This is a genomic window from Streptomyces sp. B15 (assembly GCF_018070605.1).
GTDB classification, from domain to species: Bacteria; Actinomycetota; Actinomycetes; order Streptomycetales; family Streptomycetaceae; genus Streptomyces; species Streptomyces smyrnaeus.
Genome location: NZ_JAGPXJ010000062.1, coordinates 1 through 46807, shown reverse-complemented (window position 1 = coordinate 46807; position 46807 = coordinate 1). Strand labels below are relative to the sequence as shown.

The window sequence follows — 46807 nt, the reverse complement described above, 5'->3', positions numbered from 1 at the left end:
CCCATAGGCTGGCGGCATGCCATACAGCGGAACGGTTCAGGTCGGCGGCCCCGCGGACGTGCATGAGCTGCGGGACCTGATGATCTCCAAGGTCGCCGTCGGACCCATGAACAACAACGCGTATCTGCTGCGCTGCCGGGCCACCGGCGAGCAGCTGCTGATCGACGCCGCGAACGACGCGGGCACCTTGCTGGAGCTCATCGGTGACGACGGCATCGCCTCCGTCGTCACCACCCACCGGCACGGCGACCACTGGCAGGCGCTCCAGGAGGTGGTGCGGGCCACCAGCGCACGTACGTACGCCGGGCGCCACGACGCCGAGGGCGTCCCCGTCCCCACCGACGTGCCGCTGGACGACGGTGACACGCTGCGGGTCGGCGAGGTCGAACTGACGACCCGGCACCTGGTGGGGCACACCCCCGGCTCGATCGCCCTCGTCTACGACGACCCGAGCGGCCACCCGCACCTGTTCACCGGTGACTGCCTCTTCCCGGGCGGGGTGGGCAACACCTTCGGCAGCGCGGAGAACTTCGCCCGCCTCATCGACGACGTGGAACAGAAACTCTTCGGCCAACTCCCCGACGAGACCTGGGTCTATCCGGGCCACGGCGCCGACACCACGCTGGGTGCCGAGCGCCCGCACCTGGGGGAGTGGCGCGAGCGCGGCTGGTAGCCGGCCGGGGCGGCGCCGGAAGGGCGCGGGTACACAGGCCGCGCGCCCTCCCGGCGCCGCCTCGCGCTGATCGCTGTCGGTGCGCGCCAGTAGGGTGGGCCACATGGCAGACCCCTCCACCTACCGTCCCAAACCGGGAGAGATCCCCGACTCGCCCGGGGTCTACCGCTTCCGCGACGAGCACCGCAGGGTGATCTACGTCGGCAAGGCGAAGAGCCTCCGCCAGCGGCTCAACAACTACTTCCAGGACCTCGCCGGACTGCACCCGCGCACCCGCACGATGGTGACCACGGCCGCCTCCGTCGAGTGGACCGTCGTCAACACCGAGGTCGAGGCGCTCCAGCTGGAGTACAGCTGGATCCAGGAGTTCGACCCGCGGTTCAACGTCAAGTACCGCGACGACAAGAGCTACCCGTCCCTCGCGGTGACGATGAACGAGGAGTTCCCCCGTGTGCAGGTGATGCGCGGCCCCAAGAAGAAGGGCGTGCGCTACTTCGGGCCGTACGGGCAGGCGTGGGCCATCCGCGAGACGGTCGACCTGCTGCTGCGGGTCTTCCCCGTGCGTACCTGCTCCGCCGGGGTCTTCAAACGCTCGGCGCAGATCGGCCGCCCCTGCCTGCTCGGCTACATCGGCAAGTGTTCGGCCCCCTGCGTCGGCCGGATCAGCCCCGAGGACCACCGGGAACTGGCCGAGGAGTTCTGCGACTTCATGGCCGGGCACACCGGTTCGTATCTGCGCCGTCTGGAGCGCGAGATGCAGGAGGCGGCCGAGGAGCTGGAGTACGAGCGGGCCGCCCGGCTGCGGGACGACATCGACGCGCTCAAGCGGGCGATGGAGAAGAATGCGGTGGTGCTGACCGACGCCACCGACGCCGACTTGATCGCGGTGGCCGAGGACGAGCTGGAGGCGGCCGTCCAGATCTTCCACGTACGCGGCGGGCGGGTGCGCGGTCAGCGCGGCTGGGTCACCGACAAGGTCGAGGCCGTCGGCACGGCCGAGCTGGTCGAGCACGCCCTCCAGCAGCTCTACGGTGCCGAGCAGGGCGACGCGTCCACCGGCGGCGGCAGTGGGGGCGTGCCCAAGGAGGTGCTGGTCCCCGCGCTGCCGGAGCCGACGGAGCCGATAACGCAGTGGCTGACCGAGCGGCGGGGTGCCCAGGTGAGCCTGCGCATCCCGCAGCGGGGCGACAAGCGCGCCCTGATGGAGACGGTCAACCGCAACGCCGAGCACGCCCTGGTGCTGCACAAGACCAAGCGCGCCTCCGATCTGACGACCCGCTCCCGCGCCCTGGAGGAGGTCGCCGAGGCCCTCGATCTCGACTCGGCTCCGCTGCGTATCGAGTGCTTCGACATCTCGCATCTGCAGGGTGACGACGTGGTGGCCTCCATGGTCGTCTTCGAGGACGGTCTGGCCCGCAAGAGCGAGTACCGCCGCTTCCAGATCAAGTCCTTCGAGGGACAGGACGACGTCCGGTCCATGCACGAGGTGATCAGCCGCCGCTTCCGGCGCTACCTGGTGGAGAAGCAGAAGACCGGGGAGTGGCCGGAGGAGGAGCTGGGCGGCGAGCTGGAGTCCGGCCCGGCCGACGGGCCCCCCGGGCCGCGGCCGGCACCTCAGCCGGGCCCCGAGCAGCCGGTGACGGAGCCGTCGGCCCCGCAGCAGCCCGCCCGGGGCGCGGGCCGGGACGAGGAGGGCCGCCCCAAGAAGTTCGCCTACCCGCCGCAGCTGGTGGTCGTCGACGGCGGTCAGCCGCAGGTGGCCGCCGCGCAGGCCGCACTGGACGAGCTGGGCATCGACGATGTGGCCGTCTGCGGCCTGGCCAAGCGGCTGGAAGAGGTCTGGCTGCCCGGCGAGAGCGACCCGGTGGTGCTGCCGCGCAGCAGCGAGGGGCTCTATCTGCTCCAGCGCGTCCGGGACGAGGCGCACCGCTTCGCGATCCGCTACCAGCGGGGCAAGCGCGGCAAGCGGTTGCGCGGCAGTCCGCTGGACACCGTGCCCGGACTGGGTGAGACCCGCAAGAAGGCCCTGCTCAAGCACTTCGGCTCGGTCAAGAAGCTGCGTGCGGCCTCCGTGGAGGAGATCTCCCAGGTGCCGGGTGTGGGCCGGAAGACCGCCGAGACGGTCGCCGCGGCGCTGTCCCAGGCGGCGCCCTCGCGTCCGGCGGTGAATACCGCGACCGGTGAGATCGTTGAAGAAGAGTGAACGAGAGCGAAGCGGTGACACGAAGACCGGTGACACGAAGACCGGCACGTCCGGCACCAAGACCGACAGTCGGGGGATGACAGCATGAGCGCGGAACGCGAGCAGCGCGGAGACGGAGCAGTGGTGAGTACCCTCAACCCGGCGCAGCCGGAGGAGGCGGCGGGCACGACGATCCCGGAGCTGGTGATCATTTCCGGGATGTCGGGCGCCGGTCGCAGCACCGCCGCCAAGTGTCTGGAGGACCTGGGCTGGTTCGTCGTCGACAACCTGCCGCCGGAGCTGATCCCGACGATGGTCGAGCTCGGCGCCAGGTCGCAGGGGAACGTGGCCAGGATCGCCGTCGTGGTCGATGTACGCGGCCGTAACTTCTTCGACAACCTCAAGGGCTCCCTCGCCGATCTCGCGGCCTTCAACGTCGCCCGGCGGATCGTCTTCCTGGAGGCGTCCGACGAGGCTCTGGTGCGCCGCTTCGAGTCCGTGCGCCGACCCCACCCGCTGCAGGGTGACGGGCGCATCGTGGACGGCATCGCCGCCGAGCGGGATCTGCTGCGTGAGCTGCGCGGCGACGCCGACCTGGTGATCGACACCTCCAGCCTCAACGTGCACGAGCTCCGCGCCAAGCTGGACGCCCAGTTCGCCGGCGAGGAAGAGCCCGAACTGCGCGCCACCGTCATGTCGTTCGGCTACAAGTACGGTCTGCCGGTGGACGCCGACCTGGTGGTCGACTGCCGCTTCCTGCCCAACCCGCACTGGGTCCCCGAGCTGCGCCCCTACACGGGCACCAGCGAGGAGGTCTCCAACTACGTCTTCAACCAGCCCGGCGCCAAGGAGTTCCTGGACCGCTACACCGAGTTGCTCCAGCTGATCGCCGCCGGCTACCGCAGGGAGGGCAAGCGGTACGTCACCGTCGCCGTCGGCTGCACCGGCGGGAAGCACCGCAGCGTCGCCATGTCGGAGAAGCTCGCCCGCAGGCTCTCCGACGGGGGCGTGGAGACGGTGGTCGTCCACCGTGACATGGGGCGTGAGTGACGCCCATGGCCCGTAGGAGCCTGCGGCATCTGGGGCGGCGCGCGACGCTGCGCGGCCTGACCTCCAAGCAGCCCAAAGTGGTGGCGCTCGGCGGTGGCATGGGGCTGTCGGCGTCGCTGACGGCGCTGCGCCGCATCACCGGAGACCTGACAGCGGTGGTCACCGTCGCCGACGACGGCGGCTCCAGCGGGCGGCTCCGCGACGAGCTGGGCGTGCTGCCCCCCGGGGACCTGCGCAAGGCGCTGGCGGCGCTGTGCGGGGACGACGAGTGGGGCCGCACCTGGGCGCAGGTCATTCAGCACCGCTTCGAGAGCAGGGGCGAGCTGCACGAACACGCGGTCGGCAATCTGCTGATCGTCGCCCTGTGGGAACAGCTGGGCGATCATGTGCAGGCGCTCGACCTGGTCGGCAAGTTGCTGGGCGCGCACGGCCGGGTGCTGCCGATGTCGGCCGTGCCGCTGGAGCTGCGCGCCAGCGTGCGCGGTCACGACCCCGCGCGCCCCGACGAGCTGTCCACCGTCCGGGGCCAGGCCACCGTCGCGCTCACCCGGGGTGAGGTGCAGGAGGTGCACCTGGTCCCCAACGATCCACCGGCCGTGCCCGAGGCGGTGCGCGCCGTGCTGGACGCCGACTGGGTGGTGCTGGGCCCGGGCTCCTGGTTCTCCTCCGTCATCCCGCATCTGCTGGTACCGCAGTTGCTGGAGGCGCTGATCGAGACGAAGGCCCGAAAGGTCCTCTCTCTCAACCTTGCTCCGCAGCCGGGAGAAACGGACGGTTTTTCCCCGCAGCGTCATTTGGAGGTTTTGGCCCGACACGCCCCTAAACTCACCTTCGACGTGGTGCTGGCCGACCAGGACGCCGTGCCCGACCAGGACTCCCTGAGCGAGGCCGCCGACCAGCTCGGCGGGAAGGTCGAGCTGGCGCCCGTAGCGGCAGCCGGGGGCACCCCCCGGGAGGAGTCCGGGGAAGGAGTTGCCCGGCACGACCCGGAGCTGCTGGCCACCGCGTACGACCGTATTTTTCGGATGCATGGAAGGATCGGCCCATGGCGATGACGCCTGCGGTGAAGGACGAGATCTCCCGGCTCCCCGTCACCCGGACCTGCTGCCGGAAGTCAGAGGTCTCGTCGATCCTGCGCTTCGCCGGTGGGCTGCACCTGGTGAGCGGGCGGATCGTGATCGAGGCGGAGCTGGACACGGGTATCGCGGCCCGGCGGCTGCGCAAGGACATCCTGGAGATCTTCGGACACTCCTCCGACCTGGTGGTGATGGCCCCCAGCGGGCTGCGCCGCAACAGCCGGTACGTCGTACGGGTGGTTGCGGGCGGTGACCAGCTCGCCCGGCAGACCGGCCTCGTCGACGGCCGCGGCCGCCCCATCAGGGGGCTGCCCCCGCAGGTGGTCTCGGGGGCCACCTGTGACGCGGAGGCCGCCTGGCGCGGCGCGTTCCTGGCGCACGGTTCGCTGACCGAGCCGGGGCGCAGCTCCTCCCTGGAGGTCACCTGCCCGGGGCCGGAGGCGGCGCTGGCCCTCGTCGGCGCGGCGCGCAGGCTCCAGATCGCCGCCAAGGCCCGCGAGGTGCGCGGGGTGGACCGCGTCGTCGTCCGGGACGGTGACGCCATCGGCGCGCTGTTGACCCGGCTCGGCGCCCATGAGTCCGTACTGGCGTGGGAGGAGCGGCGGATGCGCCGCGAGGTGCGGGCCACCGCCAACCGGCTCGCCAACTTCGACGACGCCAATCTGCGCCGCTCGGCCCGCGCCGCCGTCGCCGCCGGCGCCCGGGTGCAGCGTGCGCTGGAGATCCTCGGTGACGAGGTGCCCGAGCACCTGGCCGCCGCCGGCCGGCTGCGGATGGAGCACAAGCAGGCTTCGCTGGAGGAGCTCGGCGCGCTCGCCGACCCGCCGCTGACCAAGGACGCGGTGGCCGGCCGGATCCGGCGGCTGCTGGCCATGGCCGACAAGCGCGCACAGGACCTCGGTATCCCTGGAACCGAGTCGAATCTGACCGAGGAAATGGTCGGCTGATCCGACAAGGAAGGCCCTGCGGGACGGCCAGTTGAGCCGCCCCGTGCTCGCCTGAGCCGTCCGGATTTGCCCGCCCGGCCGATGTGAGCCCCGCCGCATCGGAGAGGTAGGGTCGGAGTCGGTCGGGGACATCCCAAACAGCCCTCGCCGGTGTCCTTACCGGCGTACCTAGCGAGGAGATCGGTTCGTGACGATCCGCGTAGGCATCAACGGCTTTGGCCGTATCGGTCGTAACTACTTCCGCGCGCTGCTGAACCAGGGTGCGGACATCGAGATCGTCGGTGTCAACGACCTGACCGACAACGCCACCCTGGTGCACCTGCTCAAGTACGACAGCGTCCTCGGGCGCCTCCCGTACGAGGTCAGCCACACCGAGGACACCATCACGGTCGGCAAGCAGACCTTCAAGACGATGGCGGAGAAGGACCCGGCCAAGCTCCCCTGGGGCGAGCTGGGCGCCGACATCGTGGTCGAGTCCACCGGCATCTTCACCAAGCGCGAGGACGCTGCCAAGCACCTCGCGGCGGGCGCCAAGAAGGTCCTGATCTCGGCTCCGGCCAAGCAGGAGGACATCACCGTGGTGATGGGCGTCAACCAGGACAAGTACGACGCCGCCGACCACCACGTGATCTCCAACGCCTCGTGCACCACCAACTGTGTGGCGCCGATGGCGAAGGTCATGGACGAGAACTTCGGCATCGAGCGCGGTCTGATGACCACGGTGCACGCCTACACCAACGACCAGCGCATCCTGGACTTCCCGCACAAGGACCTGCGGCGTGCCCGGGCCGCCGCCGAGAACATCATCCCGACCACCACCGGTGCCGCCAAGGCCACCGCGCTGGTCCTGCCGCAGCTCAAGGGCCGTCTGGACGGCATCGCCATGCGCGTCCCGGTCCCCACCGGCTCCGTCACCGACCTGGTGCTCGAGCTCAAGCGCGAGACCACCAAGGACGAGGTCAACGCCGCCTTCAAGAAGGCCGCCGAGGGGCAGCTGCAGGGCATCATCGAGTACACCGAGGACCAGATCGTCTCCTCGGACATCGTCAACCAGCCGCCGTCCTGCACCTTCGACGCCTCCCTCACCATGGTCGACGGCAACCAGGCCAAGATCATCGGTTGGTACGACAACGAGTGGGGCTACTCCAACCGGCTGGTCGACCTCACCAGCTACGTCGGCTCGCAGCTCTGAACCCGCGCGGACCGAGGTGAACGGCAGGGCTCGTGCGCCGCGCACGAGCCCTGTCGCATGCCGCGTCCGCCGTGTGTGCCGCGTAACCACCGGGGTGCCGCCCCGGGCCCATCACAGGAGCCATCCATGAAGACGATCGACGAACTCGTCGGCGAGGGCGTGTCCGGCAAGCGGGTCTTCGTCCGTGCCGATCTCAACGTCCCGCTCGACGGCGACACCATCACCGACGACGGCCGGATCCGGGCCGCCGTCCCCACGATCAAGAAGCTGGCCGAAAGCGGCGCGCGCGTGGTCGTGGCCTCCCACCTGGGCCGTCCCAAGGGCGCCCCGGACCCGCAGTTCTCGCTGGCGCCCGTCGCCCGGCGGCTCGGCGAACTCCTCGGCAGCCAGGTCGCGTTCGCGACCGACACCGTGGGGGACAGCGCGAAGGCCACCGTCGGTGGGATCACCGACGGCGGGGTCACGCTGCTGGAGAACCTCCGCTTCAACGCCGGTGAGACGAGCAAGGACGACACCGAGCGGGGTGCCTTCGCCGACGAGCTGGCCGCACTCGCCGACGCGTACGTGAGCGACGGCTTCGGCGCCGTGCACCGCAAGCACGCGTCCGTCTACGACCTGCCCGCGCGCCTTCCGCACGCCGCCGGCTCCCTCATCGCCACCGAGGTCGGCGTCCTCAAGAAGCTCACCGAGGACGTCCAGCGGCCCTACGCGGTGGTCCTGGGCGGCGCCAAGGTCTCCGACAAGCTCGGCGTCATCGACCATCTGCTCGACAAGGCCGACCGGCTGCTGATCGGCGGCGGCATGGCCTACACCTTCCTGAAGGCCAAGGGGTACGAGGTCGGCAAGTCGCTGCTCCAGGAGGACCAGATCCCGGCCGTCAAGGGCTATCTGGAGCGCGCCGAGGAGCTGGGCGTGGAGTTCGTGCTGCCGGTGGACGTGCTGGCGGCGCCCGAGTTCCCCGATCTGAAGACCAAGGCGCCGGCCGACCCCACGGTCGTGGCGGCGGACGCCATCCCCGCGGAGCTGGAAGGCCTGGACATCGGCCCGGAGAGCCGTAAGCTCTACGCCGCGAAGCTCGCCGACGCGGCCACCGTCTTCTGGAACGGCCCGATGGGCGTCTTCGAGCACCCGGACTTCGCCGAGGGCACCAAGGCCGTCGCGCAGGGTCTGCTCGACTCTCCCGCCTTCACGGTCGTCGGCGGCGGCGACAGCGCCGCCGCCGTCCGTCAGCTGGGCTTCGACGAAAACGCCTTCGGGCACATCTCGACCGGCGGTGGCGCCAGCCTCGAATACCTCGAGGGCAAGACGCTTCCCGGCCTGGCCGCGCTGGAGGACTGACCAGCGTCGCACGCGCGGCTGCCGGGCCGCGGGTAACTACGAGACTCGCACTGCGCCGTGTGGGCGGAGAAGCGAGCATGGAAGGGCCGTGAGCGTCGCACGCGCGGCTGCCGGGCCGCGGGTAACTACGAGACTCGCACTGCGCCGTGTGGGCGGAGAAGCGAACATGGAAGGGCCGTGAGCGTCGCACGCGCGGCTGCCGGGCCGCGGGTAACTACGAGACTCGCACTGCGCCGTGTGGGCGGAGAAGCGAACATGGAAGGAGAGGCGTGAGTACACCGCCTACCCGTACCCCGCTGATGGCGGGCAACTGGAAGATGAACCTCAACCACCTCGAGGCCATCGCCCATGTCCAGAAGCTCGCCTTCGCGCTGACGGACAAGGACTACGAAGCCGTGGAGGTCGCGGTGCTGCCGCCCTTCACCGATCTGCGCTCGGTGCAGACGCTGGTCGACGGCGACAAGCTGCGGATCAAGTACGGCGCGCAGGATCTGTCGGCGCACGAATCGGGTGCCTACACCGGGGAGATCTCGGCCTCGATGCTGGCGAAGTTCAACTGCAGCTTCGTCACCGTCGGCCACTCCGAGCGCCGCCAGCACCACGGCGAGGACGAGCCGCTCGTCAACGCCAAGGTCAAGGCCGCCCTCAAGCACGGCCTGACCCCGATCCTGTGCGTCGGCGAGGAGCTGGCCGTCCGCGAGGCGGGCAACCATGTCAGCCACACCCTCGCCCAGGTCGAGGGCGGTCTCAAGGACGTCTCCGCCGAGGACGCTGCCGGGCTGGTCATCGCCTACGAGCCGGTCTGGGCCATCGGCACCGGGAAGGTCTGCGGCGAAGAGGATGCCCAGGAGGTCTGCGGTGCGATCCGCGGGCGGCTGGCCGAGCTGTACGACGACGGGGCGACCGCGCAGCAGGTCCGCATCCAGTACGGCGGCTCCGTCAAGGCCGGCAACGTCGCCAAGATCATGGCGCAGCCCGACATCGACGGCGCGCTCGTCGGCGGCGCCTCGCTGGACGCGGAGGAATTCGTCAAGATCATCCGCTTCCGGGACCAGTGAGCGTCCGCTTCCACCACCGGTGGGACAGCAGCGTGTGACGGCGGGCCGTCGCCCGTCGTAGTCTTGCGGGGGCCGGACCCGCGGTCCGGCCCCCGTAAGCGTTCGTAACGTTAAGTGTCCAGCCACGATCCGAGAGAGTTGGTCCAGCCGTGGTCATGGGGTTCTCAATCGCCCTCATCGTCTTCAGTGCGCTGCTGTTGCTGCTGGTGCTGATGCACAAGGGCAAGGGCGGCGGCCTCTCCGACATGTTCGGTGGCGGTATGCAGTCCTCCGTCGGCGGCTCGTCGGTGGCCGAGCGCAACCTCGACCGGATCACGGTCGTCGTGGGCCTGGCGTGGTTCGCCATCATCGTCGTGCTCGGTCTGCTGATGAAGTTCGACAGCTGATCGTCGGATCGTACGGTTCTGATCCGGTATGCGGGCTTCGGCGATTCACAGTTGGCGCCTGCACAACGGCTGACAGGGCGTTGCACCCCCTGCCTATCATGAGGGTCCGCGTCCGGTACCGACGCAGTAACTCCGGTCACCGGGCGCGCGTTGGGCCCTACGTACACTAGGGCGCCCGCAGCGGAGCGCGCAGTGCCGACGCTCCGTGGCACCGTGAGGCAGGGAGTTACGACCGTGGCAAGTGGCAACGCGATCCGGGGCAGCCGGGTCGGAGCGGGGCCGATGGGGGAGGCCGAGCGAGGCGAGTCCGCACCCCGCCTCCGCATCTCCTTCTGGTGCTCCAACGGGCACGAGACCCAGCCGAGCTTCGCCAGCGACGCGCAGATCCCGGAGACCTGGGACTGTCCGCGCTGTGGCTTCCCAGCAGGAACGGACCGGGACAATCCCCCGGACCCCCCGCGTACCGAGCCGTACAAGACCCACCTCGCCTATGTGCGGGAGCGGCGCAGCGACGCGGACGGCGAGGCGATTCTCGCCGAGGCGCTCGCCAAGCTCAGGGGCGAGATCTGAGGCGATCCGGGCCGACGCGCCGACGCCGTCAGGGCACCTGCACCACTCATGACACCGAACGACGGACGGCTCGGCCGCGCACCGAGGGGCGGTGCGCGGCCGGGCCGTTCATCGTCTAGGTTGGAGGACGGCGGGGTTCGTTACGAGAGGAATGGGCTGGTTTCGCTGATGAACGCTGAAGGCCGCACCCGACTCGACCAGCTGCCCGAGTGGCACGCGCTGTCCAAGCACCGCGACGAGTTCGGCCTCACGCACCTGCGGCGACTGTTCGAGGACGACCCGCAGCGCGCCGAGCGCTACACCGTTCGGGTCGGCGACCTCCACATCGATTACTCCAAGAACCTGGTCACCGACGAGACGCTGCGCCTGCTGCGGCAACTCGCTGAGGCGGCGGGCGTGGCCCGGCTGCGGGACGCGATGTTCGAGGGCGAGAAGATCAACGTCACCGAGGACCGCGCCGTTCTGCACACGGCGCTGCGCACTCCTGAGTCGGCGACCGTCCGGGTGGACGGCGAGAACGTGATGCGCAAGGTGCACCAAGTCCTCATCAGGATGGGCACCTTCGCCGGCAGGATCCGCGAGGGCCACTGGCGGGGCCACACCGGAGAGCGCATCAAGAACATCGTCAACATCGGTATCGGCGGCTCCGATCTCGGCCCGAAGATGGCCTACGAGGCGCTGCGCCCGTACACCCGGCGGGACATGACCTTCCGTTTCGTCTCCAACGTGGACGGCGCGGATCTGCACGAGGCCGTCCGGGACCTGGACCCGGCCGAGACGCTGTTCATCGTCGCCTCCAAGACCTTCACCACCGTCGAGACCCTCACCAACGCCAAGGCCGCGCGCGCCTGGCTGCTGGCCGGGCTGGGTGGGGACTCGTCGGCCGTCGCCAAGCACTTCGTGGCCGTCTCCACCAATGCGGAGAAGGTCGCGGAGTTCGGCATCAACACCGACAACATGTTCGAGTTCTGGGACTGGGTCGGCGGTCGCTACTCCTACGACTCGGCCATCGGTCTCTCCTTGATGGTGGCCATCGGCCCCGAGTGCTTCGGTGACATGCTCGCCGGCTTCCATCTGATGGACGAGCACTTCCGCTCCGCGCCCTTCGAGGCCAACGCGCCGCTGCTGCTGGGCCTGTTGGGCATCTGGTACGGCAACTTCCACGACGCGCAGTCGCACGCGGTACTGCCCTACAGCCACTACCTGTCCCAGTTCACCGCCTATCTGCAGCAGTTGGACATGGAGTCCAACGGCAAGTCGACCACCCGCGAGGGCGGTCCCGTCGCATGGCAGACCGGACCCGTCGTCTGGGGCACTCCCGGCACCAACGGACAGCACGCCTACTACCAGCTGCTGCACCAGGGCACCAAGATGATCCCCGCCGACCTGATCGGCTTCGCCGACCCCGTCGCCGAGCTCGGCGAGCTGCGCGACCAGCACGACCTGCTGATGGCGAACCTCTTCGCCCAGGGGCAGGCCCTCGCCTTCGGCAAGACGGCGGAGGAGGTGCGTGCCGAGGGCGTCCCGGAGGCCCAGGTCCCGCACCGCACCTTCCCCGGCAACCGCCCCACGACCACCATCCTGGCCTCCGCGCTCACCCCCTCCGTGCTCGGCCAGCTCGTGGCCCTCTACGAGCACAAGGTGTTCGTCCAGGGCGCCATCTGGAACATCGACTCCTTCGACCAGTGGGGCGTCGAGCTCGGCAAGGTCCTCGCCAAGCGCCTCGAACCGGCGCTCACCGAGGGAGCGCGCGTGTCGGGCCTGGACGCCTCCACCGAAGCCCTGGTCGACCGCTACCGCTCCCTGCGGGGCCGCACCGCCTAGACAGTGAGGCAGCCCCTCCCCCTGCCGAACGGGGGAGGGGCTGCTTCTCGACGGCCCCCGGGCGGGGCACCCGGGTCGAGACGGCCGGTCAGGCGTCGGTCGGCAACCGGGAGGCCGCCGCCTCGTCCAGGAGCCACAGGGTGCGGGAGCGCCCGTGCACGGCGGCGGCCGGGGCCTGCAGTTCGCCGGGGGCCGAGAGGGCGAGGGCGACCGCGTCGGCCTTGTCCTCACCGGCTGCGAGCAGCCACACCTCCTCGGCGGCGCGGATCGCGGGCAGTGTCAGCGACAGCCGGGTGGGCGGCGGCTTCGGCGCTCCGTGGACGCCGACGACGGTGCGCTCGGTCTCCCGCAGCGCCGGGTGCTCCGGGAAGAGGGAGGCGACGTGGGTGTCGGGGCCGACACCCAGCAGCAGCACGTCGAAGGCGGGGACCCGCACCGTCGGGTCGCCCTCCGCCGCGGCGGCCAGCTCCGTCGCGTACGCCTCGGCGGCGGCCTCGGCGTCGCCCGCGTACCGGCCGTCGGAGGGCGGCATCACATGCACCCGCGCGGGGTCCAGCTCGACCGCGTCCAGCAGGGCCTCACGGGCCTGGGTGTGGTTGCGTTCCGGGTCGCCCTCGGGGAGGAACCGCTCGTCGCCCCACCACACGTCCAGCCGTGTCCAGTCGATCCGCTCCCGTGCCCGCGGCGAGTCGGCGAGCGCGGCCAGCAGCGCGTTGCCGTTGCGGCCTCCGGTCAGCACGACCGACGCCGTGCCGCGCGCGGCCTGTGCGTCGGTCAGCCGGGTGACCAGCCGCTCCGCGGTGGCCAGGGCGAGCGCGTCCTTGTCGGGGTGTGGGACCACCTCGGGGGCCGCGCTCACTTCGTGGCCTTCTTCGTGTTCGACCGGTTCGAGCGCCCCTTGGGCTTCGCCGGGGCGGGCTCGGCCGCCGGCTCCGCGGTGGAGGGCTCCTCCGCCTGTCCGGAGGCCTCGGCCGGGGCGGGTGCCGGTGCGGCCGGGGTGGGGTGTGCCGGGTCGGGCCCCGAGATCTTGTTGATGCCGAAGCTGACGGCCTCGGCGTACGCCTCGTCCGGGTCGAGCCGTCGCAGTTCCTCGGCGAGCAGTTCGGCCGTGCTGCGCCGCTGGAGGGCGACGTGCCGGTCGGGCTGGCCGGGGACGGCGAGTTCGGCCAGCGAGCCGTTGGCGCGGTCGAGGCAGATCTGGCCTTCGACGGTCTCCATCCGTACCCCGGTGATGCCGGGGCCTTCGGAGATCCGGCGCTCGACGGGGACCCGCAGCCGCTCGGCGAGCCAGAGGGCGAGCAGTTCGCTGGAGGGGTTGTACTCCTCGCCTTCGACGACGGCCGAGTTGATGGTGGTCTGCTTCTGGTCCACCGAGGCGGCGAGCATGCTGCGCCAAGGGGTGATGCGGGTCCAGGCCAGATCGGTGTCGCCGGGCGCGTAGGTGGTGGCACGCAGACTGAGGGCGCCGACGGGGTCCTCCGTCGCCGCGGCGTCGGTGATGCGCCGTTGGGCCAGTTTCCCCAGCGGGTCCTCGGCAGGGTTCTCGGGCGCGTCCTCGGGCCACCACACGACCACCGGGGCGTCCGGCAGCAGCAGGGGCAGGACGACGCTGTGGGCGTGGGAGGCGAGTTCGCCGTGCAGCCGCAGGATGATCGTTTCGCCGGAGCCCGCCTCGCCCACGTCGCTGCCGACCCGGACCTCGGCGTCGAGCCGGTGCTGCGCCCGGTCGCGGGGGGAGCGGCCGGGGCGGCGGACGACGACGAGGATCCGCGAGGGATGCTCCTTGGAGGCGCCGCTGGCGGCCTTGAGCGCGTCGTAGTGGTTGCCCTCGTCGGTGACGATGACGAGGGTCAGCACCATGCCCATGGCGGGCGAGCCGAGGGAGCGGCGCGCCTTGACCAGTTCGGCGTTGATGCGGCTGGACGTGGTGTCCGTCAGGTCGATGTTCATGGCCGCCGCCAAATCCGTCCGTCGCGTGCGAGCATCTCGTCGGCGGCCTGGGGTCCCCAGGTGCCGGCGGGGTACTGCTCGGGCTTGCCGTGCTTGTCCCAGTACTCCTCGATCGGGTCGAGGATCTCCCAGGAGCGTTCGACCTCCTGGTGCCGGGGGAAGAGGTTCGCATCCCCCAGCAGGACGTCGAGGATGAGGCGTTCGTACGCCTCGGGGCTGGACTCGGTGAAGGACTCGCCGTAGGCGAAATCCATGGTCACGTCCCGGATCTCCATCTGGGTGCCGGGCACCTTCGAGCCGAAGCGGATCGTCACGCCCTCGTCCGGCTGGACGCGGATGACGAGCGCGTTCTGGCCCAGTTCCTGGGTGTCGGTGGCGTCGAAGGGGGAGTGGGGCGCGCGCTGGAACATCACCGCGATCTCGGTCACCCGGCGGCCCAGCCGCTTGCCGGTGCGCAGATAGAAGGGGACCCCGGCCCAGCGCCGGTTGTCGATCCCCAGCTTGATCGCGGCGTAGGTGTCGGTCTTCGAGTTGGGGTCGATGCCCTCCTCGTCGAGATAGCCGGGCACCTTCTCGCCGCCCTGCCAGCCTTCCGCGTACTGCCCCCGCACGGTGTACTTGCCCAGGTCCTTCGGCAGCCGTACGGAGTTGAGGACCTTGAGCTTCTCGGTCAGCAGCGCCTTGGCGTCGAAGGAGGTGGGTTCCTCCATGGCGGTCAGGGCGAGCAGTTGGAGGAGGTGGTTCTGGATGACGTCGCGGGCCGAGCCGATGCCGTCGTAGTAGCCGGCCCGGCCGCCGATGCCGATGTCCTCGGCCATGGTGATCTGCACATGGTCGACGTAGCTGCGGTTCCACAGCGGTTCGAACATCGTGTTGGCGAACCGGAGGGCGAGGATGTTCTGGACCGTCTCCTTGCCGAGGTAGTGGTCGATCCGGAAGACCTCGCTGGCCCGGAACACCTCATGGATGACGGCGTTCAGCTCCTGTGCCGACTTCAGATCGTGGCCGAACGGCTTCTCGATGACCGCGCGGCGCCAGGAGCCGGGTTCGGCGTCGGACAGGCCGTGCTTCTTCAGCTGGGAGACGACGGTGGGGAAGAACTTGGGCGGTACGGAGAGGTAGAAGGCGAAGTTGCCGCCGGTGCCCCGCGACTTGTCCAGCTCGTCGATGGTGGTCCGGAGCGTCTCGAACGCCTGGTCGTCGTGGAACTCGCCGGGAACGAAGCGCATGCCCTGGGCGAGCTGCTGCCAGACCTCCTCGCGGAAGGTGGTGCGGGAGTGCTCCTTGACCGCGTCGTGCACGACCTGGGCGAAGTCCTCGTCCTCCCAGTCGCGCCGGGCGAAGCCGACGAGGGAGAAGCCCGGGGGGAGGAGCCCGCGGTTGGCGAGGTCGTACACCGCAGGCATCAGCTTTTTCCGTGACAAATCGCCCGTGACGCCAAAGATGACCAGGCCCGACGGCCCCGCGATACGCGGGAGCCGTCGGTCCTGAGCGTCACGCAGCGGGTTGGCTGTGCCGCTCGCGCTGCTCAATTCGGTTACGCCTCCTTCGGGGCCAGGCGCTGGAGCTCTGCCTCGGTGGACTTGAGCAGGTCGTTCCAGGAGTCCTCGAACTTCTGCACGCCCTCGTCCTCGAGCACCTTGACGACGTCGTCGTAGGAGATGCCGAGCTCGGCGATGCTGTCGAGGACGCCCTGGGCCTCCTCGTAGCTGCCGCGGACCGCGTCGCCCTTGATCTCACCGTGGTCGCCCACGGCCTGCAGGGTGGCCTCCGGCATGGTGTTGACCGTGTTGGGCGCGACCAGTTCGGTGACGTACAGCGTGTCGGGCAGCTCCGGGTCCTTCACACCGGTCGACGCCCACAGCGGACGCTGCTGGTTGGCACCGGCCTTCTCCAGCGCCTGCCAGCGGTCGGAGGCGATGACCTCCTCGTAGGCCTGGTAGGCCAGCCGGGCGTTGGCGAGAGCCGCCTTGCTCTTGAGCGCCTTGGCCTCGTCGGTGCCCAGCGCCGTGAGCCGCTTGTCGAACTCGGTGTCCACGCGGGAGACGAAGAACGAGGCCACGGAGTGGATCTGGGACAGATCCATGCCCAGGCTCTTGGCCTTCTCCAGGCCGGCCATGTAGGCGTCCATGACCGCGCGGTAGCGCTCCAGCGAGAAGATCAGCGTGACGTTGACGCTGATCCCCTTGCCGATCGTCTCGGTGATCGCGGGGAGCCCGGCCTCGGTCGCCGGGATCTTGATGAAGGTGTTCGGCCGGTCCACCAGCCAGGCCAGCTGCCGGGCCTCGGCGACGGTGGCCTGGGTGTTGTGCGCCAGTCGCGGGTCGACCTCGATGGAGACCCGGCCGTCCTTGCCGCCGGTCGCGTCGTGGACCGGACGGAGGATGTCGGCGGCGTCGCGGACATCGGCCGTGGTGATCATGCGGACGGCCTCTTCGACCGAGACCCGGCGGGCCGCCAGGTCGGAGACCTGCTGCTGGTAACCGTCGCCCGCCGAGATCGCCTTCTGGAAGATGGTCGGGTTGGTGGTCACACCGACCACGTGCTGCTCGTCCATCAGCTCGCCGAGGTTGCCCGACGTGATGCGCTTGCGCGACAGGTCGTCCAGCCAGATCGCGACGCCTTCGTCGGAGAGGCGCTTCAGTGCGTCTGTCATGGGATTCGCATCTCCTGTGCTTGTTGGCTTCTAGTTGTGTCGGGCCGCTGTCAGCGGGCGGCCGCCTGCAGCGACTCCTTCGCCGCCAGGTGCACCGCCTCGGCGGTGAGACCGAACTCGCGGAAGAGGACCTTGCCGTCCGCCGAGGCACCGAAGTGCTCCAGCGACACGATCCGGCCGGCCTCGCCCACGTACCGGTGCCAGGTCAGGCCCACGCCCGCCTCGACGGCGACGCGCGCCTTGATGTCCGGCGGCAGCACGCTGTCGCGGTAGGACTGCTCCTGCTCCTCGAACCACTCCAGGCACGGCATCGAGACGACCCGGGTGGGCACGCCCTGCTCCTGCAGCCGCTCGCGCGCCTCGACGGCGAGCTGCACCTCCGAGCCGGTGCCGATGAGGACCACCTGCGGGTGGCCGCCCTCGGCCTCGAACAGCACGTAACCGCCCTTGGCCGCGGCCGGGTTGGCCTCGTAGGTCGGCACACCCTGGCGGGTCAGCGCGATGCCGTGCGGCGCCGGCTTGCTGCTGTGCCGGCGCATGATCTCCGCCCACACCTGGGAGGTCTCGTTGGCGTCCGCGGGACGGACCATGTTGAGACCCGGGATCGCGCGCAGCGCGGAGAGGTGTTCGATCGGCTGGTGCGTCGGACCGTCCTCGCCGAGGCCGATGGAGTCGTGCGTCCACACATAGGTGACGGGCGCCTTCATCAGCGCGGCGAGCCGGACGGCCGGGCGCATGTAGTCCGAGAAGACCAGGAACGTGCCGCCGTAGATCCGCGTGTTGCCGTGCAGCGCGATGCCGTTCATCGTCGAACCCATCGCGTGCTCGCGGATGCCCCAGTGCACCGTACGCCCGTACCGGTCGGCGCCCGGCAGCGGGTTGCCCTCCGGCAGGAACGAGGTCTTCGCGAACGTGGTGTTGTTCGAGCCGGCGAGGTCGGCGGAGCCGCCCCACAGCTCGGGGATGACCGGACCCAGCGCCTTGAGCACGCTGCCGGACGCCTTGCGGGTGGCCACCGACTCGCCCGCGGGGAAGACGGGCAGCGCCTTCTCCCAGCCCTCGGGCAGCCGGCCCTCGCGGATCCGGTCGAATTCGGCGGCGCGCTGCGGGTTGGCGGAGCGCCAGGCGGCCATCCGCTTCTCCCACTCGGCCTGCATCGCGCGGCCCCGGTCGCTGGCCTTGCGGACGTGCGCGAGGACCTCGTCGGAGACGTGGAAGTGCTTGTCGGGGTCGAAGCCCAGTACCCGCTTGGTGGCCGCGACCTCCTCCTCGCCCAGCGCCGAGCCGTGGGCCGCCTCGGTGTTCTGCGCGTTCGGGGCCGGCCAGGCGATGATGGACTGCATCGCGATGAAGGAGGGGCGCTCCGTCTCGGCCTGCGCCGCCTTCAGCGCCTTGTACAGCGCCTTCGGGTCGAGGTCGCCGTCCTCCTGCTGGGCGACGCGCTGCACATGCCAGCCGTAGGCCTCATAGCGCTTGAGGGTGTCCTCGGAGAACGCGGTCGCCGTGTCGCCCTCGATCGAGATGTGGTTGTCGTCCCACAGCACGATCAGGTTGCCGAGCTTCTGGTGGCCGGCGAGCGAGGACGCCTCGGCGGAGATGCCCTCCTCCAGGTCGCCGTCGCTGGCGATGACCCAGACGGTGTGGTCGAACGGGGACTCGCCCTCGGCCGTCTCCGGGTCGAACAGCCCGCGCTCGTAGCGCGCCGCCATCGCCATGCCGACCGCGTTGGCGACGCCCTGGCCCAGCGGTCCGGTCGTCGTCTCGACGCCCGCGGTGTGCCCGTGCTCGGGGTGGCCGGGGGTGCGGCTGCCCCAGGTGCGGAACGCCTTCAGGTCGTCCAGCTCCAGGCCGTACCCGGCCAGGAAGAGCTGGATGTACTGGGTCAGGCTCGAGTGGCCTGCGGAGAGGACGAAGCGGTCGCGGCCGGTCCAGTCCGGGTCGGTCGGGTCGTGGCGCATCAGCTTCTGGTAGAGCAGGTACGCGACGGGCGCCAGGCTCATGGCCGTGCCGGGATGGCCGTTACCGACCTTCTGTACGGAATCCATGGCCAGAACTCGAACCGTGTCCACGGCCTGCTGGTCCAGGTCGGTCCACTCAAGGTCTGTGGTGGTCGGCTTGGTGCTCACCCTGCGTCAGGGCTCCTCTCCACATGTTCGATGGCCGGTGTGTGTGCGCTCACCGGGCGGTGTCGAGCGTACCTCTGCCGGGACGTGCGACTTTTCGACAGTTCACTCTGTGGTCCTCACCGGGTCGTCGTCCCTTGGCCGCTGCCGACGATCGCGGGAACACCTCGTGAACGGCCAAGAGATAGGTGCTATTCCCATCGATTTCCGACGCACGGCGTCGGGACATCACTCCCAGGCTGACGTCTGTTCCCCCGATCCGCCCGTCGAACACGACCCGGTTGCCCCGTATCGGCCCCGCGACACGCCCCGGACCGGCCCCCGGTGCCCCGCGCGGACCCGGAGCCAACACGGTGACCCCCCATGACTGGCGAGGTATGGCCAACGTCTAAAGTGGCGTGGTACGCGCGAGCTTGACCCGGGCCTGCACCTTTCCTTCGGTGCGTCCGGGCGGGCTCGCTGGTTCCTTATGAGTCGATCAGGGGTGTCCGTGACGGCCGTCGAATCCCGTCCTGCGGGGACGCTGGAGCCCAGCGGCCACCTGCCGCTCGGTGCCCGCGTGAAGGCGTTCATCGAGCTGACCAAGCCGCGGATCATCGAGCTGCTTCTCATGACCACCGTCCCGGTCATGTTCCTGGCGGCTCAGGGCGTCCCCGACCTCTGGCTCGTGGTGATCACCTGTCTCGGTGGATATCTGTCCGCGGGCGGCGCCAACGCGCTGAACATGTACATCGACCGCGACATCGACGCGCTGATGCACCGCACCGAGGGGCGCCCTCTGGTCACCGGAAGGGTCAGCCCGCGCGAGTGCCTGGTGTTCGGCATCAGCCTGGCGGTCGTCTCCACCCTGATGTTCGGACTGCTGGTCAACTGGCTGTCCGCGGCGCTGTCCTTGGGGGCGCTTCTCTTCTACGTCGTCGTCTACACGATGCTCCTCAAGCGGCGCACCTCGCAGAACATCGTGTGGGGCGGCATCGCCGGCTGTCTGCCCGTCTTCATCGGCTGGTCGGCGGTCACCAACGAGCTCAGCTGGGCCGCCGTCATCCTCTTCCTGGTGATGTTCTTCTGGACGCCGCCGCACTACTGGCCGCTGTCGATGAAGGTCACGGAGGACTACAAGCGGGTCGGCGTGCCCATGCTTCCGGCCGTCGCCGGCAACGTCGTCGTCGCCAACCAGATCGTCGTCTACAGCTGGGTGATGGTGCTTGTCTCCCTGCTGCTGTGGCCGCTGGGCTACGTCGGCTGGTTCTACCCGCTGGTCGCGGTGGTGTCGGGCGGATTGTGGCTCTGGGAGGCGCACGCGCTGCGGGCTCGCGCCCGCGCCGGGCTCACGGGCGCCAAGCTCAAGGAGATGCGGCTCTTCCACTGGTCGATCACCTACGTCTCCCTGGTCTTCGCAGCCGTCGCCATCGACCCCTTCCTCCGCTGAGCGCCGCGCCGCGCCACCCGGAGAGCGCGACACGCTGAGCGCCACTCCCTGCTGAGCGCCACGCCCCGCTGAGGTCCGCACTCCACCGGCCGCCCTCCGGACAAGCCGAGGCCGCGTGCAAAAAGGCCCCCTCCCGGCATCGGGAGGGGGCCGCTGTCCTTCCGGCGGGGGAGGAAGCTACCGGTTCGCGGGGCCGCCCAGCTGCACCCCGGCCATCCGGGCCCACTCATAGGGGCCGGTCCGCATGTGTTCGGCCATCTCCCCGTCGAAGCTCTCCTTGGGAGTGACGCCCGCAGCCTGCACGGCGTCCTGGGCGACGTCCTTGGACGGTGCCATCAGGTCGCCCCAGGTGCCGTCCGCGCCCACCAGGGAGATACGGAAACCGGCCTGACCCACGTAGGCGATCTGCGCCTCGGCGCTTCCCCCGTGCCGCTGTGCGAAGGCACCGATCTGTTTGGTGAGGCGGGCTGTCCGCTTGCTGCTCTCTGCTGCCATACAGCAGATGCTACCCGCGGGTAGCCGAACCGGCGAGAGGGGCGGCCACAGGGGATTCCGCAGCGGTAACCGTCTCCGCCGGTTCCGTCCGGAGCGCCCGCTCCCGGGTGGAGAGCACCACCCGCAGCACTCCGATCCACACCAGCGTCGAGCCCAGCAGATGCAGGCCGACCAGCAACTCCGGCAGATCGGTGAAGTACTGCACATAGCCCAGGAGGCCCTGTCCGAGCAGGATGAGGATCAGATTGCGCGCGGTGCGCCGGGGGCCCATGGGCGCGTCCATCACGCGCAGGCCCGCGTAGAGCACCACGGCCAGGGACACCACGATCCAGGCGAAGACCGCGTGGGTGTGCGTCGCCAGCTCCACAGCGACGGGCATCCGCTTCACATCGCTGCTGTCACCCGCGTGCGGGCCCGAACCGGTGACGACCGTGCCGGCGACGATGAGGCAGGCGGTGAAGAAGGTCAGCACATAAGTGAGCTTCTTGACGGGCTTGCCCACCAGCGGCCGGGGCGGTGTGTCGCCCTCCCTGGCGCGCAGCCAGGTGAGGGTGGTGACGGTCAGCAGCGCCGTGGCGGCCAAAAAGTGCCCGGCGACCACGAACGGGTTCAGCTTCACCCACACCGTGATGCCGCCGACGACGCCGTTGCCCATCACGACCCAGAACTGCGACCAGGCGAGCCTGCTCAACCCCTTGCGGGCGGGCTTCGCCGACCGTACGGCGATGATGGTCCAGCCGACCGCGGCGGAGACCACCCAGGTCATCATGCGGTTGCCGAACTCGACGGCGCCGTGGAAGCCCATGGCGGAGGTGGCCGTGAGGCTGTCGTCGCTGCACTTGGGCCAGGTGTCGCAGCCCAGACCCGAGCCGGTGAGCCGCACGGCCCCACCGGTGACCACGATGACGATGCTCATCAGCAGCGCGGTGAAGGCGGCCCGCTCGACGGTGCGGGGCGAGGGCGTCCAGCGCGCGGCGATATACGCGATGGGGTTACGTACGACTTCGAGCAGATTCGGCACGGAGCCATGGTAGGGCGCCGCTTGTGCGCGCATTCACGAGGGGCGCCCTTCGGTCACCCGCTGCCGCTTCTTCGGGGCGCTCCCGGTCGAAGGGTCACTCCCACTTGAAGAAGCGGGCCGCGGCACCGAGACCCACAACCGCCCAGACCGCCAGTACGCCCAGATCGCTCCACGGAACACCCGCCCCGTGACGGAGCACGTCGCGCAGGCCGTCCGAGAGGGCGGAGATCGGCAGCAGCTGGAGCACGCTCTGTGCGGCGTGCGGGAACTTCTCCAGCGGGACGATGACGCCGCCACCGACCAGCAGCAGGATGAAGACCAGGTTGGCTCCCGCCAGTGTGGCCTCGGCCTTGAGCGTCCCGGCCATCAGCAGTCCGAGCCCCGAGAAGGCAGCCGTGCCGAGCAGCAGCAGGAGCAGCACCGTCGCCGGGTTGCCGTGCGGGGACCAGCCCAGCGCGAGCGCCACCACGGTCAGCAGCAGCACCTGCAGCGCCTCGATGACCACGACCGCGCAGGTCTTCGCCGTCATCAGCCCCCACCGCGGCAGCGGCGAGGCGCCGAGCCGCTTGAGGACGCCGTAGCGGCGCTCGAAGCCGGTGGCGATGGCCTGCCCGGTGAAGGCGGTCGAGAGCATCGCCAGCGCCAGGATGCCGGGCGCCAGGAAGTCGACCCGTGAGCCCGCCCCGGTGTCGACGATGTCGACGGCGCTGAAGAGCACCAGCAGCAGTGTGGGAATGATGACGGTGAGCAACAGCTGCTCACCGTTGCGCAGCTGCGTCCGTGTCTCCAGCCACGCCTGCGCCCGCACCATGCGCGGCAGCGGGGCGGCACCGGGCTGTGGTGCGTAGGTCCCCTCGACCCCGGTCTCCGAGTGCGCGCTCATGACCGCAGCTCCTTCCCCGTCAGCTCCAGGCTGCTGTCTTCCGGGGGGCGACCCCCGGGCCCCCGGCCGGTCCGGGTGGCCTGCCTCATGACCGCAGCTCCTTCCCCGTCAGCTCCAGGCTGCTGTCTTCCGGGGGGCGACCCCCGGGCCCCCGGCCGGTCCGGGTGACCTGCCTCATGACCGCAGCTCCTTCCCCGTCAGCTCCAGGAAGACGTCCTCCAGGGTTCGGCGCTCCACCGAGATGCGGTCCGGGAGGACACCGTTCTGGGCGCACCAGGACGTCACGGTGGCCAGCAGCTGGGGGTCGACGGTGCCGGTGAGGCGGTAGCTGCCCGGGGTGAGTTCCACCGCGACGGTCTCCGCGGGGAGGGCCTTGAGCAGTGACGCCAGGTCGAGTCCCGGGCGGCCGGTGAAGCGCAGGGTGTTTTCCGCGCCGCCCTTGCACAGCGCTTCGGGCGCGCCCTGGGCGATGACCTTGCCGCCGTCGACGATGGCGACGTCGTCGGACAGCTCCTCGGCCTCGTCCATGTAGTGCGTGGTCAGCACCACCGTCACGCCGTCCGCCCGCAGGTCGCGGACCAGGTCCCAGGTGGCGTGGCGAGCCTGCGGATCGAGACCGGCCGTCGGCTCGTCCAGGAAGACCAGCTCGGGGCGGCCGACCAGGGCCAGTGCGAGCGCGAGGCGCTGCTGCTGGCCGCCGGAGAGTCTGCGGTACGGGGTGCGCCCGCAGCCGCCCAGGCCCAGGCGTTCGATCAGCGCGGGCACGTCCAGCGGATGGGCGTGCAGCGTCGCCATGTGGCGCAGCGTCTCCTCGACCCGTGCCGTGGGGTAGATCCCGCCGCTCTGGAGCATCACCCCGATGCGGGGCCGCAGCTGCGACCCCTGGGTCACCGGATCGAGACCGAGCACCCGCACGGTGCCGGAATCCGGCCGGCGGTAGCCCTCGCAGGTTTCGATGGTGGTGGTCTTACCCGCTCCATTGGGGCCGAGGAACGCGGAGACGGTGCCCCGTGCGACGGTCAGGTCGAGCCCGTCGACGGCGGTCCTGCTGCCGTACCGCTTCACCAGCCCGGCGACTTCCACAGCCGCTGAACTTCGCATGCAGGGCAGTCTAAGGAGCGGGCCGTGCCACTCCTATGGCGGGCTGTACGCACCCGGGCGGGACCGTCCTGGTTAGGTCAGCCTTACGTGATGCACCCCATTGGGGCTGGTCACAGCCACCGCTTGCCGAGGTCAGCCGAATTAAGCAACAATGACGTTGTGAAAAAGAGGGAGCAGGCTCGGGAGGACCGACCGATGGCCGAAGAGGCCACCGGGGCAGTCGCCGCGTCGAAGCCCCCCGCAGCACAGCCCCCGACAGCACAGGATGAACAGCACGGCACGAGGAACAAGGTCGCGCGCTCCATTCTCGACCACGGTCCGTCCACCGCGGCCGAGCTGGCGCTGCGTCTGAGGCTGACCCAGGCCGCCGTCCGCCGTCACCTGGACGCGCTCGTCGCCGAGGGCGTCGTGGAGGCCCGCGCCAAGCGGGTCTACGGCTCGCGCGGCAGGGGGCGCCCCGCCAAGGTCTTCGCCCTGACGGACTGCGGCCGGGACGCCTTCGACCAGGCGTACGACCAGCTCGCCGCCGACGCCCTGCGGTGGATCGCCCGGACAGCGGGTGGCGGAGAGGTCGGGGAGGCCGCTGTCGCGGCCTTCGCCCGTGCCCGCGTCGAGGCCCAGGCGGCGAAATACCACGAGGCGCTGGAGAACGTCCCGTCCGAGGACAAGGCGCAGGCGCTGGCGCGCGCGCTGTCCGCGGACGGGTACGCTGCCACGGCGCGTGCCGCGCCCGCCCAAGCCGGCGAGCAGCTCTGCCAGCACCACTGCCCGGTGGCCCACACCGCCGAGCAGTTCCCCCAGCTGTGCGAGGCGGAGACGGAGGTCTTCTCCCGGCTGCTCGGCACGCACGTCCAGCGGCTGGCGACCATCGCGCACGGCGACGGAGTGTGTACGACCTTCATTCCCAGGACGCACGCACCCCCGAAGAGCGCGGCGAAGCCCCCGGCAGCCAGGGCCCCCGCACGACCACCCAAGACCACCAACAGCAACGCCAGCAACGCCACCGAAGCGAACGAGGCCGGGAGGAACCCCGCATGACCGCTCCTACGGAGACTGCTCACCCCGAGCTCGACGGGCTGGGCAAGTACGAGTACGGCTGGGCCGACCCCGATGCCGCGGGCGCAACCGCCAAGCGCGGCCTGTCCGAGGATGTCGTCCGCGACATCTCCGGGAAGAAGAACGAGCCCGACTGGATGCTCAAGCTGCGACTCAAGGGCCACAAGCTCTTCGAGAAGAAGCCGATGCCGAACTGGGGCTCGGACCTGTCGGGCATCGACTTCGACAACATCAAGTACTTCGTCCGGTCCACCGAGAAGCAGGCCCAGTCCTGGGAGGACCTGCCCGAGGACATCAAGAACACCTACGACAAGCTCGGTATCCCGGAGGCGGAGAAGCAGCGCCTGGTCGCCGGTGTCGCCGCGCAGTACGAGTCGGAGGTCGTCTACCACCAGATCCGTGAGGATCTGGAGAAGCAGGGCGTGCTGTTCCTGGACACGGACACGGCGCTGCGTGAGCACCCCGAGCTGTTCCAGGAGCACTTCGGCACGGTCATCCCGGCCGGTGACAACAAGTTCGCCGCGCTGAACACCGCCGTGTGGTCGGGCGGCTCCTTCATCTACGTGCCGCCGGGCGTGCACGTCGACATCCCGCTCCAGGCCTACTTCCGGATCAACACCGAGAACATGGGCCAGTTCGAGCGGACGCTGATCATCGTCGACGAGGACGCCTATGTGCACTACGTCGAGGGCTGCACGGCGCCGATCTACAACTCGGACTCGCTGCACTCGGCCGTCGTCGAGATCATCGTCAAGAAGGGCGGCCGCTGCCGCTACACGACGATCCAGAACTGGTCGAACAATGTCTACAACCTGGTCACCAAGCGCGCCGTGGCCTACGAGGGCGCGACCATGGAGTGGGTCGACGGCAACCTCGGCTCCAAGGTGACGATGAAGTACCCGGCGGTCTACCTCATGGGTGAGCACGCCAAGGGCGAGACGCTGTCCGTCGCCTTCGCCGGCGAGGGCCAGCACCAGGACGCGGGCGCCAAGATGGTCCACATGGCCCCCCGCACCTCCTCGAACATCGTCTCCAAGTCGGTGGCCCGCGGCGGTGGCCGCACCTCCTACCGCGGACTCATCGAGATCGGTGAGGGCGCCGAGGGCTCCAAGTCCAACGTGCTGTGCGACGCGCTGCTGGTCGACACCATCTCGCGCTCGGACACCTACCCTTACGTCGATGTCCGCGAGGACGACGTGACGATGGGCCACGAGGCGACCGTCTCCAAGGTCAGCGACGACCAGCTCTTCTACCTGATGAGCCGCGGGCTGTCCGAGGACGAGGCGATGGCGATGATCGTGCGCGGCTTCGTCGAGCCGATCGCCAAGGAGCTGCCCATGGAGTACGCGCTGGAGCTCAACCGGCTGATCGAGCTGCAGATGGAAGGCGCGGTCGGCTAGCCGCCATGGCTGCTGCCGAACGCGGTGGTTCCTGTCGTCGCAGATGCCTCCCCCAGCCTCCGGCCGGGAGGTCCCCCCAGACCTCTCGCCGCCGTGGTGACGCGCCGCGGCGGCGGAACAAGATTTCTGACCTAGGAAGCGAGCAGTACGGATCCCATGGCTGAGGCCCAGAACATTCCGGCTGGTTCCAGCACCACCGGAGCCATCGCGGTGGCCGCAGAGTCCACCACCGCCACGAGGATGAGCGCGCCGCCGTCCTTCGACGTGGCGGACTTCCCGGTGCCGCACGGCCGCGAGGAGGAGTGGCGCTTCACTCCTTTGGACCGGCTCAAGGGCCTGCACGACGGCACGGCGCAGGCGACCGGCACGGTCAAGACCGAGGTGTCGGCGCCCGACGGTGTCACCGTCGAGAAGGTGTCCCGGGACGACGCGCGTATCGGCCGGGCCGGCAAGCCGGTGGACCGGGTGGCGGCGCAGGCGTTCTCCTCGTTCGAGAAGGCCAGTGTCATCACGGTGCCCAAGGACGCGGTGCTGACCGAGCCGGTGCGGGTCAATCTGCACGGCGAGGGCGGCGTCACCTACGGGCACACCGTCTTCGACATCGGCGCCTTCGCCGAGGCCGTCATCGTCATCGACCACACGGGTGACGCGGTGCGCTCGGCCAACGTCGAGTTCGTCCTCGGTGACGGCGCCAAGGTCACCGTCGTCTCCGTCCAGGACTGGGACGACACCGCCGTGCACTGCTCGCAGCACAACGCCCTGGTGGGCCGGGACGCGTCGTTCAAGTCGGTCGTGGTCACCTTCGGCGGCGACCTGGTACGGCTCAACCCCCGGGTCAGCTACGGCGGCCCCGGCGCCGAGGCCGAGCTGTACGGGCTGTACTTCACCGACGCGGGGCAGCACCAGGAGCACCGGCTGCTGGTCGATCACGACACCCCCAACTGCCGCAGCAACGTCGCCTACAAGGGCGCGCTCCAGGGCGACGACGCGCACGCGGTGTGGATCGGTGACGTGCTCATCCGGGCGGAGGCCACCGGCACCGACACCTATGAGCTCAACCGCAACCTGGTGCTCACCGACGGCTCCCGGGTCGACTCGGTGCCCAATCTGGAGATCGAGACCGGCGAGATCGTCGGCGCCGGTCACGCCTCGGCGACCGGCCGCTTCGAGGACGACCAGCTGTTCTACCTGATGGCGCGCGGCATCCCGGAGCGCGAGGCACGCCGCCTGGTGGTGCGCGGCTTCTTCGCCGAGCTCGTCCAGCAGATCGGTCTGCCGGACGTGGAGGAGCGCCTCATCTCCCGGATCGAGGCGGAGCTGGAGGCGTCTGTCTCATGAGTGAGGAAGGCTTCGTCAAAGCGGCTTCGCTGAGCGAGCTGGAGGAGGACACCCCGCTGCGGGTGGAGCTGGGCGGCGTCCCGGTCTCCCTCGTGCGCACCGAGGGTGAGGTGTTCGCCATCAACGACATCTGCTCGCACGCCAACGTGTCGCTCTCCGAGGGCGAGGTGGAGGAGTGCAGTATCGAGTGCTGGCTGCACGGTTCCCGTTTCGACCTGCGGACCGGCAAGCCCTCCGGACTGCCCGCCACCCGCCCCGTCCCCGTGTACCCCGTAAAGATCGAAGGAGACGGCCCCGATGCGGCAGTGCTCGTCTCCGTCACACAGGAGTCCTGAAGCCCCCATGGCAACGCTTGAGATCAATGACCTGCACGTCTCCGTCGAGACCGAGGGCGGCCCCACCGAGATCCTGCGCGGCGTCGACCTGACTGTGAAGCAGGGCGAAACGCACGCGATCATGGGCCCGAACGGCTCCGGCAAGTCCACCCTGGCCTACTCGCTGGCGGGCCACCCGAAGTACACCGTCACCGGCGGCTCCGTGAAGCTCGACGGCGAGGACGTCCTGGAGATGTCCGTCGACGAGCGCGCCCGCGCGGGTGTCTTCCTCGCCATGCAGTACCCGGTCGAGGTCCCCGGTGTCTCCGTCTCCAACTTCCTGCGCACCTCCGCCACGGCCATCCGCGGCGAGGCCCCCAAGCTGCGTACCTGGGTCAAGGAGGTCAAGGAGGCCATGGAGCGCCTCTCGATCGACCCGGCGTTCGCCGAGCGCAACGTCAACGAGGGCTTCTCCGGCGGTGAGAAGAAGCGCCACGAGATCCTGCAGCTGGAGCTGCTGAAGCCGGCGATCGCGATCCTGGACGAGACCGACTCGGGCCTCGATGTGGACGCGCTGCGCGTCGTCTCCGAGGGCGTCAACCGCGTCCGTGAGTCCGGCGAGGTCGGCACCCTGCTGATCACGCACTACACGCGCATCCTGCGCTACATCAAGCCCGACTTCGTGCACGTCTTCGCCAAGGGCCGGATCGCCGAGTCCGGCGGGGCGGAGCTGGCCGACAAGCTGGAGGAAGAGGGCTACGAGGAGTACGTGAAGGGTGGTGCCACTGCGTGACACAGCTCCCGGGCCTGCTGGACACCGAGGCGATCCGTAAGGACTTTCCGATCCTGGACCGCCTGGTGCACGACGGGCAGAAGCTCGTCTACCTGGACAACGCCGCCACCTCGCAGAAGCCGACCCAGGTGCTCGACGCCCTGGCCGGTTACTACGAGAAGCACAACGCCAACGTCCACCGAGGCGTGCATGTGCTGGCCGAGGAGGCCACGGCGCTGTACGAGGGCGCGCGCGACAAGGTCGCCGCGTTCATCAACGCGCCCAGCCGCGACGAGGTGATCTTCACCAAGAACGCCTCGGAGTCGCTGAATCTGGTGGCGAACATGCTCGGCTGGGCCGACGAGCCCTACCGCGTCGAGCGGGACACCGAGATCGTCATCACGGAGATGGAGCACCACTCCAACATCGTTCCGTGGCAGCTGCTGTCGCAGCGCACCGGCGCGAAGCTGAAGTGGTTCGGCCTCACCGACGAGGGCCGGCTGGACATGGCCGGGATCGAGGAGCTGATCACGGAGCGCACCAAGGTGGTCGCGCTCACGCTCGTCTCCAACATCATGGGCACCTTCAACCCCGTCGAGGACATCGTGCGGCGGGCTCAGGAGGTGGGCGCGCTGGTCGTGGTGGATGCCTCGCAGGCCGCCCCGCACATGGTGCTGGACGTGCAGGCGCTGCAGGCCGACTTCGTCGCCTTCACCGGCCACAAGATGTGCGGTCCCACCGGGATCGGCGTGCTGTGGGGGCGTCAGGAGCTGCTCAACGACCTGCCGCCGTTCCTCGGTGGCGGGGAGATGATCGAGACCGTCACGATGCACTCGTCGACGTACGCTCCGGCACCGCACAAGTTCGAGGCGGGTACCCCGCCGGTCGCCCAGGCGGTCGGTCTGGGTGCGGCGGTGGACTATCTGACCGCGATCGGCATGGACCGCATCCAGCAGCACGAGCACGCGCTGACGGAGTACGCCGTACGCAAGCTCCAGGAGATCCCGGACCTGCGGATCATCGGCCCCGCCACGGCCGAGGACCGCGGCGCCACGATCTCGTTCACGCTGGGTGACATCCACCCGCATGACGTGGGCCAGGTCCTGGACGAGCAGGGCATCGCGGTGCGGGTCGGCCACCACTGCGCCCGCCCTGTCTGCCTGCGGTACGGAATTCCTGCGACGACGCGAGCGTCGTTCTATCTGTACTCCACGCCCGCCGAGGTGGACGCCCTGGCGGACGGGCTGGAGCACGTACGGAATTTCTTCGCTTAGGGGCTGTCGGTGAAGCTGGACTCGATGTACCAGGAAGTGATCCTGGACCACTACAAGCATCCGCACGGGCGTGGGCTGCGCGACGGCGACGCCGAGGTGCATCACGTCAATCCCACCTGCGGTGACGAGATCACCTTGCGGGTGCGGTACGACGGCGACACCATCGAGGACGTGTCGTACGAGGGCCAGGGCTGTTCCATCAGCCAGGCCAGCGCCTCGGTGCTGAACGAGCTGCTGGTCGGCAAGGAACTGGCCGAGGCCCGCAGGATCCAGGAGACGTTCCTGGAGCTGATGCAGTCCAAGGGCCAGCTGGAGCCGGACGACAGCATGGAGGACCTGCTGGAGGACGCCGTGGCGTTCGCCGGGGTCTCGAAGTACCCGGCGCGGGTGAAGTGCGCGCTGCTGAGCTGGATGGCGTGGAAGGACGCGACATCGAAGGCGCTCAGCGAGGTGGGCACGACGGCGCAGGCGCCGGGGACCGAAGCCGACTCGGCCAAGGAGAAGACCGCATGACCGAGATGACCATCAAGCCCGCGAGCGAGGAAGAGGTTCGCGAGGCGCTCATGGACGTCGTCGACCCTGAGCTGGGCATCGACGTCGTCAACCTCGGCCTGATCTACGGGATCCACGTCGATGACGCGAACATCGCGACCATCGACATGACGCTCACCTCGGCGGCCTGTCCGCTGACCGACGTCATCGAGGACCAGGCCCAGTCCGCCACCGAGGGCATCGTCAACGAGCTCAAGATCAACTGGGTCTGGATGCCGCCGTGGGGTCCGGACAAGATCACCGACGACGGTCGCGAGCAGCTCCGGGCGCTCGGCTTCAACGTCTGAGCGTTCTCGCTTCTCCGTACGTCCGCGCAGGACGGGAAACGGCCGCGCACCCCTCGGGTGCGCGGCCGTTCCGCGTGCGGGGAGAAGTATATGTACGACTGTACGCAACGTTGTGTACGCTCGTACGTATGGTCTATATGACGCTGGCAGGGGCGATCCTCGCCGAGATCCTGGGTACGACGTCGATGAAGTACAGCGACGGCTTCACCAAGCTGGTGCCCACGCTGATCACGGCGGCCGGCTATCTGGTGGCGTTCGTCCTGCTCGCGCAGGCTCTCAAGAGCATGCCCGTGGGGACGGCCTACGCCATCTGGTCGGGCGCCGGGACTGCGGCCATCGCGCTGATCGGCGTGGTGTTCATCGGCGAATCGGTGACGGCCGCGAAGATCCTCGGCCTCCTGCTGGTGATCTGCGGGGTGGTCGTCCTCAACCTGGGAGGGGCGCACTGATGGGCCGGCGCTACGACCCCGAGCGGCGGCAGCGCATCATCGACGCCGCCATCCGCATTGTGGAGCTCAAGGGCATAGCCGCCCTCAGCCACCGCGCAGTGGCTGCCGAGGCGGATGTGCCGCTCGGCTCCACCACCTACCACTTCGCCGGCCTCGACGATCTGCTGCTCGCCGCCCTGGAACAGGTCAGCTGCGAGCCGCATGCCGCGATCATGAGCTGGAGCGGCGAGTTGGACGACGACGCCTCGCTGGTCGACGGTCTGACCAGGGTGTTGGAGGAGTACGCCTCCGGCGGGCGCGGCCGGATCAGGCTGGAGTACGAGCTGTATCTGGCGGCGCTGCGCCGCCCGCTGCTGCAGCCGGTGGCCGCCGCGTGGCTGGACGACATGGTGCGGGTGCTGGCCCGCCACACCTGCGACGTGGCCACCGCGCGGGCACTGGTGGCGCTCATCGACGGGCTGCTGCTGCAGTTCCTGCTCACCGACCGGCCCTTCGACCGGGCGGAGGTGCGGGCCGCGCTGTCTCGGGTCGTCGGACACCGCGGCGACGGGGAGTGACCGTTCCGTGGACCGGTTCGTCATCGCAGGCCGAGTCCGGATAGCGTTCGAGGTATGACCGAAGCACCCACCTCTTCCCGCACCACCGGCGCCGTCGCCGTCGGGCTCGCCACCGTCGCCGCCGGGGGCACCGTACTGGACACCTGGTTTCCGCGGCCGGAGCTCGTCGACGAGCCCGGTCCCGCCGGCAGCGAGCGGCTGAGCCCCGAGCGCGCCGCGCAGCTGCTCGGCGAGAGCGCGCCGCAGGCCCTCGGTGAAGACCCCCGCCGCGGGGTCGAGGTCGTGGCCGTCCGGACGGTCATCTCCTCGCTGGACGACAAGCCGCTGGACGCGCACGACGTCTATCTGCGGCTCCACCTGCTCAGCCACCGGCTGGTCAAGCCGCACGGGCTGAGCCTGGAAGGGCAGTTCGCCCATCTGGCCAATGTCGCCTGGACCAACCTGGGCCCCGTGCCGGTGGACAAGGTCGAAGAGGTGCGGCTCGCCGCCCGTGCCTCGGGTGCGCAGCTGACCGTGACCAGCGTGGACAAGTTCCCGCGGATGACCGACTACGTCGTGCCCAAGGGCGTGCGCATCGGTGACGCCGACCGGGTCCGCCTCGGCGCGCACCTGGCCGAGGGCACCACGGTGATGCACGAGGGCTTCTGCAACTTCAACGCCGGCACCCTGGGCACCTCCATGGTCGAGGGCCGGATCAGCGCGGGCGTCGTCCTCGGCGACGGCACCGACCTGGGCGGCGGCGCCTCGATCATGGGCACTCTCTCCGGCGGCGGCAAGCAGGTCATCTCCATCGGGGAGCGCTGCCTGATCGGCGCCGAGGCGGGCATCGGGATCTCGCTCGGCGACGACTCCGTGGTGGAGGCCGGTCTCTACGTCACGGCCGGTACCCGCGTCACCCTCCCGGACGGGAAGGTCGTCAAGGCCCTGGAGCTGTCCGGTGCCAACAACCTGCTCTTCCGCCGCAACTCGGTCACCGGCGCCGTCGAGGCCCTGCAGCGCAGCGGCTCCTGGGGCGGGCTGAACGAGGCGCTGCACAGTCACAACTGAGCAACCGATCGGGAGGGTGCCGGTAGTGGCCGTCCCGACGCATGCCCGTAGGCCATAGGCTTACGGGCATGCGTGATCTTGGGGCCGGACTGCGGTACTTGGGGCAGGGACAGCGATGGGTGCTCGCCCACGGACGGTGGTTCGGGTTCGGGCTGTTGCCCGCGCTGATCACCCTCGTCCTGTACGCGGCGGCCCTGACAGCGCTCGGGTTCTACGCCGACGACATCGCCGCCTGGGCCACGCCCTTCGCGGACGACTGGGGCTCGACCGGACGGGCACTGACCCGGGGTGTCTTCGCCGTCATGCTGTGGGTCGGCGTGCTGATGCTGGCCGTGGTGACCTTCGCCGCCGTCACGCTGCTGATCGGTGAGCCCTTCTACGAGAAGCTCTCCGAACATGTGGAGCAGAGCGAGGGCGGGTTGCCCGAGGGCACGGTCGACCAGCCGCTGTGGCGGGAGCTGTGGACCGCGCTGTGCGACAGCGTCTTCGTCCTGTTCCGGACGCTGCTGTTGACGATCCCGCTGTTCTTCCTCGGCTTCGTCCCGCTGATCGGCCAGACCGTCGTGCCGGTGCTCGGATTCTGCGTCTCCGGCTTCTTCCTCACCCTGGAGCTGGCCTCCGTCGCGCTGCAGCGCCGGGGCGTTCCGGTGCGGGAGCGGCTGGTGATGCTGCGGCGGCGCAAGGCGCTCGCGCTCGGCTTCGGTGTGCCACTGGTGCTGGCCTTCCTGGTGCCGCTGCTGGCCGTCCCCCTGATGCCGGGCGCTGTCGCGGGGGCGACGCTGTTGGTGCGGGACCTTGTGGGGGCGCGGCCCGCGCCGGGCGCCGCGGGTGGCCCCGCACCTTACGGAGGGCCGCAGCCCGCGTACGGTACGCCGGGGCAGCCCGCTGCGCCGTACGGGCAGCCCCCGGCGCCGCCTGGGTACGGACCAACGGGGCGGGCCTGACGCCGTTTCGCCGTTGCGGGTCCGGGCGAACTCGCGGCTTGCGGTGCTCCCCCAGCCTCCGGCCGGGAGGTACCCCCGGGTCGCTCGCGCAGTTCCCCGCGCCCTTCGGGGCGCGGGTCACCGGCGGAGCCGGACCACCGAGGGATCGTGGTCGCTGGTCTGGTCGGCGAACTCGGAGTTGATGTGGACGATGTCGTACTCGGCCCGGCCGGCGCCCGGGCTGGTCAGCAGGTGGTCCAGGGTCTGCGAGTTGCCGTTGAAGACGTAGCCGTAGCGCTCGTCGGCGGGCAGCTGGTTCATCGGGCTGGTCAACGCGCGGCCCGAGCGCAGCGTCTTGAGCGCGGGTGAGAACGGGAAGTCGTTGAAGTCGCCGCCCGCCACGATGGCGGCCTTCGGGTCGATGGCCCGGATGTCCCGCACGAAGCGGTTGAGCAGCTCGGCCTGCTTCACGCGCTGCGGCTCCGAGTGCCGGGCGGGCGGCTGGAACCGGCCCTCCAGCGGCTGGTCACCGTCGAGGTCGCCGCCGCCCTTGGAGCTGAAGTGGTTGGCGACCACGAAGACCGTACGGCCCTGGAAGCGGAACTCGCCGGCCAGCGGCTTGCGACTGGCCTTCCACGCGGGGTCCTGCGGCGCGATCCGGGCCGGTGAGGCGGAGAGTGCGGGTTTGCCGCCCTCCTTCACGACCTGCACGGGGGTGGTCGTGTCGCCGCCGGGGCGGTCGGTGAAGGAGACGCGCTCAGGGTTGTAGAGGAAGGCGACGCGGATGTTGCCGCCGGGCTGGCCGCCGTCGGCCTTGTCCGCCGGATCGATCTGGCGCCACTGGTAGGAGGGGCCGCCCGCCTTCCGGATCGCGTCGGTCAGCATGGTGAGGGTCTTGCCGGCGCCGACCGTGCTGTCGTCCGTGGGCCCGGTGTCGTCCTGGACCTCCTCGACGGTGACGATGTCGGGCGAGGAGAGGTTGGTGACCAGCCCCTCGGCCAGCCGCTCGAACTTGGCGGGCGCCGACTTGGGGGAGAGGTTCTCGACGTTGTAGGTCGCCACCGCCAGCTCGTTCCGGCGCTGCTTGCGGGTCCGCTCGCGCTTCAGGCCGTTGTCCCGGTGCTCGCCCAGCGTGTTGGCGCGCAGCGTGTAGCCGCCGTACTGCTCGAAGTCCAGCGGTCCTTCGGTGGTGCCGCGCAGCTCGTCGCCCACATCCGCCGCGGGGAAGGGGTGCTCGTCCAGCGGGAGCAGCGAGGAGACCTTCAGCCGGGCCCCGTTCTGGTCCTGGTAGGAGCCGTAGAGGGTGCCGCCGCGCGGGGTGGGGTTCTGCTTCGGGTCGGTGGTCACCCACAGGTCGTGATAGGCGGAGGTGGGCCCGGTGACCCGTACATCACGGACGGCCACCCGCATGCCCTCCAGCGACTCGTAGCGGTCCAGCGCGTACCGGTTCGGCCGCAGCGTACGGTCCTCGATGCTGCCCCCGCCCGCGTCGGGCGCGTACGCCTCGGGGACCGAGTGCGGGGTGAGCCGCACGGCGCGCGGGAGCGTGCCGGACGGCGCGCCGGAGGAGAGGCGATCCGCCGGCTGCCAGGACGCGTCGACCAGTTCGGTGACCGACTGGTTGCCCGCCTCCTTGCCGCCCGGGTAGTACTCCTTGACCTTTCCGCTCACACGCAGCGCGTCTCCCGGCGAGACGCCGGGGCTCTCGCCCCCGGTGTAGACGAAGATCCCCTCGCTGGTCGCACGGTCGCGGTCGGGGCGCGGATCCTGGAGCCAGAAGCCCCGCGATCCTCCGAAGTCCCGTACTCCCGTGACGATTCCGGGGACATCGGCGACGCTCTGCCCGGCCAGTGGGGACAGCCGGGTTCTGCCCTGTATGTCATGGATACGCGGGGCCGTCGCGGATTCCGCGGCGTCGGGAGAGGCCGCCGCTCCTGTCGAGGCCGGCAGTACGAGCAGCGTGGAGCAGACGGCGGCGACGGTCAGCGCCGCACTCCTGGCCGGACGCGACGGAGAGGGAGACGCTGACAGGGGCGCCGAGGAGGACGCCGAGGAGGACGCCGAGGAGGACGCTGAGGGGGACGGCGAACGGGACGGCACGGAAGGCCTCCGAAGTACGTGGGGAACACGGACGTCTCTGCGCGGGGGGTCACTTGCGTGGGCATTCTCTACGCGCGTAAAGCATGGCGGGCCAACGGCAGTTGTCAAGGTCGTGACAGCTTGGGGGTCCGATGGGCCGCCGCCCTGTTACGTGCCTGGTGCACGATTCGGGCACCCGGGGACAGAACCCGTCTACGCTGGGTCCCCGCACCGTCCGGCAATCCGTAGGACCCGTAGGAGATGAACCCGCACATGACCGGTGACGACCGTCCCACCCTGCCGCCCGTACGGCTGCCCTCCGATGCCGAACTGGCACGGGACGCACTGGCCGCACCGCTGCTGGCGCGCGCTGTGGAGCTGACCCGCTGGGCGCGCGCGGCCGGCTCCGCGGGCGCGGGCATCCCGGTGGGCGCGGGCGGTGAACTCCTCTCCCAGCAGCTGAAGGAGGCCGCCGCGCACCTGGGCCTGACGGAGGACGAGGAGGCTCCGGCACTCGCCGCCGACGCGTGGAACTTCGCCGTGGACACCGGGCTGTTGGTCGTCGACGAGGACGCGGACGACGATGAAGCGGACGAGGAAGCAGCCGAAGAGGCAGGCGCAGGCGCAAGCGCTGCGGCAACCGGCGACGAGACCGCCCCCAGCAGCGACGAACCGGTGGGCGTCGCCACACCGGACGAGGAGTTCGACGGTCTGACCGGCGGCTCCGGTGGCTCCGTGCCCGCCCCCGACGAGATCCTCGAACTGTGGCGCACCGGCCTGGACACGGTGCTCGCGGACGCCGCGACGCCCAGCTTCGAGGAGCTGCTGGGCGGTATCGAGGGCGCGATCGGCGAGAACGGCGAGATCGACCCGGACGCCATCGACCTCGACGCCATGGACTGGAACCCGGAGGAGGAGGCCGAGGCGCTCGACAGCGCCCTCGGCAACCTCTATCTGCTCACCGCGACCGATCCCGCCGTCGCCGCGGGCTCCATGGTGCCGCTGCCCGTGCTGGCCGCCTCGATGACCGTGCCCGACGGCATGGAGGAGCCGACCGACGAGGTGCTGGAAGAGGTCTCGACGGCGATGATGCGGCTGGACGAGCAGTTCCGCATGCTGGAGCCGACCGGGCTGGTCGCCTACCAGCCGGTGGACGAGGCCCTCACCCGCGAGGCCGCCGAGGGTGAAGAGGCGCCCGGCGCCGACGACTTGAGCGCCGACGGCGCCGACCTCGACGAGGAAGACGTCACCCGCTACGGCATGGTGCGGCTCACCCCGCTCGGTCTGTACGGCGTACGTGAGCGGATGCGGGAGGCCGGCCTGGACGTACCCGCGGTCGGCGACCTCGCCGACGCCGGGGCCGACAAGCTGCTCGCCGCCCTGCCGGTCTACACGGAGGAGAACGCGCGCAGCGAGATCGAGACCTGGTTCGCGGCCCGAGCGACCGCCGAGGAGGCGGAGGGTGCCGGTGGCACGGCGGCTGCCGCCCGTGAGCTGTTGGCGGCCGCGCGCGGCACCGACGAGGCCGCGCCCGTCCGCCGGCTCGCCTGCCAGCAGGCACTCTCGCTCGCCGGGCCGGAGGCCGAGCCCGCACTGCGGGAGGTGCTGGAGGACCGGCAGCTGGGCGGGCTCGCGCGGGTCTGGCTCGCCGAGCGCGGGGCGGCCGATGTGCCGCAGCCGGACGAGGAGATGGTGTTCTGGCTCACGATCGACACCATCGCCGCGCAGGTCGCGACCGCCGGCGAGCCCGACGAACTGCGCGAGCTGGTGCGGGACCTGGTCGATCAGCACGCCGGGTTCTTCGACAAGGCGTGGCGGGTGGAGCACCCGGCCACCGGGGACGTGCTGGAGACCATGGGGCGGGTGCATCCCGACAAGGGGGTCGCCAAGGACGCCCGCAAAGCCGCTTTCAAAGCCCGCTCCCGCTGAGGCGGAGGGGTGGGGGCGCCCCCGGCGGGAGCCGGGGGCGCCCCGCTGCGGGAGCCGGGCCGCCCGACCGATAGCCGCACCGGCGGCCTCGCGAGCCGGGCCGTCGCCGTACCGGTCCCGTCCCGTCTCGGTGTCCGTCTCAGGCGGTCTCAGCGCCCGTCTCGTTCTGCGGGACGGTGCAGTGCGGAACCAGTCACTTCGTTTACCGTTGCACGCATGTCCGGACCCGCGTGCCTGCTGGCGCTCGCCCTCACGCTCTTCGCGGCCACCGCGTGGAGCGTCGACGACGCGCTCTGTCGCCGCCCGTACCGCTGACGGCGCGGCCCCCTGCGCAGCCTGACCTGTCCAGGACGCGTCCGCATTGTGAGAGCCCGCCGTCGCCGTGCCCTTTTCCGCTCGTACTCGCACGGAGACACCTGTGACGACCGCTGCTCCCCCTGACAACCCCCGCGCCACGCTGCCGGCTCCCGCCCCGACCTCCGCGCCCGCGCCCGCCGCGCCCGCCGTGCGATGGCTGCCACTCGCTGTCGCGCTGGCGCTCGGGCTGGCACTGACCGGATATGTGTGGTCGGCGCACGGCGCCGAACCCGGTGTCCTGCTACTGCTCGGCATCGGCCTCGGTGTCGGGCTCTTCCACTCCCGGTTCGGATTCACCTCCGCCTGGCGGCAGTTGATCGCCGTCGGCAACGGCACCGGGCTGCGGGCCCACGCACTGCTGCTCGGTACGACCGCCACCTTGTTCACGCTCGTCCTCGGGACCGGCACCGGTCTGTTCGGTTCGGCTCCCGCGCCCAGCGGGGGACCGCTCGGTGCCGGGCTGCTGCTGGGGGCCTTCCTCTTCGGCATCGGCATGCAACTCGGCGGCGCCTGCGCCTCGGGCACGCTGTTCGCCGTCGGCTCCGGACAGAGCACCATCGTGCTGACGCTCGGCGGCTTCGTCGTCGGCTCCACGCTCGCCGCGTGGCAGTACGGACTCTGGAGGGACCTGCCCGCCCTCGACCCGGTGCTCCTCTCCGACCACGTGGGCCGGCCGGGCTCCCTCGCGGTCACGCTCGCGCTGCTCGCGCTGGTCGTCCTGGGCACCCGGCGGGTGCAGGCCCGGCGCAACCCGCCGCCGGTGGGGGTGCCGCCGACCGCGCGCGGGACGCTCGCCCGCGTCGTACGGGGCTCCTGGCCGCTGGCGGCCGGTGCCCTGGTGCTCGCCGTGCTGGGCGCCGCCGTGCTGCTCGTCTCGGGCGGTGCCTGGGGTGTTACCAGTGCGTTCACCCTGTGGGGCAGCAAGATCACGGGCGCGCTGGGCGGCTCCCCGGAGAGCTGGGCGTACTGGCAGGAGCCGCAGAACGCCAAGGCGCTGGCCGGCTCGGTGCTGGCCGACAAGACCAGCCTCACCGACTTCGGCATCATGATCGGCGCGGCCGTCGCGGCAGCAGCCGGCGGGGTGTGGACGCTGCACAAGGGTGTTGCCTGGCGGACGGCGGGTGCTGCGGTGCTCGGCGGGATCCTGATGGGGATCGGCGCCCGGCTGGCGGGCGGCTGCAACATCGGCGCCTACCTGGCGGGTATCGCCTCCGGCAGCCTGCACGGCTGGATCTGGGGCGCCACCGCGCTGGCGGGCACCTGGGTCGGGCTGCGGCTGCGCCCGTATGCCGGGCTGACCAATCCGAAGCCGGGCGACGGCGTGTGCTGACGCGCGCACCCCGGCGTGCATCCTGACAGGCCGCCAAGGCGTGGTTCGTGTGTGGCGGGACCGGACTCGTGTGAGGCGCGGCGAGTCCGGTAACCCGCTGCCGGGATCCGCTCCGGCCTTTCCGTACGATCGAGCAGATCCGGCCTTTCCGGCTATACGGAACAAAGGGTGTGAATGCCGACGTGACAGAGAGCCCCGAGCGCCGGCCGGGGGGCAAGGCGACGGCCGGGCACGTTCCGCAGGCGGTCGCCGAGCTGCCCCACCAGGTCCGCGACGAACTGGCGCACCGGCTGCGTCGCAAAGGCAGCCCCTTCACCAGGGAGGATGTGCAGGTCGTCGAGGAGCCCATGCTCAAGCGGGCGGTCAGCGCCTCCGCGCTCGGCAACTGCATGGAGTGGTTCGACTTCGGCGTCTACAGCTATCTGGCCGCCACCATCGGCGAGGTCTTCTACCCGAACGCCTCCGACGCGGCGCAACTGCTGGCCTCGTTCGCGACCTTCGCCGCCGCCTTCGTCGTCCGTCCGCTGGGCGGGCTCTTCTTCGGGCCGCTCGGCGACAAGCTGGGGCGCCAGAAGGTGCTCGCCGCGACGATGATCCTGATGGCGTTCGGCACCTTCCTGATCGGCTTCATCCCCAGCTACGCCACCATCGGCATCGCGGCACCCATCCTCCTGCTGCTCGCACGCATGCTGCAGGGCTTCTCCACCGGCGGTGAGTACGGCGGCGCCACCACCTTCATCGCGGAGTTCTCGCCCGACCGCAGGCGCGGATTCCTCGGGAGCTGGCTCGACTTCGGCACCTTCGTCGGATACGCGCTCGGCTCGGTCCTGGTGACCGGGCTCAACCTCGCGCTGTCCGACAGCCAGATGCTCGCCTGGGGCTGGCGCATTCCGTTCCTGATCGCCGGACCGCTGGGGCTGATCGGCCTGTACATGCGGCTCAAGCTGGAGGAGTCCCCGGCGTTCCAGCAGCAGTTGGACGAGCACGAGCACGCCGTCGCCGAGCGGGAGGCCGAGCGGCACGAGTTCCGCACCATCCTGCGCCGGCACTGGGAGCCGTTGCTGATCTGCGTCGGCCTGGTGCTGCTCTACAACGTGACCAACTACATGGTCACCGGCTATCTGCCGACGTACCAGACGGAAGTGCTGGGCCGGGAGGGCACCACCGCCGATGTGCTGGTGCTGGTCGGCATGGTGTGGGTGGTGCTGCTGATCACCTTCATCGGCCGGCTGAGCGACCACGTCGGCCGGCGTCCGGTCTACCGCTGGGCGGCCGTCGGCCAGATCGTGCTGGCCGTCCCCGCGTTCATGCTGCTGCGTTCGGACGGCTGGCTGCTGCCCGCGCTGGGCGTGCTCATCCTGGCCACGCTGCTGGCCGGGTTCGCCGCACCGTCGGCTGCGACGCTGCCCGCGCTCTTCCCCACCAGCGTGCGCTACGCCGCCATGGGCATCGGCTTCAACTTCTCCGTCGCCGCCTTCGGCGGCACCACGCCGCTGGTCACCGAGAGCCTCGTCAGCGCGACGGGCAACAACCTGGTGCCCGGCTGCTATCTGATCGTCAGCGGACTGATCGGTCTGCTCGCCGTCCGCTTCATGCCGGAGACCGCGGGGGTCCCGCTGCACGGCTCGCAGCCCATGGTCAGCACGGAGCAGGAGGCCAAGGAGCTGATCTCCACCAGCCGCGACCTGCGGGGCATGCAGGAGGCGCAGGGCGTCAGCCGGCGGTAGGCCGCGCCCGGCCGGGGTCATGGGCCCGGTCCCGTAGGGCCGTCACCACAACGGCGAGCGTACCGAGGGCGACCGGCAGCAGGGCGAGGACGAGCGTCACGGTCGGCTGCTCGCCCTGCTTCTGGGGCGCGGTGCTCCACATCACCGTGCAGGCGACGGCCAGCGTCAGCCCCAGGCAGAACCCGAGGAAGAGCTGCGCCCGGGCGCCGCGCCGGGCCCCCTCGGCGGTCTTCGGCCGGTTGACCAGGCTCGAAACCTGTCGCCCCGGCGGCAGTTCGGACAGCGGCGTGATGCGCAGCGTGCCGTATGCCGTGCCGGCCAGCAGCGCCAGCGCTCCCGCGTGGACGAAGACGGGTACGAAGACGGTGGCCACCGACTTGTCCGCGTATCTGTCGACGCCGTCGCTGCCGAAGTGCTGCGGCACCTTCTCCGGCAGGTGCGGATAGACCACCATCCCCCACAGCAGGAGTCCCACCAGCACCAGCAGCCCCGGTATCAGCCACAGCCATGGGAAGGCCGGCCGTGCTGCCGCCCGGCTGCCGCTGCTGTGGTCGCCGCCCGCGCCCCGGTCCGTCTCCCCGTGCCCGCGCACTGCTCGCCTCCCCTTGTCGCCTGTGCGCCGTCGCCTGTGCGCCGTCGCCTGTGCGCTCTTCTTCCCGGTGGCCCCGCGCTCACTCCGCCTCGCGGCCCCAGACCAGGTGGTTGCCGCCCTGCCACTCGATGACCGCGTCGTCGTAGAGGTCGACGGTGGCGATGTCCAGGCCTGCGCCGGCAAGGTACTCGATCAGGTCGGTCAGCCCGTAGGCCGTCCCCAGCGTCTCGCCGTGCGCGGTGACACGGCGACCGCCGCCGGGAGCGGGAGGGTGGACGACGACGAGCGCACTCATGTCTCCAGGCTGCGTCAGCCACCGCCCCGATGCACCTCGGGGTCCGGCGGGGGTATGGCCCGGCCATGGCTGGTGCCCGTCATGATGTGCACGGCTCCTGGGAGGCCGACGGTGCGACGAAGACGTTCACGCACTGCCTCGCCCCCGACCTGCCGGCCGCCCACCGCGCGGGTCCTGGACCATGGCTGCGGGTACGGACGGCTCACGGCGCGGCTCGGCGAGTCGGGGTACTCCCATGTCGTGGGCGTCGACCCCTCGCGCGCCATGATCGAGCGCGGGTTGCGCGAGAACCCCCGACTGGCGCTCCACCACCAGTGCGAGCTGCCGCTGCCCGACCGGGACGGCGCCTACGACGCCGTGCTGCTGCTCGCCGTCCTGACCTGTGTGCCCGACGACGCGGCACAGAGCGCGACGCCGGCCGAGCTCGTCCGGGTGCTGCGTCCCGGCGGAGTGCTGTACGTCGGCGAGGTACCCCCGCAGCGGGATACGCGGAACGTGGCCCGCTACGAGCAGCACCAGCAGATCGCGCCGCACAGCCCTGGGGGCACCGCCCGGCCGAAGGCTGGGGGAGGCACGTTCACCACCGAGGACGGCGGCCTCTTCCGGCATCTGCCGGCGGACCGGCTGCGGGCGCTGCCGGACGACCACGGTTTCGCGGTCGCCGAGGAGCGGACCGGCACGGCGCCCACCCTCAACGGCCATGTGGCGGAGTGTCTGCAACTGGTGGCCCGGCGGCGCGCGGAGGGGTGAGCGCGCGCTCCAGCGTCTGCGCGGCCAGCGCGCGGGCGGCGCCGACCGGGTCGTCGACGACGGAGAGGCCGCGCAGCACCACGGCGCCCTCGTGCAGCAGCGCCAGCCCGTCGGCCAGCTCGTCGGGGTCGTGCGCACCGGCGGCCACCGAGAGCTCGTACAGATAGCCGCGCAGCCAGCGTTTCTGCTCGGTGATCACGCGGCGCGCCGGGTGTGCGGGGTCGGGGAGTTCGGCGGCGGCGTTGACGAAACCGCAGCCGCGCGGGTTGTGCTGCCGCATCCACTCCGCGAGCGCGTCGAAGGTGGCCAGCAGCGGCTCCCCGGCTCCGCTCCGGGCTCGGGTCCCGGCGGCGTGCGTGTCCACCCATGAGGTCAGCCAGGTGCGCCAGCGCAGATCGCGCTCGTGCAGATATGCCGTGATCAGCGCGTCCTTGCCGCCGAACCGGTCGTAGAGCGTCTTCTTGGTGGTGCCCGCCTCCTTGGCGATCAGATCCACGCCGACTGCCGTGATGCCGCGCTCGTAGAAGAGGGTGCTCGCCGCGTCGAGGATCTTGCGGGCGCCCGGGGTCAGCTGCGTGGCCGCCCCCGGCCCCGCCGCTGTCGCTGCCGCCGTCTCCGGCTCCTTCTTCGTCTTCGTCCCCACTGCCTCCGGCTCCCTTCGGCCGACCGGGCCGGAACCTCCGGCTCACCGATCCGCCCACCAGCACCACTTGCGGTAAACAGATCTGTCTACTTCACTGTACCCCTCGGCCAGATAAACCGATCGGTCTACCTGGTCGTGCGGACTGTTGATCCCTCATCCGACCCCTCGTCGAGGAGCTCTCCCGTGCCGGCACCACCCCTGTCCCTCCCGGCCCCCGTGGCCTCCGCCACCGTCTCCGCCGGACTCGTCGTCATGTGGAGCTCCGGCTTCATCGGTGCCGAACTCGGCACCCGGCAGGCCCCGGCCGACACCCTGCTGATGTGGCGGTTCCTCGTCGCGACGGCGCTGCTGGGCGGCGCCTGGCTGCTGTGGCGCCGCCGTCGGCTGCCGGCGCGCGCTCTCGCCGAGCAGGCGGCGATCGGACTGCTCTCCCAAGGTGTCTACCTCGGCTCCATCGTGTGGGCCGTCGGCCTGGGCGTTCCCTCCGGCACCTCCGCACTCATAGCCGCCCTCCAGCCACTCGCCGCCGGGGCGCTGGCCGGGCCGCTGCTCGGCGAACGGGTCACCCGGCGCCAGTGGGGCGGGCTCCTCGTCGGCCTCGTCGGCGTGGCGCTGGTCGTACGCGAGGACCTGGCGGCGCCCGGAGCGGCACCGGTCTGGGCGTACGCCCTGCCGTTCGCCGGGATGGCCGGACTGCTCGCCGCCAGCTTCCTGGAGCGCCGCGCCCGGCACCAGCTGCCCTCCGTCGACGCGGTGCCCCTGCACTGTGGCGTGAGCGCCCTGGTCTTCACGGCGGTCGCGGCAGGGCTCGGCCACGCGGCGCCCCCGGCCGCCTCCGGCGCGTTCTGGTTCGCCGTCGCCTGGGTCGTGGCGCTCTCCACCGTCGGCGGTTACGGCTTCTACTGGCTGAGCCTGCGCCGCAACGGTGTCACGGGGACCAGCGCGCTGATCTACCTCACTCCGCCGACCACGCTGCTGTGGGCGTACGCCATGTTCGGCGAGGCGCCGGGTACCGGTGCCGTGCTGGGCATGGTGGTGTGCGTCGCCGGAGTGGTGGCGGCGACGGTACGGCCCCGGGGCGCGCGTCCGCGACGTACGCGACGTACACGTACGGTGTACGCGAGCCGAAAGTGCCCGGAGCCGACCCCGCCGGCGGTGAAGACCCTGTGCACAGCGGAAACACCGGCCACGGCAAAGGAACCGCAAAGCGCGGCCGCTCGTTACTCCCGGCATGACCGCAATGACTCCCGGCTCCAATCTGCCGCTGACCGCGCAGCGCGTGGCGGTGGACGTGACCGCACCCAGCAAACTCGACGTCTCGGCCCTGCTGCTGAGCCCGGAGGGCAAGGTCCGCTCGGACGACGATTTCGTCTTCTACAACCAGCCCACCGCTCCCGGCGTGACACACAGCAGCGGTGCCACTGACAGCATCACCGTGGAGACCGGCGCGGTGCCCGCCGACGTCGACAAGGTCGTCGTCACCGCGAGCCCCGATACTCCCGGCGCCACCTTCGCCGGCACCGAGCCCACCGCCACGGTCCGCGACGCGGCGACCGGCGCGGTGCTCGCCACCTTCACCCCGCCGAAGCTGGGTGCCGAAACGGCACTGCTGGTGGTGGAGGTCTACCGCAGGAACGGCGCCTGGAAGGTGCGGGCCGTCGGACAGGGGTACTCCAACGGGCTGGGCGGTATCGCCTCGGACTTCGGCGTGAACGTGGAGGAGCCCGCCGCTCCGACCGCCCCCTCGGCCCCGACCGCCCCCTCGGCCCCCACGGCGCCCGCCGCCCCGCCGGCGCCCCCGGCTGCCGCCCCCGCCGCGCCGTCGGCGCCGTCCGCTCCCGCGGCTCCGTCCGCCCCCGCCGCAGCGGGTGCCGGGAAGATCAACCTGGACAAGGGCCGGGTCAACCTCCAGAAGAACCAGACGGTTTCCCTGGTCAAGGGAGGACGCCCGCTGCTCACCTCGGTCCGTATGGGGCTCGGCTGGGAGCCGGTCTTCCGGGCCGGCAGGCGGGCGAAGGACATCGACCTCGACGCCTCGGTGATCGCCTACGACGCCAACCGCAAGAAGATCGACGCCTGTTACTTCGGCAAGCTGGCCATCCTGGGCGGCGTCATCCAGCACTCCGGTGACAACCTCACCGGCGAGGGCGCCGGGGACGACGAGGTGATCACAGTCCACCTCGGCGACCTGCCGCCCGAGGTGATGGGACTGGTCTTCACCGTGAACTCCTTCTCCGGTCAGAAGTTCACGGACGTCGCCAAGGCGTACTGCCGACTGCTCGACGCCAGTGGCGGGGAACTGGTCCGCTACGACCTGACCCAGTCCGAATCGCGGACCGGCGTGCTGATGGCCAAGTTCATCCGCCAGTTCTCCGGTGAGTGGGAGATGACGGCACTCGGCCAGTACGTCGACTCGCGCACGGTGCGCGGCATGGTCAAGCCGGGCGCCGCGGCGCTGTAGCACCACGGCGCGTCGGCATCCGCTGCCAGGGGCGCGGGTCGAGGGTCAGAAGTCGAAGACGGGACCCGTGGCCTGACGCATGGCGCAGGTGTTGGGGAAGGTCTTCTTCCAGTTGACGGCCTCCCCCCGGTGGCTGCCGCGGGCGGCGACGGTCACCGGGGCGTGCTGCATGGTGCAGTGGCCGCGCTTGCCGGGCAGTGCGTCGAGGTTGCCGCGGGTCTTGTCGAACGCGGCACACGCCTCGGCGGCCTTCGGGTGCCGCCCGCGCGGGCTCGGCTCGCACTGCAGCAGGACGCCCCGGATCGCGGATTTCTCCGAGCCGGAGATGGTCAAGAAGACGCCCTGGGTGTCGCGGCCGGGATCGTGCTTGCCGTCGGCGGGGGCGCTCGCGGCGCCGGCGACGGGCGCGGGCTGGAAGATCAGCAGCGGCACGGCCAGCGCGGCTGCGGCCACAGCGGTGCGGGCGAGGTGCCGGGCAGGGAGTCGAGTGCTCACGGCCTCTCAACGAGGCCCGGCAGCGGGAGGACACGGGGCGCACCGCATCGCGGATGCGCGCGGCGCCGGAAGTCCGTGGGCTCCCCGCGCGCCTGTGCGGCACGCGGGGAGCCGCACTCAGGACTGCGGCCGACGGCCGTGGTTGGCCGCGTTGTTGCGACGAGCCTTCTTCTTGCGCCGACGCTTGGACGACATGGCGACTCCTTTCCACGCGAGGGATGAATAC

44 protein-coding genes are annotated in these 46807 nt (G+C 70.5%); 30 read left to right on the top strand and 14 right to left on the bottom strand.

Annotation, left to right across the window (positions count from 1 at the left end):
- Positions 1 to 16 precede the first annotated feature (16 nt).
- The 11 genes from KBY19_RS24800 to pgi all read left to right on the top strand — a co-directional run bounded on the left by KBY19_RS24800 (position 17) and on the right by pgi (position 12296).
- The gene (locus KBY19_RS24800; protein ID WP_210966745.1) at positions 17 to 673 is read left to right on the top strand and encodes an MBL fold metallo-hydrolase; all 657 of its coding nucleotides are present in this window, start codon (positions 17 to 19) and stop codon (positions 671 to 673) included.
- Positions 674 to 776: 103 nt separating this feature from the next.
- Positions 777 to 2876, top strand: a complete 2100-nt coding sequence (gene uvrC, locus KBY19_RS24795; RefSeq protein WP_099879484.1) for an excinuclease ABC subunit UvrC — start codon at positions 777 to 779, stop codon at positions 2874 to 2876.
- Positions 2877 to 2960: 84 nt separating this feature from the next.
- Positions 2961 to 3905 (top strand): RNase adapter RapZ, encoded by a 945-nt coding sequence (rapZ, locus tag KBY19_RS24790; protein WP_099879482.1) that lies wholly within the window; start codon positions 2961 to 2963, stop codon positions 3903 to 3905.
- Between the two features lie 5 nt (positions 3906 to 3910).
- Positions 3911 to 4960 (top strand): uridine diphosphate-N-acetylglucosamine-binding protein YvcK, encoded by a 1050-nt coding sequence (yvcK, locus tag KBY19_RS24785; protein ID WP_247691377.1) that lies wholly within the window; start codon positions 3911 to 3913, stop codon positions 4958 to 4960.
- A complete protein-coding gene (gene whiA / locus KBY19_RS24780) occupies positions 4951 to 5928 on the top strand; it encodes a DNA-binding protein WhiA (protein WP_016468208.1) in 978 nt (325 codons plus the stop codon). The genes yvcK and whiA overlap by 10 nt, the downstream gene beginning before the upstream one ends.
- Before the next feature lie 187 nt (positions 5929 to 6115).
- Complete coding sequence (gap, locus tag KBY19_RS24775) at positions 6116 to 7120, top strand: type I glyceraldehyde-3-phosphate dehydrogenase (protein WP_099879480.1); 1005 nt, start codon at positions 6116 to 6118, stop codon at positions 7118 to 7120.
- Positions 7121 to 7246: 126 nt separating this feature from the next.
- On the top strand, positions 7247 to 8458 hold the full coding sequence (pgk, locus tag KBY19_RS24770) for a phosphoglycerate kinase (RefSeq protein ID WP_185016514.1): 1212 nt from the start codon (positions 7247 to 7249) through the stop codon (positions 8456 to 8458).
- A 299-nt stretch (positions 8459 to 8757) separates the two neighbouring features.
- Complete coding sequence (tpiA, locus tag KBY19_RS24765) at positions 8758 to 9516, top strand: triose-phosphate isomerase (protein ID WP_210966748.1); 759 nt, start codon at positions 8758 to 8760, stop codon at positions 9514 to 9516.
- A gap of 149 nt (positions 9517 to 9665) precedes the next feature.
- On the top strand, positions 9666 to 9902 hold the full coding sequence (gene secG, locus KBY19_RS24760) for a preprotein translocase subunit SecG (RefSeq protein ID WP_180289595.1): 237 nt from the start codon (positions 9666 to 9668) through the stop codon (positions 9900 to 9902).
- Positions 9903 to 10136: 234 nt separating this feature from the next.
- Entirely contained in the window at positions 10137 to 10472 is a 336-nt protein-coding gene (locus tag KBY19_RS24755) for an RNA polymerase-binding protein RbpA (RefSeq protein ID WP_078873174.1), read from the top strand.
- 168 nt (positions 10473 to 10640) lie between these two features.
- Entirely contained in the window at positions 10641 to 12296 is a 1656-nt protein-coding gene (gene pgi / locus KBY19_RS24750; RefSeq protein ID WP_099879474.1) for a glucose-6-phosphate isomerase, read from the top strand.
- Between the two features lie 88 nt (positions 12297 to 12384).
- Here the strand turns inward: pgi and pgl are convergent, their stop codons facing one another.
- From pgl to tkt, 5 genes are read right to left on the bottom strand one after another with little or no spacing between them, the layout of a single operon-like run.
- Positions 12385 to 13155, bottom strand: a complete 771-nt coding sequence (gene pgl, locus KBY19_RS24745; protein ID WP_210956124.1) for a 6-phosphogluconolactonase — start codon at positions 13153 to 13155, stop codon at positions 12385 to 12387.
- Positions 13152 to 14246, bottom strand: a complete 1095-nt coding sequence (gene opcA / locus KBY19_RS24740; protein WP_247691376.1) for a glucose-6-phosphate dehydrogenase assembly protein OpcA — start codon at positions 14244 to 14246, stop codon at positions 13152 to 13154. Before opcA ends, pgl begins: the two co-directional genes overlap by 4 nt.
- Positions 14243 to 15778 carry a glucose-6-phosphate dehydrogenase gene (zwf, locus tag KBY19_RS24735; RefSeq protein ID WP_099879470.1) on the bottom strand — a complete coding sequence of 512 codons (1536 nt, stop codon included), beginning with the start codon at positions 15776 to 15778 and terminating at the stop codon, positions 14243 to 14245. The genes opcA and zwf overlap by 4 nt, the downstream gene beginning before the upstream one ends.
- Positions 15779 to 15783: 5 nt before the next feature.
- Complete coding sequence (tal, locus tag KBY19_RS24730; protein WP_185016512.1) at positions 15784 to 16902, bottom strand: transaldolase; 1119 nt, start codon at positions 16900 to 16902, stop codon at positions 15784 to 15786.
- Positions 16903 to 16952: 50 nt separating this feature from the next.
- Positions 16953 to 19028, bottom strand: a complete 2076-nt coding sequence (tkt, locus tag KBY19_RS24725; protein ID WP_185016511.1) for a transketolase — start codon at positions 19026 to 19028, stop codon at positions 16953 to 16955.
- A 487-nt stretch (positions 19029 to 19515) separates the two neighbouring features.
- On the opposite strand from tkt, the gene KBY19_RS24720 reads away from it, so the two are divergent.
- Entirely contained in the window at positions 19516 to 20454 is a 939-nt protein-coding gene (locus KBY19_RS24720; RefSeq protein WP_099886383.1) for a heme o synthase, read from the top strand.
- 177 nt (positions 20455 to 20631) lie between these two features.
- On the opposite strand, the gene KBY19_RS24715 is transcribed toward KBY19_RS24720, so the two are convergent.
- From KBY19_RS24715 to KBY19_RS24700, 4 genes are all read right to left on the bottom strand, one after another.
- Positions 20632 to 20949: a hypothetical protein gene (locus KBY19_RS24715; RefSeq protein ID WP_210966744.1), complete on the bottom strand. Its 318-nt coding sequence runs from the start codon at positions 20947 to 20949 to the stop codon at positions 20632 to 20634.
- Positions 20950 to 20959: 10 nt separating this feature from the next.
- The gene (locus KBY19_RS24710) at positions 20960 to 22003 is read right to left on the bottom strand and encodes a heme A synthase (protein WP_210966743.1); all 1044 of its coding nucleotides are present in this window, start codon (positions 22001 to 22003) and stop codon (positions 20960 to 20962) included.
- 61 nt (positions 22004 to 22064) lie between these two features.
- Positions 22065 to 22853 (bottom strand): ABC transporter permease, encoded by a 789-nt coding sequence (locus tag KBY19_RS24705; protein WP_210966742.1) that lies wholly within the window; start codon positions 22851 to 22853, stop codon positions 22065 to 22067.
- Between the two features lie 174 nt (positions 22854 to 23027).
- Positions 23028 to 23954, bottom strand: a complete 927-nt coding sequence (locus KBY19_RS24700; RefSeq protein WP_099879458.1) for an ABC transporter ATP-binding protein — start codon at positions 23952 to 23954, stop codon at positions 23028 to 23030.
- A gap of 195 nt (positions 23955 to 24149) precedes the next feature.
- On the opposite strand from KBY19_RS24700, the gene KBY19_RS24695 reads away from it, so the two are divergent.
- From KBY19_RS24695 to KBY19_RS24640, 12 genes are all read left to right on the top strand, one after another.
- Positions 24150 to 24992, top strand: a complete 843-nt coding sequence (locus KBY19_RS24695) for a metalloregulator ArsR/SmtB family transcription factor (protein WP_210956128.1) — start codon at positions 24150 to 24152, stop codon at positions 24990 to 24992.
- A complete protein-coding gene (gene sufB, locus KBY19_RS24690; protein ID WP_099879453.1) occupies positions 24989 to 26410 on the top strand; it encodes a Fe-S cluster assembly protein SufB in 1422 nt (473 codons plus the stop codon). Before KBY19_RS24695 ends, sufB begins: the two co-directional genes overlap by 4 nt.
- 156 nt (positions 26411 to 26566) lie before the next feature.
- Entirely contained in the window at positions 26567 to 27748 is a 1182-nt protein-coding gene (gene sufD, locus KBY19_RS24685) for a Fe-S cluster assembly protein SufD (protein WP_099879451.1), read from the top strand.
- Positions 27745 to 28083, top strand: a complete 339-nt coding sequence (locus tag KBY19_RS24680) for a non-heme iron oxygenase ferredoxin subunit (protein ID WP_099879449.1) — start codon at positions 27745 to 27747, stop codon at positions 28081 to 28083. Before sufD ends, KBY19_RS24680 begins: the two co-directional genes overlap by 4 nt.
- A 7-nt stretch (positions 28084 to 28090) precedes the next feature.
- Positions 28091 to 28855, top strand: coding sequence for a Fe-S cluster assembly ATPase SufC (sufC, locus tag KBY19_RS24675; protein WP_099879447.1), 765 nt, complete (start codon positions 28091 to 28093; stop codon positions 28853 to 28855).
- Positions 28852 to 30108 carry a cysteine desulfurase gene (locus tag KBY19_RS24670; protein ID WP_185016506.1) on the top strand — a complete coding sequence of 419 codons (1257 nt, stop codon included), beginning with the start codon at positions 28852 to 28854 and terminating at the stop codon, positions 30106 to 30108. The genes sufC and KBY19_RS24670 overlap by 4 nt, the downstream gene beginning before the upstream one ends.
- A 9-nt stretch (positions 30109 to 30117) precedes the next feature.
- Positions 30118 to 30621, top strand: coding sequence for a Fe-S cluster assembly sulfur transfer protein SufU (sufU, locus tag KBY19_RS24665; protein ID WP_099879442.1), 504 nt, complete (start codon positions 30118 to 30120; stop codon positions 30619 to 30621).
- Positions 30618 to 30947: a metal-sulfur cluster assembly factor gene (locus tag KBY19_RS24660; RefSeq protein ID WP_099879440.1), complete on the top strand. Its 330-nt coding sequence runs from the start codon at positions 30618 to 30620 to the stop codon at positions 30945 to 30947. The genes sufU and KBY19_RS24660 overlap by 4 nt, the downstream gene beginning before the upstream one ends.
- Positions 30948 to 31075: 128 nt before the next feature.
- On the top strand, positions 31076 to 31396 hold the full coding sequence (locus KBY19_RS24655; RefSeq protein WP_099879438.1) for a multidrug efflux SMR transporter: 321 nt from the start codon (positions 31076 to 31078) through the stop codon (positions 31394 to 31396).
- Positions 31396 to 31953 (top strand): TetR/AcrR family transcriptional regulator, encoded by a 558-nt coding sequence (locus KBY19_RS24650; protein WP_180289594.1) that lies wholly within the window; start codon positions 31396 to 31398, stop codon positions 31951 to 31953. Before KBY19_RS24655 ends, KBY19_RS24650 begins: the two co-directional genes overlap by 1 nt.
- A gap of 54 nt (positions 31954 to 32007) precedes the next feature.
- Positions 32008 to 33000: a 2,3,4,5-tetrahydropyridine-2,6-dicarboxylate N-succinyltransferase gene (dapD, locus tag KBY19_RS24645; protein ID WP_099879436.1), complete on the top strand. Its 993-nt coding sequence runs from the start codon at positions 32008 to 32010 to the stop codon at positions 32998 to 33000.
- Between the two features lie 68 nt (positions 33001 to 33068).
- The gene (locus tag KBY19_RS24640) at positions 33069 to 33944 is read left to right on the top strand and encodes an EI24 domain-containing protein (protein WP_099879434.1); all 876 of its coding nucleotides are present in this window, start codon (positions 33069 to 33071) and stop codon (positions 33942 to 33944) included.
- Positions 33945 to 34061: 117 nt separating this feature from the next.
- On the opposite strand, the gene KBY19_RS24635 is transcribed toward KBY19_RS24640, so the two are convergent.
- Positions 34062 to 35873, bottom strand: coding sequence for an endonuclease/exonuclease/phosphatase family protein (locus KBY19_RS24635; RefSeq protein ID WP_247691385.1), 1812 nt, complete (start codon positions 35871 to 35873; stop codon positions 34062 to 34064).
- Positions 35874 to 36275: 402 nt separating this feature from the next.
- Between KBY19_RS24635 and KBY19_RS24630 the strand changes: the two genes are divergently transcribed.
- The 3 genes from KBY19_RS24630 (at position 36276) to KBY19_RS24620 (ending at position 41345) form a co-directional block, all read left to right on the top strand.
- On the top strand, positions 36276 to 37931 hold the full coding sequence (locus KBY19_RS24630; protein ID WP_210966741.1) for a hypothetical protein: 1656 nt from the start codon (positions 36276 to 36278) through the stop codon (positions 37929 to 37931).
- 418 nt (positions 37932 to 38349) lie between these two features.
- The gene (locus KBY19_RS24625; RefSeq protein WP_210966740.1) at positions 38350 to 39618 is read left to right on the top strand and encodes a YeeE/YedE family protein; all 1269 of its coding nucleotides are present in this window, start codon (positions 38350 to 38352) and stop codon (positions 39616 to 39618) included.
- Between the two features lie 182 nt (positions 39619 to 39800).
- Positions 39801 to 41345, top strand: coding sequence for an MFS transporter (locus KBY19_RS24620; protein ID WP_210956130.1), 1545 nt, complete (start codon positions 39801 to 39803; stop codon positions 41343 to 41345).
- Here KBY19_RS24620 and KBY19_RS24615 read toward each other — a convergent pair.
- Entirely contained in the window at positions 41332 to 41937 is a 606-nt protein-coding gene (locus KBY19_RS24615) for a DUF1648 domain-containing protein (RefSeq protein WP_307843612.1), read from the bottom strand. The genes KBY19_RS24620 and KBY19_RS24615 overlap by 14 nt on opposite strands.
- Before the next feature lie 79 nt (positions 41938 to 42016).
- Positions 42017 to 42232 (bottom strand): hypothetical protein, encoded by a 216-nt coding sequence (locus KBY19_RS24610; protein ID WP_099879428.1) that lies wholly within the window; start codon positions 42230 to 42232, stop codon positions 42017 to 42019.
- 54 nt (positions 42233 to 42286) lie between these two features.
- Here KBY19_RS24610 and KBY19_RS24605 point away from each other — a divergent pair, with 54 nt between their 5' ends.
- Positions 42287 to 42982: a class I SAM-dependent methyltransferase gene (locus tag KBY19_RS24605; protein ID WP_307843611.1), complete on the top strand. Its 696-nt coding sequence runs from the start codon at positions 42287 to 42289 to the stop codon at positions 42980 to 42982.
- On the opposite strand, the gene KBY19_RS24600 is transcribed toward KBY19_RS24605, so the two are convergent.
- On the bottom strand, positions 42924 to 43553 hold the full coding sequence (locus tag KBY19_RS24600; protein ID WP_221506344.1) for a TetR/AcrR family transcriptional regulator: 630 nt from the start codon (positions 43551 to 43553) through the stop codon (positions 42924 to 42926). The two genes, KBY19_RS24605 and KBY19_RS24600, sit on opposite strands and share 59 nt — an antisense overlap.
- 288 nt (positions 43554 to 43841) lie before the next feature.
- On the opposite strand from KBY19_RS24600, the gene KBY19_RS24595 reads away from it, so the two are divergent.
- Together KBY19_RS24595 and KBY19_RS24590 are read left to right on the top strand one after the other, a co-directional pair.
- A complete protein-coding gene (locus tag KBY19_RS24595; protein WP_307843610.1) occupies positions 43842 to 45050 on the top strand; it encodes a DMT family transporter in 1209 nt (402 codons plus the stop codon).
- Positions 44950 to 46086, top strand: coding sequence for a TerD family protein (locus tag KBY19_RS24590; RefSeq protein ID WP_247691379.1), 1137 nt, complete (start codon positions 44950 to 44952; stop codon positions 46084 to 46086). The genes KBY19_RS24595 and KBY19_RS24590 overlap by 101 nt, the downstream gene beginning before the upstream one ends.
- 45 nt (positions 46087 to 46131) lie before the next feature.
- Here KBY19_RS24590 and KBY19_RS24585 read toward each other — a convergent pair whose 3' ends face one another.
- Entirely contained in the window at positions 46132 to 46581 is a 450-nt protein-coding gene (locus KBY19_RS24585; RefSeq protein ID WP_307843609.1) for an SSI family serine proteinase inhibitor, read from the bottom strand.
- Between the last annotated feature and the right edge of the window lie 226 nt (positions 46582 to 46807).

Bases quoted from the DNA above. Each gene is read 5' to 3' on its own strand.
- KBY19_RS24695 (WP_210956128.1), top strand. From the start codon at position 24,150: ATGGCCGAAGAGGCCACCGGGGCAGTCGCCGCGTCGAAGCCCCCCGCA.
- KBY19_RS24655 (WP_099879438.1), top strand. From the start codon at position 31,076: ATGGTCTATATGACGCTGGCAGGGGCGATCCTCGCCGAGATCCTGGGT.
- KBY19_RS24710 (WP_210966743.1), bottom strand. From the start codon at position 22,003: ATGCGCGCACAAGCGGCGCCCTACCATGGCTCCGTGCCGAATCTGCTC.
- opcA (WP_247691376.1), bottom strand. From the start codon at position 14,246: ATGAACATCGACCTGACGGACACCACGTCCAGCCGCATCAACGCCGAA.
- KBY19_RS24605 (WP_307843611.1), top strand. From the start codon at position 42,287: ATGGCCCGGCCATGGCTGGTGCCCGTCATGATGTGCACGGCTCCTGGG.
- tpiA (WP_210966748.1), top strand. From the start codon at position 8,758: ATGGCGGGCAACTGGAAGATGAACCTCAACCACCTCGAGGCCATCGCC.
- KBY19_RS24630 (WP_210966741.1), top strand. From the start codon at position 36,276: ATGACCGGTGACGACCGTCCCACCCTGCCGCCCGTACGGCTGCCCTCC.
- KBY19_RS24610 (WP_099879428.1), bottom strand. From the start codon at position 42,232: ATGAGTGCGCTCGTCGTCGTCCACCCTCCCGCTCCCGGCGGCGGTCGC.
- KBY19_RS24715 (WP_210966744.1), bottom strand. From the start codon at position 20,949: ATGGCAGCAGAGAGCAGCAAGCGGACAGCCCGCCTCACCAAACAGATC.
- dapD (WP_099879436.1), top strand. From the start codon at position 32,008: ATGACCGAAGCACCCACCTCTTCCCGCACCACCGGCGCCGTCGCCGTC.
- uvrC (WP_099879484.1), top strand. From the start codon at position 777: ATGGCAGACCCCTCCACCTACCGTCCCAAACCGGGAGAGATCCCCGAC.
- pgk (WP_185016514.1), top strand. From the start codon at position 7,247: ATGAAGACGATCGACGAACTCGTCGGCGAGGGCGTGTCCGGCAAGCGG.
- sufD (WP_099879451.1), top strand. From the start codon at position 26,567: ATGGCTGAGGCCCAGAACATTCCGGCTGGTTCCAGCACCACCGGAGCC.
- whiA (WP_016468208.1), top strand. From the start codon at position 4,951: ATGGCGATGACGCCTGCGGTGAAGGACGAGATCTCCCGGCTCCCCGTC.
- sufB (WP_099879453.1), top strand. From the start codon at position 24,989: ATGACCGCTCCTACGGAGACTGCTCACCCCGAGCTCGACGGGCTGGGC.
- KBY19_RS24660 (WP_099879440.1), top strand. From the start codon at position 30,618: ATGACCGAGATGACCATCAAGCCCGCGAGCGAGGAAGAGGTTCGCGAG.
- KBY19_RS24800 (WP_210966745.1), top strand. From the start codon at position 17: ATGCCATACAGCGGAACGGTTCAGGTCGGCGGCCCCGCGGACGTGCAT.
- pgi (WP_099879474.1), top strand. From the start codon at position 10,641: ATGAACGCTGAAGGCCGCACCCGACTCGACCAGCTGCCCGAGTGGCAC.
- rapZ (WP_099879482.1), top strand. From the start codon at position 2,961: ATGAGCGCGGAACGCGAGCAGCGCGGAGACGGAGCAGTGGTGAGTACC.
- KBY19_RS24650 (WP_180289594.1), top strand. From the start codon at position 31,396: ATGGGCCGGCGCTACGACCCCGAGCGGCGGCAGCGCATCATCGACGCC.
- KBY19_RS24640 (WP_099879434.1), top strand. From the start codon at position 33,069: ATGCGTGATCTTGGGGCCGGACTGCGGTACTTGGGGCAGGGACAGCGA.
- KBY19_RS24680 (WP_099879449.1), top strand. From the start codon at position 27,745: ATGAGTGAGGAAGGCTTCGTCAAAGCGGCTTCGCTGAGCGAGCTGGAG.
- sufC (WP_099879447.1), top strand. From the start codon at position 28,091: ATGGCAACGCTTGAGATCAATGACCTGCACGTCTCCGTCGAGACCGAG.
- tal (WP_185016512.1), bottom strand. From the start codon at position 16,902: ATGACAGACGCACTGAAGCGCCTCTCCGACGAAGGCGTCGCGATCTGG.
- KBY19_RS24700 (WP_099879458.1), bottom strand. From the start codon at position 23,954: ATGCGAAGTTCAGCGGCTGTGGAAGTCGCCGGGCTGGTGAAGCGGTAC.
- yvcK (WP_247691377.1), top strand. From the start codon at position 3,911: ATGGCCCGTAGGAGCCTGCGGCATCTGGGGCGGCGCGCGACGCTGCGC.
- KBY19_RS24705 (WP_210966742.1), bottom strand. From the start codon at position 22,853: ATGAGCGCGCACTCGGAGACCGGGGTCGAGGGGACCTACGCACCACAG.